A 43,902-nucleotide genomic window follows, 5' to 3' on the forward strand; every position below is an offset into this window, starting at 1 on the left:
TGCTATCCTCTGTGCTCAGCTGTCTTTTGAAAATCTGTATAATTATATTATATTAAATAAGTGTGATGTCTCAAATGGTGACTTTTTACAAAAATTAAAAAATCAGAAATCTTATTTAGATGAAAATAATGGTACTTCATTATACAAGGAACTCGGAATAAAAAATGATGACGAGTTACGAAAAATTTGCTATTTTATGGAAATCTTTTATAAAGCAATTGATCACAATGAGGATGGAGATTTATCAGAAGAAGAAACAGAAAAATTCATTAACCTTTTAAACTTATCATCGATCATTTCAACAAACGATCTTACCGAAAACAAGGACGAAAAATCATGGATGATTCGAAGAAGCAATCGCAGACTGGTTAAACAATCGGTATTTTTTACTCTAAAAAAATATAAGGAGTTAAATTTAAAAATATATCAATCAAATCAAGATCGTGGTGACTGGAAATTTCAGGATGTATCTGCTAGTGGTACTTTTAGCATCCAAAAAAATAAGGTGGAATTCTGTTTTCAACTACAAACGGATTTTGATACGGAGTTTACAAAAATCATTTTCAGATTTGACGAAAACAATAATCCCAACAAAAACGATCGTGGTGTCTTTTTTGATGACTTATCTGGGTGGGCCGAAGCAAACGATTTTGAATGTGATGATAATCATTGTTTTTCTAAAACGATTAATACCGTTAAATATGATAATGAAGAAGGAATTTTGAATGTATTGAATAATGAGGTAAGGTCTATTCTTGATTCATTAAAAGCGTTGTATAAAGACTGAAAAGAGCAATTATTGGTTGCAACAACTGAACGATATCAGTTGTTGCGCCAGAAAACTAATAAAAAAAGCATAAAAATATGCTTTATCAAAACGAAAGGTAGGAAAAAATGAAAAATAAATTTCAGTTCGTTTTTCGTTTGTTTTTAGCTTTCATGCTGCTGTTAACCACTATTCCAATTGGAGTAATAGCAGAAACGCAAGAATATGCTGATGTTCAAATACCTATAGTTGCTGAAGACAATGTCCAACTTAGTGAGGAATCAGTATCAGTCCACACTGATACAATGACAACCCCATCTTGTTTCTATCGCACCCATGTACAAAACGAAGGCTGGCAGGAATGGAAAAGCAATGGTGGTATGAGCGGCACTTCGGGAAAAGGTCTCCGTCTCGAAGGTATCGAAATAAAATTGGATCAGCAGGGTTGTGATCTAGGGGTATCTTACAGCACCCATGTACAAAATATTGGTTGGCAGGGATCAAAAATTGATGGTGTCACGAGCGGAACATCTGGTCAAGGTCTTCGACTGGAAGCGATCCGTATTAATCTGACTGGTTCAGATGCTGAATTGTTTGATATTTACTATCAGGTCCATGTGCAAAACTATGGTTGGCTGGACTGGGCTAAAAATGGAGCAGAAGCAGGCACCCAGGGTTTAGGTTTGCATTTAGAAGGAATAAATATTCTTATTTTTCCAAAAGGTAGTGTGGCCCCCGGCGCAACTATGACACCCTATGTTAGTGTCGATGCATTCTTAAATAATATTAAAGGCGATTGGTATAATCGTTCATTGAAATTTGCAGGACCGCACTTAAAGATCAGAGAGCCAAATGTAGAATCAGGTTTATTATGGTTGGGTATGAAATGGCATGAATATCGCTATCGGATTGTTTCAATCAGTCGAGATGGAAAATCTGGAACAATCGAAGCATACAAGTGGAACTATTATAAACCATACGCAACGAGTTCTGGAAGTACGGCGTTTCAAAAAGTTGAAATGGATGTAAACCCTCCCGATCAATATGTTGATAATTCTAATACCAATACTCTAACAGAATCAGAACAAACTGGTAGTAGTGTTCGTGTTATAAATTATACTCGAAATTGATTATTATTTCTGGAGATGCGGGGGTCCTATCATTAGCAGAACATACTAACGAACTGATTTCTAACGACGGGGCCCCATGCCGCTTCCTTTTACTCTAAGATGTCATTTCAGCCGTTTCCAAAAACTGCTATAGCTCAGCTCATGCCAGTAGTCTGCTGGTCACGGGCGAGTGCGTCACGCGATGCAAAGACCTCTTTGGCAACGGCAACCGCGTTTAAAACTTTCGGAAATCCGGTGTAGGGGATACATTGAATAAAGGCTTCAATAATTTTCTCTGGTAAAATCCCGACATTTAAAGCACCATTGATATGTACATCCAGCTGGGGTTCGCAGCCGCCAGCGGTCAGCAGGCTGGTGATGGTGATCAGTTCCCGTTCCTCAAGACTTAGCCCTGGCCGGGAGTAAATATCGCCAAAGGCGAATTCAATAATATAGTTGCCCAAGTCGGGGGCGATTGTTTTCAGCGATTCGATTACTTTTTCGCCGCCAACCCCATCAATTTTTGTTAACTGTGCGACACCAATTTGATAACGTGTTTGATCCATATGTGATTACCTCCAAATTCTTTATAATCCCAGTATAGTGCTTAGACTATGGTCTAAGTCAACCATTATTTTGAAAGGTTTTATCATGATTATTAGCGAAATGACCGAACTGACCAAGATCAGTGAACATACCCTGCGATATTATGAAAAGAAGGAATTGATTGCTGTTTCCCGTGATGCCCGGGGGCGACGTAACTACGACGAAAACGATATTGAATGGATTCGTTTCATTCAGCGATTAAAAGAGACCGGGATGCCTCTGCGGGATATAAAAAATATTCCGATTTGAGAGCCGAAGGCGATCAGACCAGCCACGAACGACTGGTGATGCTTGAAGCCCATCGCCTATACGTTGTCGCTGAACAGCAGAAATGGGCCCAAAATCTTTGTAACCTTGATGCCAAAATCGAGTATTATCGAAAAAAAGATTAATGCTGGATCAAGTCGTGTTGAATTGGGGGAATTTATCTGTATTGACTAAAAGAATATTTAGATTAAAAATCAACTTTGCCAGATTAAAAAAGACTGCTGTTTCAAAAATCGCTATCCAGGAGGGTACATGGATTCATTTCAACAACACATCGTTAACAGCCTGCTTCCCATTGCGATCTTTATTTTTTCTTTTGGAACGATGGCCTATATGAATTACAAAAATGGCAAGGCAACCGGAAATAAAAGATTGAAAGGCTTGGGGATTATGTACCTTGTTTTTCTGATTGGCGGTTTAGTGATTATCGGGGTGATGTTTTATCTGGAATATCGAGAATTAGCCTTTGATATGGCCGCCGAATTAATAGGCTGGGAAGCCTGAACATTGTTTACAGGTACAATGGAGTAAGACGCCGGAAAATAAATAATAAACCATACTTCTAATAAAGAATTGAAAGAAGGAGCGAAAGTATGTTCGTAGAAATTAATAAAATAAAAAAGAGTTATGGTGAAGGTGAGAGCTATGTTCAAGTGCTTAAAGGCCTTTCAACATATGTGGAAAAAGGCCAGACCTGTGTGATACTGGGTCCCAGCGGTTCCGGTAAATCCACTTTTCTTAATGCCATTGGTGGTTTGGACGATATTGAAAGCGGAAGCATTAATATTGATAGCCTAGAAATCACAAAGCTAAATTCAAAGGAATTATCTTTGTATAGACGGGAGTATCTTGGCTTTATTTTTCAATTTTACAATCTCGTTCCTAATCTTACAGTTAAGGAAAACATTCAGGTTTGTGAGTACCTTACAAAGGAACCCCTAGATCTTAATGAACTTATGGATATATTAGGTCTAACAGAACACCAGAATAAATTCCCTTCTCAATTATCTGGTGGACAGCAGCAACGATGCGCCATTGCCAGAGCCCTCATTAAGAATCCAAAGCTATTACTTTGTGACGAACCAACTGGCGCCCTGGATTACAAGGCGGCTAAGGAAATACTTATACTTCTTGAGGCGATCAATAAAAAATATGGAACGACGATGTTAATTGTCAGCCATAATACCGCAATTAAAGACATGGTTCATCGGGTCATAAAAATTAAAGATGGTCAAATTAGTGAAGACTATTTCAACACCTCATTAATACCAGCGAGCCAATTAGAATGGTAGGTGCAGCGTGATTTTAAACAAACGAATATTGCGAGAACTGAAAGATAATTGGGTAAGATACAGTGCATTAGCTTTTTTAATTATTATTTCCATCGGTCTTGTTGTGAGCCAGGCAGGTTCCAGCGATGCTATATTTTATACCCTCGATACCAATAATGAAAAAAACCAATTAGAAGATGGTGAGTTTTCTGTTTATGTGCCTTTTACAACAACCCAGGTTCAAGAACTTTCGAATAAAGGGGCAAAAATTGAAGATGCGTTTTATATGGATCTGCCAGGAATAGACGATTCCATCCTTCGGGTTTTTAAAAATAGGGAAAACATCAATACCGTTCAGTTGGATGGGGGAAGGCTGGCAGAAAAAACGGATGAAATTGTCCTTGAAAAGCATTATGTCGAAAACTTCGGGGTAAACATTGGGGGCACCATTACGGTGAACCAGAAAGAATACACAGTCACAGGGATTGGTTCATCACCTGATTATATAAATGTTCTTCAGAATGTTTCGGATGTATTATCTGATTTTAATAAATTCAGTATCGCATTTGTAACCGAAGAGGAATTTAATCAACTGATGCAAAAGGATACAACGATTGAATATAATTATAGTTATAAGATTACCGGTGATTTAACAGATTCAGAACTCAAAGATTATTTGGTGGATATGGATTTCGATGAAACCGCAGTAACGAATAAGTATATGCGGGAGATCATTGATGAAATTGAAAAAGGCAAAAAAGATTTATCCGGTGGTGTCAATAAATTGGTCGACGGGACCCAGTCATTAGCAGATGGCACCCGCTCATTAGCAGATGGCACTGGCTCTTTAGCTAATGGTGCCAGTGAACTGACAGCCGGAACCAGTGAGCTTGCGAGTGGTACGGACAGTCTAACAGCAGGACTGGAAGAATTGCAGGCAAACAATGGTACCATTAATAAAGCCGCAGATGAAATCTTTCAAGCGCTATTGGCCCAGGCGAATAGTGAGTTCGAAAAGATGGGTGCAGGAGTCATTGTAACATCAGATAATTACAGTACCGTGATTAATGCATTGATTAGTTCTATTGATCCATCAGACAGCGCGTCGATCCTGACGCTCAACACATTAAAAGGGCAACTGGATGGTTATAAAGCATTTAAAGATGGACTACAAACCTATACTAGCGGCGTTGAATCAGCTTACACTGGTTCTCTGGAATTATCAGAAGGGGCAGATACTGTTAACGAAGGCAGTATGGAGTTAGCTAAGGGTGTTAACATTTTAAATTCCGGTACCGCAAAATTAAATTCTGGTACCACGGAACTAAATTCTGGAATGGGCGAATTTCAGTCCGAGGTATCGAAATTTATTACAGATAATATGGACTATCAATATGTAAATCTCATTACCTTTTCAGAAGCACAAGACAGTCAACGGATCACAATTTGCAGAAATGACGCTGCCACAATGAAATATGCCGCCCTAATGGCGGGGCTCATAATAATAACACTTCTCGCGTACATGATTTCTGTATTTATGATCCACACCATTGATAAAGAAAGCACCGTTATTGGGGCACTTTATGCCATGGGTTATGTAAAAAAAGAACTGCGAAATCATTTTATGATACTACCGATGGTTATCGTTTCTTTGGCTTCAATTCTGGGAACGGTTATTGGCTTTTTGTTGGTGGGAGGGAACATCGAAATGTCGAGTGCCGTTTATTATTCTTATCCGTTCTATACCATGGTATATCCGCCATATCTCTTAGCATATGGTATTCTTTTGCCGATATTTATCGCTTTTATTGTTAACTATATTGTCATTGATAAAAAGTTATCCATGGCACCGCTTAAACTTCTGAGACGGGAGAAGAAACAGCATAAACTGGCAAATGTCGATCTGAAAAATATGGGGTTTATCAACCGCTATCGGATCAGACAACTTTTAAGAGAAATACGTGGCAATATCACCATGTTTTTTGGTTTGTTTATCGCAATTCTTTTGATGATGTTAGGCTTTTGCATTTACGGCAGTGTTGACAGTTATGTAAATAACACCACTAAAGATGTAAAATATGATTATCTGTATATACTGAAATATCCACCGAAAACAGCACCTGTTGATTCTTATAAAGCCTATTCAAAACCGTTAAGTGCGTATCTTGATTTAACCGGCGGGGATATGGATGTGACGCTCCAGGGCATTGATGATGCAAACCCCTATTTTGATTTTTCATTGGAAGGGGATAAGAAAGAAGTGCGTATTTCCGACTCCGTTGCTGATAAATTTGGTTATCGGGTAGGGGATCAGATTATTCTCAACGACAAACTTGAAGACCGAAGTTACAGCTTCACCGTTAAGGAAATTGTGAATTTTGCTAGTGGTCTCTATATATTTATGGATATAAAAGATATGAGGGACGTGTTTGATCAAGAAGATGATTACTACAACACGTTAATGTCCGACCATGAATTGGCAATTGAAGATGGGCGAATTGACACAGTAATTACGGTTAATGAAATGATTGAGGCATCCAAACAAATGTATTCAGTGTTGTCCGGGACGATTTTCGCTATTGTCGGTGCTTCGATTATTCTTTTTGTTATTGTAATGTATTTATTATTGAAAATGATGATTGATAAATCGACGTTTAGCATTTCACTGATTAAGGTATTTGGTTACAATGAAAAAGAAGTGAAGAAATTATATTTGGGTAGCGCTTTTTACACCGTTGTGATTACAGCCATCATTGCCATTCCAGTGAGTAAAATGATAGTAAATAAGGTTTACCCATATTTGGTATCCTATGTCTCAGCGGGCATGGGCGCAAACCTTTCACCCCTACTTTATTTGTTTATTGTGGGCATTATTTTCATATCATACCTGATTGTTAATTTTATGGCGGGAAGACATTTGAAAAAAATATCTCTGGTAGAGATTTTAAAAGATCGGGAATAGCATTTAGTAAAAATAGAAGAAGCCCATAAAAATTGAAGTGTCCCTGTAAAGTTGGATTTCCAGCCATCTTTACAGGGACACTTTTGTTAATGTTTCTTTATTTCGACGAATTTTAACCAATATCGCCGCGTAATGCGCGTTCATCTTGACTATAGCTTGCGGGCTCGTTTTTTTGAAATACATTTGACAATAAAGCGCCTCCCAAGTGTCGATAATATGACATTTTTGGATGTCGAGTTATGCCACTCTTATTAGTGTAGGCATCATACCACCTTATCGCTGGGGCGTATGTTGGCGGCAAGCCGCGTTCACCAGCACGTTTACGTACGAGTTTTAAGACCTCAGATAAGCCAATTTGCGCTGCTACGCCAGCACCAATCATATTAGACGGTAGAGGGCAACCTTTTTGGATTGCCTCAAGCGTTTTTAAATCGCCATACGGAGGGATGTATGCCAAATAGCGGTTTGGATCGATTATTTGTTCTGCGATTTCATCAAGAGGGGCATGTTCACCACCTTGTATTCCCATAAAACGTTCAAACGTCATGCTGCTCAATGGATCAAAAACCGTACCCTGCCCTGCGTGCGCGATATACTCAACATCAACCATTGGTACCGGTACCAATAATCGACCGATTTTACGCGTCCGCGCCTGTCGTGCCAACATTGTGCCCAATTCTGGTTTAGTAAGCTCAAGTCCATTCAAAGCAATGTCCGCACACGACAAAAATTCTTCAATGGTATCGGGAGTAATACCTTCACTGTAAACAATAATGCTAGCATCAGGATTGATACTTAGGATATCTTCTTTTAATACCTCAGCTTTATTCCTGCCGATTGTATCAACGCGTGCACCCATAACACGATTGCTATTAACTTCGTCGAATACTTCGGGATCAGCAATTCGAAATTTTTGAATACCGACACGGGCAAGTTCCATGCCAAATAGGTTCCCTGTACCGCCATTACCAGCTATAGCAACTTCGGTATCGAGCAACGCCTGCTGCGTTGCCTCATTCCAAAAACCCATGTTTCGATGTAATTCTGGCGAATTTATAGATCTCATAATGCCTTCTTTTCAGCAGTATCAGGTATGTTTAAGTAAGAAAAACCACCATTTGCAATATCAATACCATGATCGCCAACAATATCAACCAGTCTTTTTAAAACGGACATGTTAATTGCGACTGGTTGCTTAGTAGCATTAATCTCTTTGATGAATCTTTCAGAAGCAATAGCTGAAACAGGAATACGTTGTGATCTGAGCAATCGCGTAAGGGCGGGTGATAATAATCCATAGACTGAACCCAGCTGATTATAATCGATGTACTTCTGTCCAGCGACAAATAATGGCCATTTTATTGAATTTTGTATATGAGAATCTTCATGTCGGGAGATAAGTCGGGACACTTCAACTCCGCCAATCGTTATAGGGTTCTCAGCAAAGACATCAGGGTAATAATTTTCCAGTGGCAAGGGGCTCGTATTTTCCTGGCTTTTTATAATAAGGCGCATATTCCCAACGACACGAGCCATTGAGTCTATTGCCGTTCTTTCTAGCATTATAAAGTGGACTGAACGAGAATAATCGTTTTGATCAAGTTCGGTGCCATTGTCGTCCAAGTCATCACTACTGATGTAGCCACTATCAAGATATGTATTAGCGCGCAGTTGCGCAGCACCATAAAACTCATTTTCGTAGCCTTTTACAATATCATTATTAGTAGCTACCACCCCGAGTGCAAAACGTGATTCGGGTCGATCAATAAAGACTTTTGATTCAATAGTTGGCGTAAGCTGATTTAATTTGCAACTCATTTTCATAAATTTTTATTTCCTCCTTCATTACTGTTACCTGAAAAATTATTCCTTAAAGTATTTGAATACAGCATATTTCAGCATGGATTTAGATTTAGTTGTATACTAAATCTTCAAAAAACTTAAATTTTACGTGCACTCTCAATTAGAATTATTGAAATAATTCTTCTCAAAGAATTTGGGATTTATTTCTAGAAATAGATTAACTATTTTAGATTGTAAAAAAATAAAAAAATTTTAAATGAATTAAGTAGATATCAGAATCGTCATTTGCTATCTTTTGGTACCAAGGTAAAATAAGGTTACAGTACCTGGTCCGCAATGTGAGCCAATGACAGGTTCAAGTAAATGGATCAGAATGTTTTTGGTTCCAAATTTCTCTCGTATCTTGTCAGCAAGATAGGTTGCATCTTCTAAACAATCACCATGTGTTATATAGATGGTTTGATTCTCTGGTTCAATTGCGGTTTCTTCCATACGTTTTAGCAAAGCGCGGAGAGAATTTTTTTTCCCACGTACTTTGCCAACTGGTATGAGGTGGCCGGTATCATTGACATGAATGATTGGTTTAATATTTAGAATCGTTCCAAGGAGAGCACTAGATGCTGAAACCCTTCCGCCACGCAAAAGAAAAAACAAATCATCAACAGTGAACCAATGGCAAAGATGCAATCTATTTTCCATAAGCCAGTCGTATACAACTTCTATTGTCTTGCCTTCTTTACGGAATTTTGCAGCATAAGTGACAAGAAGACCTTCTCCAAGTGTCGCCGCAAGTGTATCAACAGATAGAATTTTCCGGTTGGGGTATTCCAGTCTTAATTCTTCCAACGCTTGACAGCTAGTCTGATATGTTGCGCTAAGAGCTGATGAGAAACCGATGTACAAAAGGTCTTTATCCTGTTGGAGTATGTTCTCAAAGATTGAACGACAGGTACCGATACTCATACAGGAAGTAGTGAAGACTTCTTTGTTTCGCATTCTGGCATAAATCTCTGTTAAATCAGTTTGCTTCCCTTTGACATAACTTTCATACTCATTCTCGCCAATATAATATAAAAGAGATAAAATATGCAAATCATATTTTTCAATCAGTTCATCGGGTAGATTTGCAGACGAATCGGTTACAATCTGGAATTTCATTACTAATACTTCCTTAATGATATTGATAATTTATTGAAATACTGTCTTTAAAAAAAGAAAAGAACTGTCGCATAGTGTATATGAAGGTTTGAATAAATGCTATTTGTTTTATTTGAACAGCAGTAATTCTAAATGAATAAAAGGAATAAAAGGCTTTTAAGGGTGATTGCGTAACTCACGTTCTTCTTTGCTATAGCTTGCCTTTGGATTAAGATTGAAAAAGGACAAACCAACAACATTAATTAGACCAATATAGTAAGAAAGACGGGGGGTCCGTGTGACACCGCTTTTGCCATTATAGCTATCCATGTATCTGAATTTTGGTGCCCATGTTGGTTTCCTACGATTGTTTTTTATATTAGAAGTTAAATGCAGGAACGCTTCGGTGGTACCCATAGCGGATGCGATGTCAACACCTTGGCTGATTGAGGGTAGGTGTGAACCTTCTTGCACAGCTTTCAGCGATCCAAGGTCCCCATATTTTGGCACATAGGGGAGACAACGGCTAAAATCAACGCTTATTTCAGCTACCTCATCAAGAGGCATGCCTTTTGGTATACCCATTATATCTTCGAAAGTCTTACTGCCATTGGGATGAAATGATGTGGCAATTGCCGAAAAACCGATATTCATAACCAATAAATCTGGAATATTTTGATTTCTGGCTTCGCGTGCTATCATTGTACCGATTTCTAGGCGAGTCAGCTCAGATTCATCAAGCACAAGATCAGAACCATGCATGAATGTTTCAACATTATCTTTATTGACTCCATCCAGGTAAACATCAATGGTCGCATTTGGTCTGATATCCAGCACCATTTCCTTGAAAATCTCAGCTTTATTACGTCCATTTGAACTTGTCGTAGCACCAAAAACGCGATTGGAGTTTTCAATTTCAAAAACTTCCGGATCGGCGATACTGAAATTCTCAACGCCCATCATTGCGAGTTTATAACCTAACTGAAAACCATCACCGCCAACTCCGGCAATGGCAACTTTTGATTCAGAAAGACGTTTTTGTTCTGCTTCATTCCAAAATCCATAATTGCGCTGATAAGCGATATCTTTGTATCTATCCATTAATTCTCCCCTTGATGTGGAATTGTGTCAATTGGTGGATGGTTTCCCCAAAAAATATAAGAACCTGTAGCCATAGTCATATGTTTTAATTCTGTTTCACCAAGTCGATCTCTTAAACCCTGCTTATCAATTTCTATGCCGAGATTTTGGTCATTGTAGGCGCTGATTAATTTTGGTTCGGCAATACGTCTTATGGGAATCTTCATGATACGAAGATCTCTTTCAAAACTCGGCTCGATTACGCCAAGGATAGGGTCAAGATTCTTCTTGAATGTATATGCCAAACCAGCCGAGATGAGTTTAATTTTGGCAAGTAGTGACTGTCGACGGTCATTATGACGAACAATAAAACGCGATACTTCGACACTATTAGAGGGCACGTTTTCAGTTAGCTCATCAGAAAAAAATTCTTCAATCGGCAAAATGGAATTTTGATTCGTTGTTTTTTGGATTAATCGCATACAGGCAAATATTGTTACCCCCCCCATTGAAAAGGTTTTCAAGCACTACAAAGTGTATAGAACGTTGATCCTCTTCATCAAGTTCAGTACCATCATGACGTCGTACACTTTGATCAAGCATTCCTGTTTGATCAATATAAACATTCGCTCGTAATTTTAAATAGGCTTCTTCAATCGAGTTTGGCTGGTATGAGAATATTTTATCAGAACCCAAAATACCTAAAGCGAATCGTTGATCTTCGTGGCCACTAAATACATTGCTATTTAGAATTGGAACAGCATCTGTATGGGTTATAAATTTATTATTTGCAGAACTCATTAAAATCTCACTTTCGCTATATAAATTATTCGATGAAATGGTTTTGTCACATGATTATTTTAGTTTGAAAGTTAAAATCATGTTCACGAAAAATATAGTATAAACTTATATAAAGTGCTTTATGTATCAAATAGTTTATATGTAGGTTGATTTCCCCAAAAAACGTATGAACCTACTGGTATGCTCATATGATTCGTTTCTGTTTCTCCAAGCCGATCTCTTAATAGCTGCTTATCAATTTCTATGCCGAGGTTGTGGTCATTATATTGAGGGACTAACTTTGGTTCAGTAATTCGGCTAGTCGGTATCTTCATGATGCGGAGATCTCTTTCAAAACTTGGTTCAACAACACAAAGTATTGGTTCAAGATTTTTTTTGAAAGCATGTGCTAAACCAGCGGTCATCAGACGTATTTTTGCAGTTCGTGCACAACGGGGATCGTTGTGACGAACAATGAAGCGCGAAATTTCAACACTATTATGGGGTGCGGGTTCAAAAAACACCTCTGGAAAATATTTTTCGATTGGTAGAATAATATCTTTGTGCATCATTTTTACGATTAATCTCCCACAAGCAAACACAGATACCTGCTCTATAAGATTTTCAAGAACTACAAAGTGAGTTGAAAGTTTGTCAAATTCGTCCATTTCTGTGCCATCATCTCTTCTTAAATCTTGATCGAGCATACCAGTTTGGTCAATATAAACATTCGCTCTTAATCTCAAATAGGCTTCTTCAATCGAGTTCGGCTTGTAAGTCAGAACATCGACAGCGTTAAAAACACCTAAAGCAAATCGTTGATTTGCGTGCCTGAGAAAAACATCGCTATTTATAACTGGTATAGCATCTGAATGGGATATGAATTTATTATTTGCAGAACTCATAAAATGCTCGCTTTCGCAAATTTTAGTTTTGGTTGGATTGTTTTTGAGACATGATTGTTTCGATATAGTATTAAAAAATATAATATAAATTGAATTGTTTGCTCTGCGAAATATTAGAAAAATGAAAATCGGTTAATTAAATAATGATACTATTATAATGAGTTTAAATTTATTATCTTCATTTTCAAATGCAACGAAATCAGTCTAACACAAGAAAGAATAGAATGCAACACGTAGCAAGTAATGTAAGTTATAAAAGGTAAACTTTTTTAATTTATAAGCATTTAATCGAACTAGGGGAACCAGACTGAATATGTCATGTTTGTTCTGATTGTATTCAATGTTTATCACAAAACGAAGGGGTTACAGGTAATTTCAAAGTGTTTTCGAAGAGGTGTCCGAAGGGTAGAACTGCTGACGGTATAGGCATACTTAACTTGCATTCATCGTGGTTGAAAAACTTAGGCATTTTATGCAATAATCTTAGCGATAAAATAAAAATGAAGGAGCCAGTCTGAAAAAATATGGAAGTTTGTCAGGATATCATCAATGTTGCGGTAGAGTTGACACTGAAAGAGTTTGTGAAAACTGGTATAGTATAAAATGTTGCTGCTAAGTAAAGTACTACTTTTATTTCAGTGAAAAATGATTAACAGTGAGGTTTTTAAAGAAAGAAGTATTAATGGAATAGTACGTTTCATTACTGAAGCGGTATCCACTTTCAAAATCTAAAACAAATGTAAGCAACGACATCCTATCAAATCTGGATTACGAAGAGTTTGACTATGTTTTATCGGTGGGGCTCAAAGCACCCTATGAATTAAGCCGGCTGTGTCGGGACGAGCTGATTAAAAATCGCGGTCGGATTATCAATATCGCCTCGTCTCGGGCCTTTCAATCAGAACCAGATAGCGAAGCCTATGCCAGTGCCAAGGGTGGCATTGTTGCCCTGACCCATGCTCTGGCCATTTCATTAGGACCAGATGTCTTAGTCAACTGCATTGCACCAGGATGGATTGAAGTCAACGATCAGACTGGTCACAGTCCGACAGACAAGGCATCGATCCCTGCCGGTAAGGTTGGCACACCCAAAGACATCTCAAAAATGGTTTTATTTCTCTGTCAGCAGGATTTTATCACCGGGGAAACCATCACCATCGATGGTGGTATGAACAAACGGATGATTTATCATGGGGATTGGAATTGGCAATACAATCTTACATAAAATCATCCGTAACCGAAATGAATGGAAGTTAGATTAATAGAAGGAACGAATCATATATGAATTTATTAAAAGAATATTCAATTCAAAATACATGGCGGGATTGGGAAAGATATTTAGAAAAATTGCCGCTCGATCAAAATCAAATTGTTTATGATTTAGGCTGTTCAATTGGAACAGTATCCCATTTGCTTGCTAAAGAAACAAAACAAGTGACGGGCTTCGATAATGATAAGGCGCTTTTAGAGATAGCGAACAAAGGAAAAGAAAATAATTGCAAATTTGTCAATGCTAATATTTTTACTTTAGATCCAAATAAATTAGAAAAATGTGATGGAATCTGGATGAGTTTTGCTTTGGCATACATGCAAAACCCGGATTTATTTATTGCAAAGTGGACAAAATGTTTGAATAGCAATGGCTGGTTTGCAATTGTTGATATTGATGATTTGTTTTCTGGTCATTTACCCGAAAACAATAAATTTCTGAAAGAAATAAAAGACTTTGAATGTACATCGGAAAAAAGCAAGGTATATGATTTTAAAATCGGTGGAAAAATAAAATCACTGATGGAAAAGAATGGTTTGGAGATCATTGTTACTGAAGAAAACTGGTATGATATCGAACTGAATTTCACCGGAAATGCCAATAAAAATGTCATTGAAAATTGGCAAGCGAGACTGGAACGGATGATACATTTAAAAAATCACTTTGGTGAAAACTATGGAGAATTCTGTGATATGTTTATCAATTCGCTGTCATCTGAGGAACATTTTTCAAAAGGTTGTGTAAAGTTCTATGTGGGTATAAAAAAATGCAGTGACCGTCTCGATTAGGCAGAATGTTGACATGTGAGTGAAAGTGAGAAAAAATGGGATCAGATGAATGCTATCAATTTAATGCCAAGGTCTACGATATACTCGATCAGATCTACTTTAGAAAGGCGGTCACCAGCCCCCGAACTGCCGTCATTTCGGTATTAGGTGATGAACCTATAAAAGTTCTGGACATGTGTACCGGTACCGGGGTTAATGCCTTTGCCATTGCCGGGGCCAGAACAAATGCTAAAGTAATTGGGATTGATATTTCAGATGCGATGTTACAAAAAGCTGCAGCTAAACTGGAACAAGAGGAGATATCAAACGTTAAGCTGATTCATATGAATGCAGCAAATCTGCAATTTCCAAGTGACGAATTTGATGTGGTGCTGATATCGCTGGTTTTGCATGAGATCAGCCCTGATCTGGCGGGGCAGCTGCTTGGGGAGGCCCGAAGAGTTTTGAAAAATGCCGGAAAACTGATTGTCGTTGAGTGGGAAGAACCACTCAATCTGTTCAAACGGATCCCCTTTTATCTCGTTAAGAAAACGGAGCCTGCGGGCTTTGAGGATTTTCTGAAATGTGATCTGGAACAGTATTTTTTCCGCTTTGGTTTTGAAATGACGCAAACAATTCATTGCGATTACAGTCAAGTAATGGTATTGAGCAAAAATAATCAGCTTTGAGAAAATGCGAACAGGAATGACACAAAATAGTTGGGATGCCTGCTACAAACAGGTCTGAAAAAAGTTTAGTTGCCTTTTTATTTGATCTGTTATAAAATAATGTCAAGAGAATAATACAAGACATAAAATGAGTGCAAAGAAGCCGCTAATGCTGCTTTTTTTGCGCTCTTTTTTCGTCATTATTTGACAGATATGAGCAAAAGGTTGGATGATGTTAATGTTAAATGAATGTAAAAAAATCATCGTGAAACGAACGTGTCGATCAAGTTATGGTACTATAACAGCAACAGGTTTTAAGTAGGTCACACTACAAAAATACATCTTAAAGAGAGGACAAAATGGTATCGAGGGATATCATAAGGAAAAGGGAATGAACAATAAGAGAGGTTTACTCGTTCGTATGTTATTAAGCATCGGGCTGCCGGTTGCTGTTATTTTTGCAATTGTCGCCGGTATTGCCCTGTATGTCGTGAATCAGTCCATTGCTGAGATTAAAGTCAATGAATTATCAGCCCGGTCTGAATCGGTTTCAAACCAAATTGAAACATATTTTACAAAATATCTGGAGGACGCCAGTCAATTGTCGACAAATCCGGAAATTCAGAGTTTGTTCAATCAGGTTACACCAGGAGTCGGTATAACCGCAACCGCCAATTTTCCCGAGATCAAGCAACATCTGGATAATGTGGCCGCATCGGATCCAGACAACATTCAGGTGGCCTGGATTGCTGATGTGGACTCCAGTCAGTTTACTCAATCGGACGGGGTTGTTTCGGATCCGTCCTATGACATTAATGTCCGACCCTGGTTTAAAGAGCTGGTAGCCAAAAAGAAGGTTTTTATTTCGGAGCCCTACGTTGATATTACCACCCAGAAAATTATTGTCAGCGTGGTTGCCCCGGTGTTTAAACCGGGAACCCAGGAATTGGTGGGAGCTACCTGCGTGGATGTTTCCATCGATCGGATCAAAGAGATCATCGCTGAAAATAAAATAGGCGAAGCGGGATTCTTTGTCGTGTCAACCAGTAGCGGGATGGTTTTTGATCATCCCAACCCGGATTATAATAACGGTTTACTCACTGATACTGACATGTCAGATAATATCATTGCCGCACTAATGGAAAAAACCACGGGACCGATTACCTATTCAACCGGCGGCAGCGAAAGTCAGGGCTATGTCACCGAAATCGGCAACACCGGCTGGGTTCTGGCGACCGGCCTGCCAACAACCGAATTCAATGGCACCTTTTCGGGAATTCGCACTATGATGCTGCTTATTTTTGGACTGGGGCTGCTGGTGATTATAGGAATCATTGTTGCCTCAACCGGTAACTTTGTCCGACCGATTATCCGATTGGCCGAAGCGGCCGATCGTCTGGCGCTGGGGGAGGTGGATATCGACCACAGCATGGCGGCGGACGCCAAAGACGACGAAATTGGCGAACTGACCCGATCCTTTGTAAATATGGCTGAAAATATCAGAGAACAGGCTGAAGCTGCTCAAGCCATGGCTAAAGGTGATTTGTCCATCAAGATCCAGCCCAAATCGTCGGGGGATGTGCTGGGTAACAGTATGGTTTCAATTAAAGAATCAATTGGAAACCTGGTTGAAGATACCATCATGCTCTCCAATGCCGCCATTCATGGTGATTTCACCAGACGGGCTGCGGTGGACAACCACTCAGGTGAGTATGCCAAGGTTATTTCCGGCGTCAACCAGACCCTCGATACCGTGGTGGATAAGATGTTCTGGTATGAGGCGATCATCGACGGAATTCCCTTCCCGGTACATGTTACCGACAACGACATGAAATGGACCTTTATGAACCATGCATTTGAAGATCTGATGATTAAAAACGGCGTAATTGCGGATCGGGTATCCGCCTGTGGGATGGATTGTTTCAATGCCGGGGCCAGCATTTGCCAAACCCAGGGTTGCGGCATCCGACAACTGGTAGATCAGGGCGCGTCAGAAAGCTACTTTGAATGGGTTGGTCGCAGCAATAAACAGGCAACAGCTTACCTTAAAAATAAAAATGGCGAAAATGTCGGCTTCATCGAAGTGGTTACCGACATCACGCCGATGATTCGCGTCAGCGATTATACCAAAACTGAAGTAGCCCGTTTAGGCGAAAATCTGATGCGTCTGGCCGAAGGAAATCTGGATTTTGACATGGATTGCAGTGCCGCTGATGCGTATACCTCTGAAGTCAGTGCTCAGTTTAATGAGATCAATAACAGCTTGATGCTGGTCAAAGAATCAATCGGCACCTTGATTGATGATGCTACAATGATTACCAATGCTGTCATTGATGGGAACCTCCGGGCCAGAGCTGATGCCAGTGCCTTCCAAGGAGCATGGCGGGAAGTGGTCGGTGGCATGAATGCCATTCTCGAAGAATTGAACAAACCGCTGGGCGAAGTGATGGAAGTCATGGCCGCCATTTCCAATGGAAATCTACGGGTGCGGATAAATGGTGAGTATCAGGGCGATGTGGATTTGCTCAAACAGAGTGTTAATTCCACAGCCACACTGCTGGATGGCGTAGTTGGCGAAATCACCGAGAAAATCGAACAATTGTCCCAGGGAAATCTGGATATTGAAAATGCTCAAGCGTTCCGGGGCGATTTTGTGACCATTTCCAATGCCCTGAATGTGATTATTGATTCGCTCAATGAGGTCATGGGAGATATTAATATCGCCGCCGAACAGGTCAATGTTGGCGCTAATCAGGTGTCCGATAGCAGTCAGGCATTGGCCCAAGGTTCTACTGAACAGGCCAGCTCGATTCAGGAACTGACTGCCGCGATTACCGAAATAGCCGATCAGACCAAAAATAACGCCGTTGATGCCAATAAAGCCAGAGAATTGGCCACCGATGTGATGGGTAATGCTGAAAAAGGGAATCGCCAGATGACCGAAATGCAGCGTTCGATGGTAGAAATCAATAAATCCTCGGTGGACATTTCCAAAATTATCAAGGTTATTGACGATATTGCCTTCCAGACCAATATCCTCGCGCTTAACGCTGCGGTGGAAGCGGCTCGGGCTGGACAGCATGGCAAGGGCTTTGCAGTAGTAGCCGAAGAAGTTCGAACATTAGCGGCCAGAAGTGCCGAAGCGGCCAAAGAGACCACGGTGCTGATTGAAGGTTCTATCAGCAATGTGCAGGAAGGGACAAAAATAGCTGATGACACCGCCGGGGCGCTGGATGAAATTGTTTCCGGAATCGGCAAGGTTACCAGCTTGATCGGCAATATAGCAGCCGCTTCCAACGAACAGGCCACCGGTATCGCCCAGATCAATATGGGCGTTGAACAAGTCGCCCAGGTGGTCCAGCAGAATTCGGCCACCGCCGAACAAAGTGCCGCCGCCAGTGAAGAGCTTTCTGGCCAGTCAATTTTATTAAAACAGATGATTGATCAGTTTAAGATTAGAAAGGGTTAGGATGCTTTTTATCAAGACAATCAAATTTTAATCAAACAGAGACCACCTTTTTAAGGTGGTCTCTGTAATTGTCAGACCGTTTGTGCTATCATAGACTCACTAAATGATTACAGCAAAAAAGCTTCAGATAGGGCTAGTCAGTAAGGAGAAAATTGTGAAGATAATATGTTTTGGCGATAGTCTGACCTTTGGTTACCAGGTATCCCGGGAAGAAAAATGGCATGCGATTGCAGCAAAAAAAACCGGAATCCAGTTGATCAATCGCGGTGTCAGCGGGGATACCACCGTGGGGATGCGGGGCCGAATTCAGCAACAGGTATTTAACGCCAAGCCTGAGGGCGTGATTCTGATGGGCGGATATAATGATATTTTCTTTAACCGCAGCTGGGAACCAGCCGCTGAGAATATGCGTGCCATGGTTGACCAGTCTCGAACTAACGGACTTCAGGTTTTTGTCGCCATCCCGCCACCGATTCAGTTGCCGGTGGCCTTTAAAGAAGGCGGTGAGATGGTTGATTTCGAAAAGTCAGCAGTGATGATTGAAGTCTATTGTCAGTGGTTGAGGGATTATTCCGTATCAGTGCGGATCCCAATCCTGGATTTTAGAGCTGCCATTGACTGGACCAACAAAGGTTTGTATCTGGATGGAATTCATCAGAGTCCGGCCGGCCATCAGCTAATGGCGGGGCGAGTGATCGCGTTTCTACAGAAAACAGTAGAATAGAACAACCAGGATGTCAAAACTAATTCCGGCTCAGGATTAATTATTCAATGCGATAATGGGTATTGTTACAGAACATCGAAAAGGAGATGGATGACCGTTAGATTAGATCATTCAAAAAATAAAATGAGTCGAGTTGTAAAATGGTGTTTCTATTTTTTATTTGCGTTAGTACTCAGCATCGGGATTATGTCTAATAATATATTGGCTGCCACTACGCCAAACGTCAGTTACCGGACCCATGTCCAGAATGTCGGCTGGCAGGATTTTGTATCAAATGGAGAAATGAGCGGAACCTCGGGCTTAAGTCTGCGCCTGGAGGGGATTGAAGTCAAACTTGATGCCCCGGTAACTGATTTGGGGATAACCTATCAAACCCATATTCAGAACGTCGGCTGGGAGGCCGATACCGCCAGAGGCTGGAAAAGCAACGGCGAAATGAGCGGAACCTCCGGCCAGAGCCTGCGGCTGGAAGGAATCCAGATCAAACTCACCGGGGCGAATGCTGACCAGTATGATATTTACTATCAGGTTCATGTCCAAAACTATGGCTGGATGGATTGGGCAAAAAATGGCGAAAGTGCCGGTTCTCAGGGCTTTTCCTATCGTCTCGAAGGGATTCATATTGTTGTCCAGCCCAAGGGCTCAGCGGCCCCGGGAAAGACCGACACACCGTTCATCGAGGCAACCAAACCCTCTTTTGAAGCTCAGGTTATCGCTCTGGTCAATCAAGAGCGGGCGTCCAGAAATCTTGGTTTGGTAAGCAGTGAGCCCACCTTAACCCGGGCTGCCCAGATTAGAGCAGAAGAAATCATCCAGTCGTTCTCACACACCCGGCCAAATCAAACCAGTTGTTTTACCGTCCTGACGGAACTGGGTATTAATTACAATCGGGCGGGTGAAAATATCGCCGCCGGTTATTCCAGCCCGGAAGCGGTGATGGCTGGCTGGATGAATTCAGAGGGCCATCGGGCGAATATCTTAAATCCAGGCTTTACCAAGCTCGGGGTTGGTTATGCTCAAACGGGTTCTGGATATGGTCACTATTGGACCCAAATGTTTATTTCAAATTAAAACAGAGGGTGGGACGATTTAACACACCATCAATAAATGTGTATCGCTTTTGAATAACAGTGCCGAACACAGATAAAAGGAGATCAGCGATGATAAAGGATAATAAAAATCTCACAGATTTCGACCAAATCCTGGCCACCCGTTACGACAACGGCAGCCTATTTATGGAGGGGAGTACTCATTTTTGTGCTAACCTGTTTTATTATGTTTATGTGCTTACTTACTACGAAAAAGCTCGAAAAGATATACGATTTATTGAAGCATTAGCAGCATTAAAACGAAAGCTGGATGATCAAGGCCGCATGATTGTTGAGCGGCCTAATCGCAAGCTCAGTAAATTGGCGATCTGCCCAAAAGGTAAACCATCCGCCGTCGCCACGGTATGATATTTAGAAATTTTTAAAAACTTGGAGTTGGATTAAAATGAAGCACATTAACACAAAAAATCTGAAATTAAGGCCGTTAACCATGAATGATACTGCTGACGTTTTTGCCTATTCAAAAAGTAAAAATGTCGGTCCACGGGCAGGCTGGAAGCCTCATGAGAGCATAGAAGAAACTGAAGAGATTATGAAGACGATCTTCGTCGGTCAGGAAAACATCTGGGGGATTGAAAAAGACCAGCGGATTATCGGCTCAATCGGATTAATCGATGACCACCATCGCCAGAATGATCAGGCCCGGATGCTTGGTTACGCTCTATCTGAGGATTACTGGGGGCAGGGCCTTATGACGGAAGCGGCCAGAGCCGTGCTGGCCTACGGCTTTGACACCCTGGCCCTTAGTCTGATCTCGGTGGTGCACTATCCAGATAACCTGGGATCACAGCGGGTGATTGAAAAATGTGGGTTTTATTATGAAGGAACAATTCGCCAGGCAGACAAGATCTACACTGGTGAAATCCGGGATGTCAAAGCATATTCCATGACCAGTGCAGAATTTGAAAATCTACAGCCCGAGACCTTAGAACTGATTGTTGTTCAAGCACCGGCACCAGGCAATTGAGAAAATTAAGAAGGGAGGCGCAGCAATGAAAGTTGGTTTAATCAGATGTATGCAAACTGAAGATATGTGCCCGGCAACGACCTGTTTCAAGGTAATTGATACAAAAAAATTGGCATTTGAAGGCGTTGCGGAAGAAATTGAAATCATCGGCGTCAACAGCTGCGGAGGTTGCCCCGGCAAAAAAGCCGTAACCCGGGCAGCAGAGATGGTTAAGCGAGGTGCAGACACAATCGTTTTGGCTTCATGTATCACTCGCGGAAATCCGATCGGGTTTCCTTGTCCTTATGCGGAACTGATGAAAACAGCGATTAAGAAAAAGATCGGTGAGTCAATCAAGATTATCGATTATACCCATTAATGTTGAAAAAGATAGGATCGAAAAAGGAGCGACCAGCGATGATCAATGATGTTAAAAAGCAGACGGATTTCGACCAGATCCTGGCTACCCGCCATGACAACGGCGCCGATTTCTGGACAACTCCGGACGGACGCCTGGGGATTGAAAAACCGATCAGTACCCTGACGGCCCTGATGATTATCAGCGAACTTGACGTGCCCAGAGATCATGAAGCTTTGCAGGGGGCTGCTGAACTGGTTCTGGGGGCCATAAGAGATGATGGCCGGGTACGTATTGCTCCGAAAGGCGCAATCTATCCCTGTCACACCGCCCATGCGGTGACCGGATTGTGCAGAAATGGGTACGCCAGCCATCCCCGGGTTCAGGCCGCCCTGGATTATCTGCTTTCTGATCGTTACGAAGACGGCGGCTGGCGCTGCAATAAATTCATCTATGGGTATGGCCCCGAAACCGATAAGTCAAATCCTGGCGTGACCCTGCTGGCATTGGACGCCTTTCGTCTGGCCGGCTTTCATGCGGGAAGCGATAAAATCTCAGATCTTGACCGGTCGGTTGAAACCCTGCTTGATCATTGGACCGTGAAAACCCCGGTCGGCCCCTGCCATTACGGCATCGGCAGCTTATTTATGCAGGTGGAGTACCCATTTTTGCGATACAACCTATTTTATTATGTTTCTGTGCTCTCTTTCTACGAAAAAGCCCGAAAAGATAATCGATTTATCGAAGCATTAGCGGCATTGCAGCAGAAGCTGGATGATCAAGGCCGCATGATTGTTGAGCGGCCTAATCGCAAGCTCAGTAAATTGGCGATCTGCCAAAAAGGTAGACCATCAGCCGCCGCTACTGCGCGATATTTAGAAATTATCCGGAATATGGAAATTGATCAAACGTGAATCGAATTAATACCAGGAAAACCCTTTACCCATTGGATATAAATTGGGTAAAGGGTTTTCTTTATGTAGACTTGAATTTTTTATCAGGCCCGGTATTATTTAGATCTTAGTATAAAGCTGGTTTATCCCAAAGGTTAAGATCAACTCCGATGTTGTTTTTGCGGGCATAGTCATAAACTTCTTTGCCCCAGGCTACATCTTCTACCGGCATCCCGCCGACAGAGTAGAGGATGATCTGGTCGTCGCTTTCCCGTCCGGGTACCTTACCGTTTAAGATAGCCCCTAAATCGTGAATATCGGTTTTATCCAGTTTGCCATCATGGATCATATCCATAAATTTGGAACCAAGGATATAGACAATATTGTAGGTTGGGTAGGGATATTCTTCCGCCCAGGCTTCATAAAGGGAGATATTGTCGACGACCAGTTTGGTTTTATCACTTTGGATAAATTCATCGGTAAAATCGGCCGCCCCGGGGAGACAGAAGAGGGCCCCGGGTTTGATCCACTCGGCATCAACAAAGGGATAGGCCGAAGGACCGGCGCCCATTGGGGTGGAGGTGGCGAAGCTTAAAATGTCCGAGCCACGTACACATTCTTCCAGGGTTTCGCAGATAATAATCTCGGTAAACTGCGGACATTTTTCTGTTACATATTCAATGCAGCGGTCGATGGACGCCTGGCCTCGACCTTTTATTTTAAGAGTCGTCAGAGTTGGACGCAGGGCGGCAAAGGTCTCAATGGCGGTCGAGTTGATGACCCCCGGACCGACGATGCCAAGAACTTTGGCATCTTTAAGGGCCAGATTTTTTACGCCGACGCCGGGTACCGCGGCAGTCCGGTAAGCACTGAGCAGGTTGGCTGACATCAATGCTAAGGGTGCGCTGGTGTCTTTATCGTTTAACATCATCATCAGGATCGAACGCGGCAGGTTTTTATGACGGTTTTCAACATTGGAACCGTACCATTTCATCCCAGCGACGTCAAACTTGCCGCCGACGTAGGCGGGCATCGCCATGAACCGACGATCCGGACCATTCTTGGGCATATTGGGGAATTCCGGTTCTTCCGGGAAAGTAATCATGCTGCCGTGGGAGTTGCCATTTTCACCACCCATGCGGTAATCGCCTTTATCTAAAAGCTTTAATAATTCTTCCATACAATCGGTACAAGCCACAACATCGCCGACACCGGCCTTAATCATATCGGCCTCATTTAAATACAATAAATCAATTCCTGGTAATGCCATAATAAACCTCCAAATAGTTTTTTATTTTAAAATTTTATTGAAAAATTGGTAAATCATTTTGACACGTGATCATTCCATCATGATGCGTCTTGGCTTTAATTTTTGTTACTATTATTTTATAGGGGATTGGTCCGTTTAAATTCGGAGCGCCATACCTTTGGCCAGGGATTTGCGGTAATTCAGAGGCGATATGCCCGTGAATTGTTTAAATTCCTTGAGTAGATGGGACTGATCATAGTAACCCATATCCGCCGCAATGGCTGAAATATTCTGATCTTTCCCCAGCGCCAGCAGCACATTCTGAAAACGGATAATTTTTGAGAAGGTCTTAGGTGGTAAGCCAATCTCTTTATTAAAGAGCCGGTTGATGTAGCGGGGGGTATAGCCGACGCTCTGGCTTAATTCATTAACGTTGATAATGCCGACGACCTTGGTGATTTCATCCACCATCCGATAACTGAAAGGTCGGGTCCCGGGACTGTAATAGTTCTGATAGTCGGGAATATAGGCATCCAGAAACAACTCAATTTGTTCTTTAAAATCGTTACTCCGGGTGATCCCTTCCATCATCGCCTGATCCTGGCAGATTTCCGGCAGTGGCACAGAGCTCTCAGTGAGGCTGCCAATCGGATAGCCTTTAGGTAAAAACGCCTTGCCGGGCAGAAAGCGGATGCCAAAGATGGTATCGTTGAGATGAAAAACGGAAGCATACTCAATGGAGTGCATTTTCAGAACGGCGCCGTAACAGGTTGCATCCAGATGATCCTGGCCGCAGCGGAAGACAATGTCCACGGTGCCATCGGGAACAATGGTGGCGGTTTCTAACATTTCCTGGGTAACCTGGAAGCGATAAAAGTGGGAGATGCCATAAGCCCGGTAGTCAAAGGATTCATAACCCTGGGAATGCTGAACCATCAAGGGCTGTTTAGGGATGATGATGTTTTCCTTTTCTTGTGGGGAGGATGCATAAGAGCCATACCGTTGCAATAGATCAATCATAGTTAAAACCTTAAGCGTACGCTTTCCTTTCTGAATAAATTCGCAAAAGAGGGGGCAACAATCAACATAAAAAAAGACAAGGGCGTCGAAACTCCGGTTTCGACATCCTTGTCTTTTATGGTTGCTGGTTCACTGCTTATTATGTATACAATATACCATAGTTGAGAATGAAAGAATAGTAAAAATCGGTACTAATTTACATCCGCATTCATTTTTAAGAAAATTCTAATTAATGTATCGCAGCCAGCGCTTTCTTATTGCTTCGGCTTGAAGCGGTCGTAGCGCAGGGCCGACAAATCAATGGTGGAGTGACCGTCGGCAATCATTTCGGCGACATTGTAGCCCACCGCCGGGGCAATCCCAAAGCCATGGCCGGAAAAAGCACAGGTGATATATAAGCCGGGCACCTCTTCCACCGGGCTGATCACTGGAACATGGTCGGCACAATCATCCAGCCAGCCGGCCCAGGCCCGGACAATCTTGGCATCGGCCAGCGCGGGGAAGTATTTGATAATCCCCCGGCAGGTGCAGGAAGCGCCGATGCTACTGGAAATGGGGGAGCCGTTGTCTTTATTGAGGTGTTCAAAGCCAGAGGATCCACCAAAAACAAAGGAACCATGCTTGGACTGGTGGCCGTAGAAATCGGCATCAGCAGTACCGAGCATTTGTAAGAACATCGGCGGTTCGGCTTCGGTAACCAGACACTCCATCTTCAATGGCATCATTGGGACATCGATGCCCACGGTTGCTAAAATTTTGCGGCTGTCGAACCCGGCTGCCACCAGCACCTTATCGGCTTCATAGATGGCATCCGGGGTGACAACCTGGCGGATCACGCCTTTTATTTTACGCAGTTCGAAGCAGGGCGATTCGGTAATAAAGCGGACGCCCAATTCCCGGGCTTTTTTATAATAACCCAGGGTGGCGGTCAGCGGATTGGCATGCCCATCGGTGGGACACCAGCTGGCACAGGTAACCTCGTCGGAAAGGTAGGGGTTGATGGCCCGAATTTCATCGCCATTGATCATTCGGACATCCAACCCACAGGATACGGCCTTATCAGTTAAACCCTGGAGGATTTTCTGATGCGCTGCCGTTTTCCCGAGTCGCAGGTTGCCTTTTTGGGTATATTCCACATCCACGCCCAGTTCTTCGGACAATCCCGGCCAGAGGTTTTTAATACCCCACATTGCCAGTGGCAGTTCCCGGGTATCCCGGCCGGACTGGCGGACGCCACCACCATTACGGGATGAACCGCCAATGCCAATATCCTTGCTGGCTTCCAGCACCGTTACCGATAGGCCTTTTTTAGCCAGGTAGTAGGCGGTGGCATTACCGATGATGCCGCCGCCGATAATGATCACATCATTATATTTAGACAGATGTTTAGACATGGCTCACCTCTTCATTTCCTAATACTTTCATTTCCATCGGTCGCATTGGTGAACGACTGGTGGCCGGGTCCAACTGATCGGGGATCACGTTTAGCTCCCGGGCGATCAGGTTTTTAACCAGCTTGCCGCAGGTTTGGCCTTGACAAAGTCCCATGCCAGCCCGCAGGTAACGCCTGATTTCATTGACGGTAAACATCCCGTCGTGAATCGCCTGGCGAATTTCGCCCTTGGTGATTTCTTCGCAGCGGCAGATGATGATGGCGTCATCGGTCTGGGAAACGAAGGGACCGATATCCTGTGAACGATCATTAATAGATTTCATTGTCGTATCTCCTTTTCCTTATTGTCCGGCCGCATTGGTTTCGGGCTGATAAAATCGGGCGGTCATGGCTTGCTCTACCGGTACCTTGATGGTGACCAGAGTGGTCTGGTCAAAAGTCTTGGCACTACGGACATCAATGATTTCGGCGTGGCCCAGAGGTTGACCGCTGCGGCTCAGCGCTGTTCCCAGTTCCCCCTTCTGGGGCCGGGGCAAAAACTCATAAGGCAGGGTAATGCTGGCGTAGCCGGGGGCATAGTCTTCGTCTACCAGAAAAATGGCCTGGCCGGAACAGGAAGCAATACACATGCCACATCCGGTGCAGCTAATGGTGGCATCAATCCGAGGTAGGGCAGTGATGGTTTTGCCAACTTTTATACAACCCCTGGTACAGGCATCCTGACAGGGATTACAAGGAATATTCTGGGTACATTCGATCACTGGATGGATGCCGGATTTTTCATCAGTTTGATCAGATCGATGAATAAAGCGCTCAAGATCGGCATCATCTAGGTAGCCTTTTTTCAGCAGACTTTGAGAAACGGCAATGCCTTCGTCGGTTTTAGTAAATGTTTTGCCCTTGTTACCGGGGGCGAACATGCCCTGGTGCAGGCTGTCGAGGGCGATTTCCAGGTCAGCCAGGCGGTTATCTTTGTCCTGCTCACTGAGAAAACCCAGATAAGCGGCCGCCGCAAGACCAGACATTCGCCCCTGGATCATCGCCGAGCTGGCTTCTTCGATGCCGGAGACATCCCCGGCGGCAAAGAGGCCGGGAATTGAGGTTTCGCCATTTTCATCAACTTGTGGCACCTGACCACCGCGACGGGGATCATCAACCATATTGCAGCCCGCCATTTTCAGCAGTTGTGACATCGGTGAGAGACCGACGGCCAGACAGATGGTATCCACATCAAAGTGTTTCTGGGTGCCGGGGATGGGGGCGAAGTCTTCATCGACCTGGGAAATCTCCACACCGCTGACACAATCACTGCCCTCGGCTTTGGTAATGGTATGGGAGAGATAGAAAGGTACTCCGCACCGGGCGATTTTGGCGGCGTGAACGCCATAGCCGCCAACCTTGGGAGCAGCATCCACCAGTGCCACGACTTCACAGCCGGCCTGCATCAGCTGGAAGCTGACGACCAGACCGACATTTCCGCTGCCCAGCATCAGCACCCGCTGGCCCGGCTTAATACCGTAAAGATTCATCATCGTCTGGGCGGCCCCGGCGCCAATTACGCCAGGCAGCGTCCAGCCATCAAAGGTGACCATGTTTTCCGCAGCGCCAGTGGCGATAATGATGGTGTCTGCTTTAAAGTGCTCCATTGCAGCCCCGATCTGAACCAGAACTTCTTTGTCCAGATAAATACCGGCAACGGTAGCATTAAGGAATACCTCAACCCCCGCATCAGCGGCTTCGGCAAGCAGTGTTTCACCGATTTTGTAGCCGCGGATTTTGGCCTGATGTTCTTTGGAACCGAAAAATTTATGGATCTGTTTGAATAATTGCCCACCGGGTTTGGTATTTTCATCAAAAACGGCAACACTCATCCCGCAGCGGGCAGCCTCAATGGCAGCAGAGAGACCGGCAGGACCGGCTCCCACGACGATTAAATCATAACGTTTCATTCGTTTACCTCCAGTGCCGTGACCCCATCTTGGGTCTGAATCCTCATGCCTGCAACTAGGGGGGTTATACAGGTACGGATGTTGGGGACCCCATCGACAATCATGACGCAGTCGGTGCAGCGGCCAATGGCACAAAAGATGCCCCGGGGTTCATGGGCCTTGTGGGTATAGCGGTGAACCATCAAGCCGGCAGCTTTTAGGGCCACTGCGATAGGTTCACCAGCATAACCTTCCATTGACTTGCCATCCATGAAAAATGTTACTAACTGGCCTTTTTCGGTTTCACCGAGAATGGGATGTTCACTGATTCGATTCATTTTTCACACCCGCTTTCCTCCGAAATAATAATCGCGGTCATTTCAATCTCGCACAATTGCGAAGGACGGTTGAGCTCTGATGTTCCGACTGCTGTGAACAGCGGTCGGAATTCTTTGAAAATTTCCGAGTAAGCCCGGCCAATTTCACCACAATCTGACATCCGGGTGGCATAACACATGACTTTGACGACATCGGCTGGGGTAGCACCAGCTTCTTCCAGGAGTTTGACGTGTTTTTCAAAAATATACTTGGCCTGTGCGTAGGGATCACCTTCGCCATAAACACTGCCGTCCGGTTGAACCGAGGTGGTGCCGCCGATCATAATCAGATTGCCGATCTTCACCATCCGTGAATAGCCTACTTTTTCTTCGAGGGGGGCTCCGGATGAATAATTAATTCTTGACATGGTATTACTTCCTTTCGTAATAAATATGACGTTATTTTGTGATACCTTCATAAAATGACAAAGACGCCGAAAGTTTCTTTCGACGTCTTTGTCTCGATTTCTCTGTGGTTTTTTTAGGTTAGATATAATATAGCACAGGAAAAAGAAAGGAAATAGTAACAATCGGAACATTTTACAGCGATTTTCATGTAAATGAAAAAAGCGCTTGAACACACCAGTTCTGTCAGAGTCAAGTAAAAATTGCGAGTTTTCAAAATGTGGTAATATAGAATTTGATAAGCTGGGATTTTTGCAAAAAAATGGGTAAATAATCATTAAAAGCACAACAACATAGGAGGAAATAACCATGTTCTGTGAAAACTGTAACGAAAAAATACCAGATGGTTCTCAGTTTTGCACGCATTGCGGGACAAAACAGACTGGAAACCTTGCAGCAACTCAATCCGGAGCAGTTGGACAAAGCTATCAACCGGCAGAGCGGATTAGCTCGCCACCGGTTCAGAATACCCAGCGACCAGTCTATACTCAGCAACCCCATCAAAACAGTGGGGATCTGGATCTGATTACGATGGGTCAGTATCTGATAATGTTCTTGATCATGGCCATTCCCATTGCGTGAATAGTAATGTTGTTTATCTGGAGCTTTGGCGGTGATACTGGTCCCAACAAAAAGAATTTTGCCCGAGCCTATCTGGTCATGATGCTTATCGCCCTTGGCGTCGCGATCATTATGAGTATCGTTATGGCTATCTTTGCCGCAGCCATGATGAGTACCCTGTATTACTAAGAATTTAATAAGTCTCATGCGCATTAAAATTGAACCGATCGAATCGACCCTATAAAGTCGATTAAGATCAGGTTCTTTTTTACAGATCTGGGTTTCTAGCTTGATTTCACGAAAAAGTTCAGTTGCTAGTATTTTAGTTCAATTTAATCTGCATTTATGCTATAATGTTAATGGATTTTAAAGTCATAGGGTAGACTGTTTTTGCCGATCACGGAAAATTACAGCTAAATTTTAATATATGAGGAGAATGCTATGCTGGGTGCAATTATCGGGGACGTTGTCGGTTCCCGTTTTGAATTCAATAATTATCGCAGCAAGGACTTTGAGCTCTTCGCCAAAGCCTGTGAAGCGACTGACGACAGTATCATGACTCTGGCAGTGGCCAATGCAATTATGGATGCCGGTAAATTCGGCTGTCTACCACTGGAAAAGGGAATCAGTAATCGGGAATATTATCTGCGGGTGGAAGCATTAGTGGTGAAGTCGATGCAGAAAATTGGTCGGAACTATCCCCATTGTGGTTATGGCAGTCGGTTTGGACGCTGGCTTTTGAGCGAAAATCCCCAACCTTACAATAGTTTTGGCAATGGAGCCGCGATGCGAATCAGCCCGGCCGCCTTTGCCGCAAGATCAGAAACCGAAGCCCGAATGCTTACGGAAGTAATCACCCGTGTCACGCATAACCATCCTGAAGGGTTAAAAGGCGCTGAAGCCATCGCAGTGGCCATTTTCATGGCCCGAAATGGTGCAGACAAAGAGACCATCCGGGAGCGGATCAACGGTTATTTTTATCCGCTGAATTTTACTATCGACGAAATCCGAAACACCTATCAGTTTAACGAAACGTGTCAGGAAACGGTGCCCCAGGCGATTCAAGCTTTTTTAGAATCCACATCCTTTGAAGATGCCATCCGGACGGCCATTTCGGCGGGGGGCGACAGTGATACCCTGGCAGCCATCTCCGGTGCTATTGCTGAAGCTTATTATGGAGTGCCAAAAGAGCTGGAAGAAAAAGCCTTGTCCTATCTGGATGCGGATCTTCGCCAGATTTATGATGACTGGCAAAGCTATCTGAAAACGGGTCCCGAAACGATGACAATCCGCGAAGCAACCCAACCGGAGCGGGAACTTCTATTTAAGAAAGCCCATCAGGTGTGGCATAAAAATAGAACTCTGGCAGAGTATATTCGGGATAACTCAAAAGAAGACGCCTTTGGAACTCGTTATATCATCGACCGGGGGGGAGAAATTGTCAGCTCACTGATCATCTTGAGACTGGGAGCGATCATAGGCAAAAAGGTTTATGGCATCGGTTCGGTGCTTACACCCAAACCCCATACCGGAAAAGGATACGCTACGATTCTGTTGAAAAACTGTCTTAAAGAAATCGAAAAGGACGGGGACGCGCTGATTTTTCTGTACTCAGATATCAATCCTGACTTTTATAAAAGACTGGGATTTAGATTACTCCCCAAGGAACTACAGAAAACGCCGAAAAGCCCATGTATGGTCAGGTGTGGTGAACAGAACTGGAATACTCTGATCAATGGTTCGATTGATCAGATCCCGGAGTATTTTTAGGGGCGGAAAAGGTATTGGAATTTCTAGAATAAGCAGGAGTGTCATCATTTCAAAATAGTCATCCAGGGAGGAACTATGAGACTAAGTAGGAAAACAGCCGGCAAGGGCATTATCATTCTGAATCTTTTTACAATCTGCGTATTTTTATTGGTCATCCTCAAAATTCTGCCCTACGAATCGATCAGCGGCGGGCAACTGGAGAGCTACGATGCGGCTGTTCGCACATCAACCACCAGCATTGTGATGATGATTTACGGCATCCCGATAATTGCTGCGGCATCCGGGCTGATCCGGGTAAAAGCCTATAAAGAATTCTATATTGGCTGGCTGGTTTTTGCGCTGATACTAATGGCAGTGCTTTTTTTCGAAGCTTCAATTATGGGTGTGATCGTGGTGAGTTTTGGGGTGCCGTTAATTGCCGTGGGCGCAGGCGTAATTGAATATAAACAGTTTAATCTGTTTTCAAAAATTTATCTATGGCTGTCATTTGTATTTGTCTGCTTAAATACCTTGGGTAATCTGTTTGGTATCACCTGGTTCGAAAAAATTGTCATGGGCCTGGTCACCCTGATACAGGCGATGCTGTATTTTTATCTGGCAAGAGGCAACAAAAAAAGAAAATCTGGAAAAAGTAATGGCGGGAAATCATAATTACACAAGAACGGTGATTCAGACCAATTTACTGGTAGATGATAAAACCGGAATTTGGATGATTACCATGTATACTCTGGCTTATGCAGCCAGTATTCCGGTGATGGGGAAACTGGTGGACCGCTTTGGTAGAAAGTATATTTATTTACTTAGTATTTTTCTTTTTGGTTTGGGCTCACTATTCTGCGGGTTGTCACAGAATTTTGAGAGTTTTCAAATGCTGCTAGTGGCGAGAGCAGTTCAGGCAATTGGTGGTGGCGGCATCGTTCCGGTGGCAACCGCTGAATTTGGCACCACCTTTCCCAAAGAAAAGCGGGGCATGGCACTCGGTTTAGTGGGCGGTGTCTATGGTATTGCCAATATTTTCGGGGCTTCAGCCGGCAGTGCCATACTGGACCTGGCCGGAACAGCCAACTGGCAATATATTTTTTATATTAATGTACCAATTACTATGTTTATTCTGGCAGCTGGACTTATTTGTTTACCGAATACCCGGATTGAAAATGTCAAAAAAATCGATATTGGCGGCATCACTATTGTAACCATTATGGTTCTTTGTGTCCTTTACGGATTGAAGAACATTGACTTTTTTGATTTTAGCAATACCTTCCTTAGTACGTCGGTCTATCCTTTTCTGATCATTTTTATGTTGCTGCTTCCAGTTTTTATACTGGTCGAGAAAAAGGCCGAAGACCCGGTTATCAATTTAGCTTATTTCAAAAATAAGAATATTCTGATCACCCTGGTTTTGTCTTTCATCACTGGGATAGTCATCATGGGGATGATTTTTGTACCCCAATTCTGCGAAAATGCGATGAAAATAGCTACTGGAAAAGGCGGCTATTATGTAATTATCCTGGGTCTTTTTGCTGGCGTCGGGGCACCGTTTTCTGGTAAGCTCATCGATAAATTCGGTGTAAAAATTACTCTGGGATTTGGTTTTCTGGTGTCCGTTATCGGTTCGCTGTTCCTGATTTTTGTGACAACAAACTACCCCAGTACCCTGACGGTGGTGATCAGTCTAATTTTAATGGGGCTGGGGATTGGCTTTACCATGGGAACCCCGATCAATTATATGATGCTGGACAACACCAACGCTGAAGAGTCGAATTCAGCCCTTGCCACCGTTTCTTTGATCCGATCCATTGGAACGGTGGTGGCGCCGGCCATTATGGTTGGTTTTATTGCCCACGCTGGTCTGTCGGTGCAGACAAATGTCATGAATCTGCTGCCAACCGAAGTAAATGTCCCGACCCTGCCTTATGCCCAGGAGCTGACGGATGAATTTAATCAGTTAAAAGGTAACAAAGCCATTGCTGATAAACTGGCGACCATCACATTACCGGATTTAACCGCCAATCAGACCATCGAAATCAATATGAACGCTGACAGTGGCAATGATGTCCCTGAGGATCTGGTAGCCTTGATGAAGGAGTCAGATGTTACGACCATTACTGAAAACAGCAAAACCTTTGCAGCACGGATGTTTTTAACTATGACTCCAGATACCATTGCCGAGATCAACACAGGCATCGATGCCGGTATCGATGGGTTGAACAGCGGTGTTGCCCAACTGGATGGCAGCATTGCCGAACTAAGTGCTACCGATAATGGAATGGGCGCGGGAATACCCGGGATGGAATCGGTGATTGCTTCAATGGTGGATGTTAGGAGTCAGTTAACCAATATGATAAGCCAGATGACGACCATGAAAAATGCGGTGCCGGCTGCGTTTGAGACCTCAACAAATGATTACTTGTCGGCTATTGACAGCAAAAAAGTGGAGATCGAAAATGAGTTTCAGAGAACGCTCAACAATGGCTTTAAGCAGGTGTATTGGACCGTTGCCATTGCCTCTATTCTGGCATTGATTATTCTTGGTTTTTATAAAAAACAGCCTGCATCTGAAAAATCTTAATTGGAACGTGCTATTTGGCGCAGGTGCATAGAGTTAAAAAACTTATTTTTTATGGACTTAGAATCGCCACTCAAACTATGGACAATAAAGAAGACTATGCTATAATATAAAAGTTAGAATCATAGGATAAACTTAAACACTTCCTGATCTGCAACATAAATCTGGAAGTGTTTTTAATTGACCAAAAAAGAAATGGAGAATAAATGAGTATTTTAAATGTCGAAAATCTTTCTCACGGTTTTGGTGATCGGGCGATTTTTAATCAGGTATCGTTTCGTTTATTAAAGGGAGAGCATATCGGTTTAATTGGACCAAACGGCGAGGGGAAGTCAACCTTCATGAATATCGTTACCGACCGACTAATGCCGGATGAGGGCAAGGTGGAATGGGCTAAAAATGTGAGGATCGGTTACCTGGATCAGCATGCCGTTTTGAAACAGGGAATGACGGTCCGGGATGTGCTGACTTCGGCCTTCGATTTTCTGCTGGATATTGAAAGTCGGATCGGTTTTCTTTATGAAAAAATGGGTGAGGACAGCCCCGAGGAAGTTGAGAAGAGTCTCGAAGAAGTGGGCGACCTTCAGGAATTACTTGAGTTTCATGACTTCTATCTGGTCGATTCAAAGGTTGAAGAAGTGGGGAATGCCCTGGGTCTCAACGACATCGGTATGGATAAGGATATCACCGAACTCAGCGGCGGCCAGCGAACCAAGGTCTTGCTGGGAAAATTGTTGCTGGAAAAACCGGATATCCTGTTGCTGGATGAGCCGACCAACTATCTGGATGAACAGCATATCGAATGGCTAAAGCGCTATCTTAACGATTATGAAAATGCCTTTATTCTGATTTCTCATGATCTGCCCTTTGTCAATTCGGTGATTAATCTGATTTATCATATGGATAACCAGAAACTGACCCGTTACGTCGGAGATTATGCGAAATTCCAGGAAGTGCTGGAAGCAAAAAAAGCTCAGGAACAGGCCGCATATAATAAACAGCAAAATGAAATTGCTGATTTAAAAGACTTTGTGGCCCGGAACAAGGCTCGGGTTGCGACCCGAAATATGGCCATGTCGCGACAGAAAAAGCTGGATAAAATGGATATCCTCGAGTTGGCCTCCGAAAAACCCAAACCGCGATTTAATTTTAAAGAAGCTGGTGCCACCGGCCGTCGGGTTTTTGAAACCGCAGATCTGGTCATCGGTTATGATGAACCGTTGTCCAAGCCACTGAATTTAGTGATGGAACGAAAACAGAAAATTGTTTTAAAGGGCACCAATGGGATTGGCAAAACCACCCTGTTAAAGAGTATTCTGGGACTGATACCACCCGTTGCCGGGACTGTTGATCAGGGTGAGAAACTGAAAATTGGTTATTTTGAACAGGAAATGGATCAGGATATCCGGACCAGTTGCATCGATGAGGTCTGGAATGAGTTTCCATCTCTGAATCAGAACGAGGTGCGTTCGGCGCTGGCCCAATGCGGTTTGACCCGGAAACATATTGAGAGTATGGTCAAGGTTTTAAGCGGTGGCGAACAAGCCAAGGTCCGCCTCTGTAAACTGATCAATCGGGAAACCAATATTCTGGTTCTGGATGAGCCCACCAATCACCTTGATGCCGATGCCAAAGCTGAACTGCAGCGGGCATTAGAAGCTTATAATGGTGGCATTCTGATGGTCTGCCATGAACCGGAATTCTACGAAAGCTTTGTCAATGAAGTCTGGGATTGCTCCCAGTGGACCACTAAAGTATTTTAAATAGCATGAATAATCGCCCCAGGTTGATGCACCGTCATCAACCTGGTTTTTTGAGTGCATTTTATCGGCACGGATAGAAATATCGGTTCAGGAAAACATTGCGAAAGTTCCGCTTTAGTTGTTATGGTCTTTGACTCTATGGGCTGGACACGGTATACTGGGTAAAACTTGGGTGCTTTTTCGGAGTAGAACCGGACGACGGTCTTTTCATCGGAAAATAAAACCAATTGAAGCGACGAAAGGAAATTAATGTGAAAAAAGAAGTTTTTAATAAACAGAATCGCCACTGGGAGGACACATTTGCCAGCAAACCCCAGATGTTTGGGACAGATCCCAGCATTGCCGCCATCAAGGCCGTTGAGATTTTCAAAAATAACGGCGTCCGGAAGATCCTCGAATTGGGTGGCGGTCAGGGCCGTGACACGCTTTACTTTGCCCAGCAGGGGTTTGAAGTAACAGTTATTGAATATACCACGGCCGGAATTCAGGCTATCTTAGAACGGGCACAAGAGTTGAAAGTCTCCCACCTGGTCACAACGGTTCGACATGATGTCCGTCAGGCCTTTCCATTTGAGGCAGCGCGCTTTGATGCTTGCTTTTCCCACATGCTCTATTGCATGGCATTGACAATTTCAGAATTGGCTTTCATCTCTGCAGAAACCAATCGGGTCCTGAAACCAGGTGGTATTAACATTTATACCGCGCGAAACACCGATGACGCAGACTGCGGCACCGGCACCCATCATGGTGAAGATATCTACGAATGTGGCAAATTTATCATTCATTTCTTCAGCAAAGAAAAAGTCGAAACTTTGGCTGACGGTTTTGAGATCATCGACATTGATAATTTTGAGGAAGGGGCTCTGCCCCGAAAGCTTTTTTTTGTGGTTCAAAAAAAGTTGGAAGATGGAAAAGTAGATGCGGCTAAGAGTTCTTGTTGATAACAACACCACTATTGACGAATACTATTGGGGTGAGCCCGGGGTTTGTTATTATATTGAAGACGGGGAAGCGGCCTTTCTTTTTGATGTGGGTTACTCAGATTTAGTCATCAAAAATGCCGCCGCGATGAACATTGATCTCAGTCAGCTCAGCACCATCGTCCTCTCTCATGGCCACGATGACCATACCCGGGGGTTAAAAAGTCTATTAGCGATAAACCGGCCGGAACCGCTACAGATCATCGCCCATCCCCACGCCTTGAATTACAAAGAATGTGATGGTTTGAAAATTTCGGCTCCCTTTACCCGAGTAGAATTGGCAGAAAGGTGCCAGTTGAAGCTCACCCGGACCCCGCTAAAGGTTACAGAAAATATCACCTTTCTGGGCGAAGTCCCTCGGGTGATGGCTTTTGAAAAACCGGAACCGATTGGAAAACAGCAGCTGGGTGATGACCTGACCGATGATTATCTGCTGGATGATTCAGCTCTGGTTTATCAGGGTGACGCAGGGATAACCATTATCACTGGTTGCTCCCATAGCGGTATCTGTAACATCATTGAGTACGCCAAAACCGTCACTGAAGACCAGCGGGTTTGCGCGGTCATTGGCGGCTTCCATCTGTTTGAGGTCAACGACCGGGTGGAACAGACCATTGACTATTTTAAGAACAATCAGATCAAGCAGATCTATCCCTGCCACTGCACCGCCTTTGCTGTCAAGGCGGCCATCCACGCGCGCACTTCCATTACCGAAGTAGGGGTCGGCCTGGAGCTGAACTGGTAATATAGGAAAGTTACAAAATCAATCATATTGGAGTAACTATCGTGAAAAGAACGGATAAGCAAATTTTTTTACAAACCATTGGCGCAATCGAAGACCTGATCTTTGGAGCTAAATCCCCGGTGCAAAATAAATATCGGGAAAGCGTGAATGCCGACTATGCGTTGTTTATGGAAGCAGAAATAGAAGGAAACAATCATTAGTAATGCTATTTATTTGTCCGAATGACTAGGCAAATGTTATTAAGAGGTGAGCAATCATCTCTTTTTTTGTAATTTTATTTAAAAGATAATTAATTTTTGCCGATAGTTTCCCAAGAAGATTGACAATAACCGAACGGTCATTTAGTATTAAATAGTATGGAGGTGGTGGCAGATGAGAAAAAGAGACGATGAAAAAGAGAAAAGCATCAAACAGGCAGTGGTTAGACTTACTTTAGAAGAAGGGTTTCACGGGACTTCGATTTCGAAAATCGCCAAAGTAGCAGGTGTTTCTCCAGCAACGGTCTATACCTATTTTGATAGTAAGGAAATGATGCTCCAGGATATTTATCGCGAGTATTCCGAAGAAATCTGTCACTTCGTTCTCAGTAGAGTGCATTATGGTATGAATGATCGGCAACTTATCGAAGGACTGATCAGGAGTTATTATGATTATATCGAAGCAAATCAGGAAATCTTCAGTTTTATTGATCAGTTTTCCAATTCGCCCTCATTAGTGGGTGGCTGTTCAGAAATAGAAGGTTTCATCAAGATAAAAATGTTGGTTGCGGACCTTAAAGATCGCGAGATCATAAAAAATTACCATCATGAAAATGTACTTGCGATGATTGTTCAACCAGTAAAAGCAATTGCCGCGAACAACAGCAAAACGAAGGCGGAAAAAGCCGATCTGTTACATGAAATGATCGGAATGATACAAAGTACGTTATTAATAAAAGAAACTTAAAAAGTGAGGCGCGATTGTTGATAAAAATACCATAAACAATTGCGTTATTTCTTAAGAAATAATTAAATGATCAATCATTTAACAAAGAATCAGGAAAGCAGGTCAAAAGAAAGTGAAGTCCCAAGTAAACGGTTCAAAAAATTTAATCAGTGTGGTCATCGTGGGGTTGTCCCTGGCAGTTGGATTATTGGAGGTTAAACGGTGAAGTACTTAAAAAAACAAGGAATCTTCCTGATTGTATTTGCCGTTATAGCTGGATTGGTGGCCTTCAGTACCATGAAAACTAATTCCCAAAACATGGATTATTCCAAACTGTTAACAGAAATTCAGGCGGGAAATGTAAGCGGTATTGTTTTGAATGGCGAAACGGCTGAAGTACAGCTAAATGCGGCACTGGAGGAAAATGCCGGAATCACCACTTATGAGGTAATTATTCCGCCCGATATTACCTCTGCTTCAGACCGGTTTACTCAAGCATTGGATGAACAACTAATTCAATCCTATCGTATTTCGCAGCCTATGGAAATTCCCTGGTGGTTTTCAATCGTGACGACCATTGGTTTCATTTTACTGATGGCGATCTGGTTTAGTATGAATCAGCGTCAGCAAGGTGGTATGGGTGGAAATCGCGTCGCGGCAATGGGTAAAAGTCGGGCAAAACTATTGGTGGATGATCAGAAAACCGTAAACTTTGCCTGCGTTGCCGGCGCTGACGAGGTCAAAGAAGAGTTGGAAGAGATTGTAGAATTTCTAAAAGCCCCGGAACGATTTGTCGAACTTGGTGCCAGAATTCCCAAAGGTGTTCTGCTGATCGGACCGCCGGGAACAGGCAAAACTTTGCTGGCAAAAGCCGTTTCTGGTGAAGCCGATGTTCCATTTTTCAGTATCAGTGGGTCAGATTTTGTGGAAATTTATGTTGGTGTCGGAGCATCCCGGGTTCGGGATCTTTTTGAACAGGCAAAGAAAAATGCCCCTTGTATCGTTTTTATTGATGAGATAGACGCGGTAGGCCGTCAGCGTGGAGCCAATGTAGGTGGCGGAAACGATGAAAGAGAGCAGACCTTGAACCAGTTACTGGTTGAAATGGATGGTTTTGGTATTAATGAAGGGGTCATCATTCTGGCCGCTACCAATCGGCCGGACGTCCTTGATCCGGCACTGTTACGACCTGGTCGTTTTGATCGGCGGGTCACAGTTGGCTTGCCGGATATTATCGGTAGAGAACAGATTCTCGGTGTTCATGCTAAAGGAAAACCTTTGGCCGAAGATGTAAAATTGGGAGAACTGGCGCGACTTACGCCGGGCTTTACTGGCGCTGATCTGGAAAACCTGCTGAATGAGGCGGCTTTATTAACGGCCAGAGGACATAAAAAAGAAATTGAGAATGATGCGATCAAAGAGGCGACCTTTAAGGTCATGATGGGGCCAGAGAAAAAAAGCCATGTGATGAGTGATCGCGATAAAAAAGTAACCGCTTTTCGCGAAGCCGGTCATGCTATTGCGATTAAGCTTGTTTCTTCAAACCGAAATGTTGATCGGGTATCGATTATTCCATCTGGCATGGCTGGTGGCTTTACCGCCAGCAGACCTTTAGAAGATCAGAGCTATCACACCAAATCCCAGCTGATCGAAGAAATCATCATTGCTTTAGGCGGTCGGGCTGCCGAAGAAATTGTTTTGAATGAGATCAGCACCGGTGCATCAAACGATTTAAAACGCGTGAATCAAATCGCCCGAAATATGATAACGAAGTATGGCATGAGTGAGCAATTAACGAATATGATTTTTGAGAGTGAGAATGATGGCGCTTATAATGGCCAGGATTACGGTTCGCGGAGTTGTAGTAATGAAATGGCAAGAATCATTGACGATGAAGTCAAACAAATTATTGACCTTGCTTATCAGCGAACCCTGACGTTACTGAAAGAAAACATCAGCAAGCTCAACAAGTTGGGTGAGATCCTCCTGGAGAAAGAAAAAGTGGATGGTCCGGAATTCGAATCGATTTTTCAAGCCGCATAATCAATAACAGAAAGACCTTATCTGACAGCCTGTCAGATAAGGTCTTTCTAATTTTTGAATACAATTATTGAAATATTATTAATTGATGAAACCGGGTTTTGAGAAAAGATCAGAAATCATTTACAGGAACTGGGATGAGCAAGTGCAAATAGGTTGCAGTTAAAATGCAGGGAGCAAGGTTAGGAGTCTAATTTAAAAATTTTGATCGGCTGAATGGCGGTTCAAGACAGTAAAGCGTATTATCTTCAATTTCTTTGGTGAATTCAGGTCGGTCAGGGTGGCAATTATAAAGCTTTCGAATCAGGTCATTATAAACCCATTCCAGGTTGTCCAGTTCTTCCAGCAGGGAGAGGGTATCAGTGATGATCTCAGCGGCCTGGGTATACTCGGGATTTTTTGAAAGTCGTTCATATTCTTTTTTACTGATTACATCAACAACTTGTAATGTTCGGGATTCGGCTTTATCGGCAGCAAATAGTTTAATTCCTTTTTCAAAGCTCTCCTGGGACAGACCATCAAGGTCTTTACAGAGCGCCCTGATTTTATCTAGCATTTTTTCAGAGATCATAAGGCTCCTCTTTTCGTGTTTTTTTTAATGATAACCATCTTTTGAATAAACGTCAAGGATAAAACATTGTCATTTTAGCTTTAATTATTCTTTCAACTACAAATAAAAGAATTTTAAAGAGCAGTTTTGTTGGTAGATTCACAATTTAACGATGAATTCAAGCAAAGCAGCTTTTTACGCATGAATCTCCAAACAATCGGTTGTTATAATTTCGGAGATTCTTTAGCTAGTCAAAAATATTTACAGATTAATCAAATTGGAATATCTTAAACATGTAAATATTTACATGATTTTATTGACATCAGCAAAAGATCATGTTAAGATTTTATCAAATAGACCGCTTATTGTTGACGGAACCAACGAAAAATTTTAAAGGAGAATTGACAATGCAACGAAAATATCCGAATCTATGTAAACCGATTAAAATTGGTAATGTAACCTTCCGAAACAGAATGTTTGGGGCGCCCATGGGCGGCACCGATATTACTGCCGATTGCACCATCGGACCAAAATCAAAAGCTTTTTATGAATTGCGAGCTAAAGGTGGTGCTGCGACCGTAACGGTGAGTGAATGTGTAGTTCATCCTGAAACTGAAGGATCGCATATGTATCACCTCGATCTGCAAACGGTTGATTCACTGGCCAGCTTTACTTACACGGCTGATGCAATTCGACGTCATGGTGCCATTCCCAGTGTGGAATTATCACATTCCGGACAGTATGCCGGCACTTATTTGACCGACAAGGATAAAAAAGGCGGTATGGCCCAATGGGGACCCAGCGCTGGAACCCGTCCAGATGGTAGACCGGTTAAAGAACTGACCCAGGAACTGATCGATGACATTGTTGCCGCTTACGGACGGGTAGCCGGATTGGCTAAACGAGCTGGATTTGAAATGATCATGGTCCATGGCGGTCACGGATGGTTGCTGAACCAGTTTCTTTCGCCTTTTTTCAACCACCGCACTGACAAATATGGCGGCCCACTGGAAAACCGGGCGCGTCTGGCTTTAGAAGTGCTGGACAGCGTTCGTGCAGCGGTTGGCCCCGGTTTCCCGATTGAGTTTCGGATGAGTGGTTCGGAATTATTTGAAGGTGGCTATACCCTGGAGGATGGGGTTGAAATCGCCAAGATGGTCGAATCGAAAGTTGATTTATTGCACATTACCGCTGGTACTTATCAAAGCGGCTTCGGCTTGACCCATCCATCGATGTTTGAACCACATGGCCGAAATGTTTATCTGGCGGCTGAAATCAAAAAACACGTCTCAGTTCCGGTAGCAACCTTGGGCGGATTGAATGACCCCGCGATGATGGAAGAAATTATCGCCTCCGGTCAAGCTGATATCGTTGAAATGGCCCGGGCTCTGCTGGCAGATCCCTTCCTGCCACGAAAAGTCATGAGTAATCAGGATACTGATATTATTAAATGTCTCCGCTGCTTTACCTGTATGGCGGAACGGGCAGTAACATCGACCCGACGTTGTACGGTCAATCCTTTAATTGGTCGGGAAATGGATGGGACGGAAGTTATTCCTACCGCCAACCCGGTAAAGGTACTGGTGGCCGGCGGCGGACCAGCTGGACTGGAAGCGGCGCTGACGGCGGCCAAACGGGGCCACCAGGTTATTCTCTGCGAAAAAGGTGACACCCTGGGTGGAATCCTCAAAGGCGAACAGGCAATCCCATTTAAATATGAAATGTACGAACTGGGGGTTACCCTGGAAAAACTGGCTAGAGACGCCGGCGTTGAGATTCGCTTAAATACACCGGTAACCAAAGAATATGTCGATCAGGAAAATGTTGATGCCCTGATTGTGGCTGTCGGTTCGGAACCGATCGTGCCAGCCATTCCTGGTCTTGATGGAGACAACGTGATTATTGTCAACGACTACTATAAGAAAAAAGATCAGGTCGGCGATTCCGTGGTTGTTTTAGGTGGCGGTTTGGCCGGTTGTGAAGCAGCTATCCATTTTGCCCGGGAAGGCAAGACTGTTCATCTGGTGGAAATGAGAGCTGAGTTAGCAATCGATGCTAATCTTCGCCATCGACCACTGATGATGAATGAAATCGAAAAATGCGGCATTACTGTTCATACCGAATTAAAAGGACTAAAAGTTACCGATCAGGGAGTTGTCTGTGAAGATGCTGATGGTAAAGAAGTGCTGGTGCCTGGAACGACCGTGATCTGCGCCCTGGGCCAAAAACCGCTTCGTAATATAGCTGAAACCCTGGTTGACTGCGCCCCCTATGTCATTGAAATTGGCGATTGTGTGAAGGCCTCTACCATCACAACCGCCATTTATCAAGGCTACCACGCTGCGCTGGATATCTAATTCGACCACAATTTAACAAAAAATCGAGCAATTAAAGACTATGTAAATAAATGAAACACGTTCATATTAACAGAAAACCGCCATCAGGCGGTTTTTTGGTTTGCGAGGCATGTTGCCGAGCTAATGGTCTGAAAGAAGACCTGTCACCTGGCTAATTGGGAAGACAAGCTGTAAGCAAGGGCGTTTCCGGCGACGGAAGGGTCTGAAGGAAGCTGATGGCGGTTGTTGGAACGGAACGCAAGTGAACCAGTGATGGTATATATGAAGGATAACCTTTCCAAAAGTGGGGACGTCCGAAAATTAGCTGAGTCATATATATTGAGATGGTCGTTTTAACAACAAGCGGAGCAACTTAACCTCGGAAGTACTGTACCTGAAGCTGTA

The 43,902-nt window shown here is 43.2% G+C and carries 44 protein-coding genes (1 of these 44 cut by a window edge); 28 read left to right on the plus strand and 16 right to left on the minus strand.

Annotated elements, in window-relative coordinates; translation table 11 throughout:
• Both A3KS_RS20380 and A3KS_RS22460 read left to right on the plus strand, forming a co-directional pair.
• On the plus strand, positions 1–787 hold the final stretch of the coding sequence (locus tag A3KS_RS20380; protein WP_035355526.1) for a KAP family P-loop NTPase fold protein. Its footprint begins 1,004 nt before the window's first position; 787 of the gene's 1,791 nt are visible here — the last part of the coding sequence; its start codon lies off the left edge, out of view; it ends in the stop codon at positions 785–787.
• A 107-nt stretch (positions 788–894) separates the two neighbouring features.
• Complete coding sequence (locus A3KS_RS22460; RefSeq protein ID WP_051355712.1) at positions 895–1,896, plus strand: Ig domain-containing protein; 1,002 nt, start codon at positions 895–897, stop codon at positions 1,894–1,896.
• A gap of 134 nt (positions 1,897–2,030) precedes the next feature.
• Here the strand turns inward: A3KS_RS22460 and A3KS_RS20390 are convergent, their stop codons facing one another.
• Positions 2,031–2,441, minus strand: a complete 411-nt coding sequence (locus tag A3KS_RS20390; RefSeq protein WP_051355713.1) for a carboxymuconolactone decarboxylase family protein — start codon at positions 2,439–2,441, stop codon at positions 2,031–2,033.
• A gap of 85 nt (positions 2,442–2,526) precedes the next feature.
• Between A3KS_RS20390 and A3KS_RS24200 the strand changes: the two genes are divergently transcribed.
• From A3KS_RS24200 to A3KS_RS22465, 4 genes are all read left to right on the plus strand, one after another.
• A complete protein-coding gene (locus tag A3KS_RS24200) occupies positions 2,527–2,730 on the plus strand; it encodes a MerR family transcriptional regulator (protein WP_341349830.1) in 204 nt (67 codons plus the stop codon).
• A 270-nt stretch (positions 2,731–3,000) separates the two neighbouring features.
• The gene (locus A3KS_RS0106690) at positions 3,001–3,252 is read left to right on the plus strand and encodes a hypothetical protein (RefSeq protein WP_026394259.1); all 252 of its coding nucleotides are present in this window, start codon (positions 3,001–3,003) and stop codon (positions 3,250–3,252) included.
• Positions 3,253–3,341: 89 nt separating this feature from the next.
• Positions 3,342–4,040 carry an ABC transporter ATP-binding protein gene (locus tag A3KS_RS0106695; protein ID WP_026394260.1) on the plus strand — a complete coding sequence of 233 codons (699 nt, stop codon included), beginning with the start codon at positions 3,342–3,344 and terminating at the stop codon, positions 4,038–4,040.
• 7 nt (positions 4,041–4,047) lie between these two features.
• Positions 4,048–6,981, plus strand: coding sequence for an ABC transporter permease (locus A3KS_RS22465; protein WP_051355714.1), 2,934 nt, complete (start codon positions 4,048–4,050; stop codon positions 6,979–6,981).
• 112 nt (positions 6,982–7,093) lie between these two features.
• Here A3KS_RS22465 and A3KS_RS20410 read toward each other — a convergent pair whose 3' ends face one another.
• The 7 genes from A3KS_RS20410 to A3KS_RS0106735 form a co-directional block, all read right to left on the minus strand.
• A complete protein-coding gene (locus A3KS_RS20410; protein ID WP_051355715.1) occupies positions 7,094–8,047 on the minus strand; it encodes a ThiF family adenylyltransferase in 954 nt (317 codons plus the stop codon).
• Positions 8,044–8,805, minus strand: coding sequence for a hypothetical protein (locus A3KS_RS0106710; RefSeq protein ID WP_026394261.1), 762 nt, complete (start codon positions 8,803–8,805; stop codon positions 8,044–8,046). Before A3KS_RS0106710 ends, A3KS_RS20410 begins: the two co-directional genes overlap by 4 nt.
• A 267-nt stretch (positions 8,806–9,072) precedes the next feature.
• Complete coding sequence (locus A3KS_RS0106715; protein WP_026394262.1) at positions 9,073–9,942, minus strand: DegV family protein; 870 nt, start codon at positions 9,940–9,942, stop codon at positions 9,073–9,075.
• A 156-nt stretch (positions 9,943–10,098) separates the two neighbouring features.
• Positions 10,099–11,022, minus strand: coding sequence for a ThiF family adenylyltransferase (locus tag A3KS_RS22470; RefSeq protein WP_051355716.1), 924 nt, complete (start codon positions 11,020–11,022; stop codon positions 10,099–10,101).
• Positions 11,022–11,444: a GNAT family protein gene (locus A3KS_RS0106725; RefSeq protein WP_026394263.1), complete on the minus strand. Its 423-nt coding sequence runs from the start codon at positions 11,442–11,444 to the stop codon at positions 11,022–11,024. Before A3KS_RS0106725 ends, A3KS_RS22470 begins: the two co-directional genes overlap by 1 nt.
• A complete protein-coding gene (locus A3KS_RS0106730; protein WP_026394264.1) occupies positions 11,434–11,802 on the minus strand; it encodes a hypothetical protein in 369 nt (122 codons plus the stop codon). Before A3KS_RS0106730 ends, A3KS_RS0106725 begins: the two co-directional genes overlap by 11 nt.
• A 119-nt stretch (positions 11,803–11,921) precedes the next feature.
• On the minus strand, positions 11,922–12,686 hold the full coding sequence (locus A3KS_RS0106735) for an acyl-homoserine-lactone synthase (RefSeq protein WP_026394265.1): 765 nt from the start codon (positions 12,684–12,686) through the stop codon (positions 11,922–11,924).
• 763 nt (positions 12,687–13,449) lie between these two features.
• On the opposite strand from A3KS_RS0106735, the gene A3KS_RS20420 reads away from it, so the two are divergent.
• The 10 genes from A3KS_RS20420 (at position 13,450) to A3KS_RS0106785 (ending at position 22,911) form a co-directional block, all read left to right on the plus strand.
• Positions 13,450–13,911, plus strand: coding sequence for an SDR family oxidoreductase (locus A3KS_RS20420; protein ID WP_278247304.1), 462 nt, complete (start codon positions 13,450–13,452; stop codon positions 13,909–13,911).
• Positions 13,912–13,967: 56 nt separating this feature from the next.
• Entirely contained in the window at positions 13,968–14,744 is a 777-nt protein-coding gene (locus A3KS_RS0106745) for a class I SAM-dependent methyltransferase (RefSeq protein WP_026394266.1), read from the plus strand.
• Between the two features lie 35 nt (positions 14,745–14,779).
• The gene (locus A3KS_RS0106750; RefSeq protein WP_026394267.1) at positions 14,780–15,412 is read left to right on the plus strand and encodes a class I SAM-dependent methyltransferase; all 633 of its coding nucleotides are present in this window, start codon (positions 14,780–14,782) and stop codon (positions 15,410–15,412) included.
• A gap of 370 nt (positions 15,413–15,782) precedes the next feature.
• Positions 15,783–18,860: a methyl-accepting chemotaxis protein gene (locus A3KS_RS22475; RefSeq protein ID WP_084504920.1), complete on the plus strand. Its 3,078-nt coding sequence runs from the start codon at positions 15,783–15,785 to the stop codon at positions 18,858–18,860.
• A gap of 154 nt (positions 18,861–19,014) precedes the next feature.
• Positions 19,015–19,584 carry a GDSL-type esterase/lipase family protein gene (locus A3KS_RS0106760; RefSeq protein ID WP_026394268.1) on the plus strand — a complete coding sequence of 190 codons (570 nt, stop codon included), beginning with the start codon at positions 19,015–19,017 and terminating at the stop codon, positions 19,582–19,584.
• A 90-nt stretch (positions 19,585–19,674) separates the two neighbouring features.
• The gene (locus A3KS_RS23735; protein ID WP_051355718.1) at positions 19,675–20,655 is read left to right on the plus strand and encodes a CAP domain-containing protein; all 981 of its coding nucleotides are present in this window, start codon (positions 19,675–19,677) and stop codon (positions 20,653–20,655) included.
• Positions 20,656–20,744: 89 nt separating this feature from the next.
• A complete protein-coding gene (locus A3KS_RS0106770; protein WP_026394269.1) occupies positions 20,745–21,041 on the plus strand; it encodes a hypothetical protein in 297 nt (98 codons plus the stop codon).
• A 37-nt stretch (positions 21,042–21,078) separates the two neighbouring features.
• Positions 21,079–21,660, plus strand: a complete 582-nt coding sequence (locus tag A3KS_RS20435) for a GNAT family N-acetyltransferase (RefSeq protein ID WP_051355719.1) — start codon at positions 21,079–21,081, stop codon at positions 21,658–21,660.
• Positions 21,661–21,685: 25 nt separating this feature from the next.
• Complete coding sequence (locus A3KS_RS0106780) at positions 21,686–22,018, plus strand: CGGC domain-containing protein (RefSeq protein WP_026394270.1); 333 nt, start codon at positions 21,686–21,688, stop codon at positions 22,016–22,018.
• Positions 22,019–22,056: 38 nt separating this feature from the next.
• The gene (locus A3KS_RS0106785; RefSeq protein ID WP_026394271.1) at positions 22,057–22,911 is read left to right on the plus strand and encodes a prenyltransferase; all 855 of its coding nucleotides are present in this window, start codon (positions 22,057–22,059) and stop codon (positions 22,909–22,911) included.
• Positions 22,912–23,017: 106 nt separating this feature from the next.
• On the opposite strand, the gene A3KS_RS0106790 is transcribed toward A3KS_RS0106785, so the two are convergent.
• The 7 genes from A3KS_RS0106790 to A3KS_RS0106820 form a co-directional block, all read right to left on the minus strand.
• Positions 23,018–24,160: a tyramine oxidase subunit B gene (locus A3KS_RS0106790; RefSeq protein ID WP_026394272.1), complete on the minus strand. Its 1,143-nt coding sequence runs from the start codon at positions 24,158–24,160 to the stop codon at positions 23,018–23,020.
• Positions 24,161–24,295: 135 nt separating this feature from the next.
• Positions 24,296–25,159: a helix-turn-helix domain-containing protein gene (locus A3KS_RS0106795; protein WP_051355720.1), complete on the minus strand. Its 864-nt coding sequence runs from the start codon at positions 25,157–25,159 to the stop codon at positions 24,296–24,298.
• Between the two features lie 254 nt (positions 25,160–25,413).
• Positions 25,414–26,553, minus strand: a complete 1,140-nt coding sequence (locus A3KS_RS0106800) for an NAD(P)/FAD-dependent oxidoreductase (protein ID WP_035355530.1) — start codon at positions 26,551–26,553, stop codon at positions 25,414–25,416.
• Positions 26,546–26,875, minus strand: a complete 330-nt coding sequence (locus A3KS_RS0106805) for a (2Fe-2S)-binding protein (RefSeq protein ID WP_026394275.1) — start codon at positions 26,873–26,875, stop codon at positions 26,546–26,548. Before A3KS_RS0106805 ends, A3KS_RS0106800 begins: the two co-directional genes overlap by 8 nt.
• An 18-nt stretch (positions 26,876–26,893) precedes the next feature.
• Entirely contained in the window at positions 26,894–28,501 is a 1,608-nt protein-coding gene (locus A3KS_RS0106810) for an FAD-dependent oxidoreductase (RefSeq protein ID WP_026394276.1), read from the minus strand.
• Entirely contained in the window at positions 28,498–28,818 is a 321-nt protein-coding gene (locus A3KS_RS0106815) for a (2Fe-2S)-binding protein (RefSeq protein WP_026394277.1), read from the minus strand. Before A3KS_RS0106815 ends, A3KS_RS0106810 begins: the two co-directional genes overlap by 4 nt.
• Positions 28,815–29,225 (minus strand): Rid family hydrolase, encoded by a 411-nt coding sequence (locus A3KS_RS0106820; RefSeq protein ID WP_026394278.1) that lies wholly within the window; start codon positions 29,223–29,225, stop codon positions 28,815–28,817. Before A3KS_RS0106820 ends, A3KS_RS0106815 begins: the two co-directional genes overlap by 4 nt.
• Positions 29,226–29,571: 346 nt before the next feature.
• Here A3KS_RS0106820 and A3KS_RS0106825 point away from each other — a divergent pair, with 346 nt between their 5' ends.
• The 11 genes from A3KS_RS0106825 to ftsH all read left to right on the plus strand — a co-directional run bounded on the left by A3KS_RS0106825 (position 29,572) and on the right by ftsH (position 40,614).
• Positions 29,572–29,844, plus strand: a complete 273-nt coding sequence (locus tag A3KS_RS0106825; RefSeq protein WP_026394279.1) for a zinc ribbon domain-containing protein — start codon at positions 29,572–29,574, stop codon at positions 29,842–29,844.
• Positions 29,845–29,850: 6 nt separating this feature from the next.
• Positions 29,851–30,012 (plus strand): hypothetical protein, encoded by a 162-nt coding sequence (locus A3KS_RS23440; RefSeq protein WP_156913216.1) that lies wholly within the window; start codon positions 29,851–29,853, stop codon positions 30,010–30,012.
• 252 nt (positions 30,013–30,264) lie between these two features.
• Positions 30,265–31,593 carry a GNAT family N-acetyltransferase gene (locus A3KS_RS24205; protein WP_084504922.1) on the plus strand — a complete coding sequence of 443 codons (1,329 nt, stop codon included), beginning with the start codon at positions 30,265–30,267 and terminating at the stop codon, positions 31,591–31,593.
• A 75-nt stretch (positions 31,594–31,668) separates the two neighbouring features.
• Positions 31,669–32,244, plus strand: a complete 576-nt coding sequence (locus A3KS_RS0106840; protein ID WP_026394280.1) for a hypothetical protein — start codon at positions 31,669–31,671, stop codon at positions 32,242–32,244.
• Positions 32,228–34,162 (plus strand): MFS transporter, encoded by a 1,935-nt coding sequence (locus tag A3KS_RS20445; RefSeq protein WP_051355721.1) that lies wholly within the window; start codon positions 32,228–32,230, stop codon positions 34,160–34,162. The genes A3KS_RS0106840 and A3KS_RS20445 overlap by 17 nt, the downstream gene beginning before the upstream one ends.
• A 203-nt stretch (positions 34,163–34,365) precedes the next feature.
• On the plus strand, positions 34,366–35,922 hold the full coding sequence (locus A3KS_RS0106850; RefSeq protein WP_026394281.1) for an ABC-F family ATP-binding cassette domain-containing protein: 1,557 nt from the start codon (positions 34,366–34,368) through the stop codon (positions 35,920–35,922).
• Between the two features lie 251 nt (positions 35,923–36,173).
• Positions 36,174–36,863, plus strand: a complete 690-nt coding sequence (locus tag A3KS_RS20450; protein WP_207637748.1) for a class I SAM-dependent methyltransferase — start codon at positions 36,174–36,176, stop codon at positions 36,861–36,863.
• Positions 36,841–37,647: an MBL fold metallo-hydrolase gene (locus A3KS_RS0106860; protein WP_026394282.1), complete on the plus strand. Its 807-nt coding sequence runs from the start codon at positions 36,841–36,843 to the stop codon at positions 37,645–37,647. Before A3KS_RS20450 ends, A3KS_RS0106860 begins: the two co-directional genes overlap by 23 nt.
• 41 nt (positions 37,648–37,688) lie before the next feature.
• Positions 37,689–37,847, plus strand: a complete 159-nt coding sequence (locus A3KS_RS23445) for a hypothetical protein (RefSeq protein WP_156913217.1) — start codon at positions 37,689–37,691, stop codon at positions 37,845–37,847.
• A gap of 172 nt (positions 37,848–38,019) precedes the next feature.
• Positions 38,020–38,592 (plus strand): TetR/AcrR family transcriptional regulator, encoded by a 573-nt coding sequence (locus A3KS_RS0106870; RefSeq protein ID WP_026394283.1) that lies wholly within the window; start codon positions 38,020–38,022, stop codon positions 38,590–38,592.
• A 201-nt stretch (positions 38,593–38,793) separates the two neighbouring features.
• Complete coding sequence (ftsH, locus tag A3KS_RS0106875; protein WP_026394284.1) at positions 38,794–40,614, plus strand: ATP-dependent zinc metalloprotease FtsH; 1,821 nt, start codon at positions 38,794–38,796, stop codon at positions 40,612–40,614.
• Positions 40,615–40,801: 187 nt separating this feature from the next.
• On the opposite strand, the gene A3KS_RS0106880 is transcribed toward ftsH, so the two are convergent.
• Positions 40,802–41,182, minus strand: coding sequence for a hypothetical protein (locus A3KS_RS0106880; protein ID WP_026394285.1), 381 nt, complete (start codon positions 41,180–41,182; stop codon positions 40,802–40,804).
• A 386-nt stretch (positions 41,183–41,568) separates the two neighbouring features.
• On the opposite strand from A3KS_RS0106880, the gene A3KS_RS0106885 reads away from it, so the two are divergent.
• On the plus strand, positions 41,569–43,518 hold the full coding sequence (locus A3KS_RS0106885) for an oxidoreductase (RefSeq protein WP_026394286.1): 1,950 nt from the start codon (positions 41,569–41,571) through the stop codon (positions 43,516–43,518).
• The last annotated feature ends 384 nt before the right edge of the window (positions 43,519–43,902 follow it).

It is taken from the genome of Acetobacterium malicum subsp. dehalogenans DSM 11527 (assembly GCF_000472665.1).
Classification (GTDB): Bacteria; Bacillota; Clostridia; order Eubacteriales; family Eubacteriaceae; genus Acetobacterium; species Acetobacterium malicum.

What these genes read in the sequence shown, in the direction of transcription:
- A3KS_RS22460 (WP_051355712.1), top strand. Translation starts at nt 895, where the DNA reads ATGAAAAATAAATTTCAGTTCGTTTTTCGTTTGTTTTTAGCTTTCATG.
- A3KS_RS20390 (WP_051355713.1), bottom strand. Translation starts at nt 2,441, where the DNA reads ATGGATCAAACACGTTATCAAATTGGTGTCGCACAGTTAACAAAAATT.
- A3KS_RS24200 (WP_341349830.1), top strand. Translation starts at nt 2,527, where the DNA reads ATGATTATTAGCGAAATGACCGAACTGACCAAGATCAGTGAACATACC.
- A3KS_RS0106690 (WP_026394259.1), top strand. Translation starts at nt 3,001, where the DNA reads ATGGATTCATTTCAACAACACATCGTTAACAGCCTGCTTCCCATTGCG.
- A3KS_RS0106695 (WP_026394260.1), top strand. Translation starts at nt 3,342, where the DNA reads ATGTTCGTAGAAATTAATAAAATAAAAAAGAGTTATGGTGAAGGTGAG.
- A3KS_RS20410 (WP_051355715.1), bottom strand. Translation starts at nt 8,047, where the DNA reads ATGAGATCTATAAATTCGCCAGAATTACATCGAAACATGGGTTTTTGG.
- A3KS_RS0106710 (WP_026394261.1), bottom strand. Translation starts at nt 8,805, where the DNA reads ATGAAAATGAGTTGCAAATTAAATCAGCTTACGCCAACTATTGAATCA.
- A3KS_RS0106715 (WP_026394262.1), bottom strand. Translation starts at nt 9,942, where the DNA reads ATGAAATTCCAGATTGTAACCGATTCGTCTGCAAATCTACCCGATGAA.
- A3KS_RS22470 (WP_051355716.1), bottom strand. Translation starts at nt 11,022, where the DNA reads ATGGATAGATACAAAGATATCGCTTATCAGCGCAATTATGGATTTTGG.
- A3KS_RS0106730 (WP_026394264.1), bottom strand. Translation starts at nt 11,802, where the DNA reads ATGAGTTCTGCAAATAATAAATTTATAACCCATACAGATGCTGTTCCA.
- A3KS_RS0106735 (WP_026394265.1), bottom strand. Translation starts at nt 12,686, where the DNA reads ATGAGTTCTGCAAATAATAAATTCATATCCCATTCAGATGCTATACCA.
- A3KS_RS0106745 (WP_026394266.1), top strand. Translation starts at nt 13,968, where the DNA reads ATGAATTTATTAAAAGAATATTCAATTCAAAATACATGGCGGGATTGG.
- A3KS_RS0106750 (WP_026394267.1), top strand. Translation starts at nt 14,780, where the DNA reads ATGGGATCAGATGAATGCTATCAATTTAATGCCAAGGTCTACGATATA.
- A3KS_RS22475 (WP_084504920.1), top strand. Translation starts at nt 15,783, where the DNA reads ATGAACAATAAGAGAGGTTTACTCGTTCGTATGTTATTAAGCATCGGG.
- A3KS_RS23735 (WP_051355718.1), top strand. Translation starts at nt 19,675, where the DNA reads ATGACCGTTAGATTAGATCATTCAAAAAATAAAATGAGTCGAGTTGTA.
- A3KS_RS0106770 (WP_026394269.1), top strand. Translation starts at nt 20,745, where the DNA reads ATGATAAAGGATAATAAAAATCTCACAGATTTCGACCAAATCCTGGCC.
- A3KS_RS20435 (WP_051355719.1), top strand. Translation starts at nt 21,079, where the DNA reads ATGAAGCACATTAACACAAAAAATCTGAAATTAAGGCCGTTAACCATG.
- A3KS_RS0106780 (WP_026394270.1), top strand. Translation starts at nt 21,686, where the DNA reads ATGAAAGTTGGTTTAATCAGATGTATGCAAACTGAAGATATGTGCCCG.
- A3KS_RS0106785 (WP_026394271.1), top strand. Translation starts at nt 22,057, where the DNA reads ATGATCAATGATGTTAAAAAGCAGACGGATTTCGACCAGATCCTGGCT.
- A3KS_RS0106790 (WP_026394272.1), bottom strand. Translation starts at nt 24,160, where the DNA reads ATGGCATTACCAGGAATTGATTTATTGTATTTAAATGAGGCCGATATG.
- A3KS_RS0106795 (WP_051355720.1), bottom strand. Translation starts at nt 25,159, where the DNA reads ATGATTGATCTATTGCAACGGTATGGCTCTTATGCATCCTCCCCACAA.
- A3KS_RS0106800 (WP_035355530.1), bottom strand. Translation starts at nt 26,553, where the DNA reads ATGTCTAAACATCTGTCTAAATATAATGATGTGATCATTATCGGCGGC.
- A3KS_RS0106805 (WP_026394275.1), bottom strand. Translation starts at nt 26,875, where the DNA reads ATGAAATCTATTAATGATCGTTCACAGGATATCGGTCCCTTCGTTTCC.
- A3KS_RS0106810 (WP_026394276.1), bottom strand. Translation starts at nt 28,501, where the DNA reads ATGAAACGTTATGATTTAATCGTCGTGGGAGCCGGTCCTGCCGGTCTC.
- A3KS_RS0106815 (WP_026394277.1), bottom strand. Translation starts at nt 28,818, where the DNA reads ATGAATCGAATCAGTGAACATCCCATTCTCGGTGAAACCGAAAAAGGC.
- A3KS_RS0106820 (WP_026394278.1), bottom strand. Translation starts at nt 29,225, where the DNA reads ATGTCAAGAATTAATTATTCATCCGGAGCCCCCCTCGAAGAAAAAGTA.
- A3KS_RS0106825 (WP_026394279.1), top strand. Translation starts at nt 29,572, where the DNA reads ATGTTCTGTGAAAACTGTAACGAAAAAATACCAGATGGTTCTCAGTTT.
- A3KS_RS23440 (WP_156913216.1), top strand. Translation starts at nt 29,851, where the DNA reads ATGTTGTTTATCTGGAGCTTTGGCGGTGATACTGGTCCCAACAAAAAG.
- A3KS_RS24205 (WP_084504922.1), top strand. Translation starts at nt 30,265, where the DNA reads ATGCTGGGTGCAATTATCGGGGACGTTGTCGGTTCCCGTTTTGAATTC.
- A3KS_RS0106840 (WP_026394280.1), top strand. Translation starts at nt 31,669, where the DNA reads ATGAGACTAAGTAGGAAAACAGCCGGCAAGGGCATTATCATTCTGAAT.
- A3KS_RS20445 (WP_051355721.1), top strand. Translation starts at nt 32,228, where the DNA reads ATGGCGGGAAATCATAATTACACAAGAACGGTGATTCAGACCAATTTA.
- A3KS_RS0106850 (WP_026394281.1), top strand. Translation starts at nt 34,366, where the DNA reads ATGAGTATTTTAAATGTCGAAAATCTTTCTCACGGTTTTGGTGATCGG.
- A3KS_RS0106860 (WP_026394282.1), top strand. Translation starts at nt 36,841, where the DNA reads ATGCGGCTAAGAGTTCTTGTTGATAACAACACCACTATTGACGAATAC.
- A3KS_RS0106870 (WP_026394283.1), top strand. Translation starts at nt 38,020, where the DNA reads ATGAGAAAAAGAGACGATGAAAAAGAGAAAAGCATCAAACAGGCAGTG.
- A3KS_RS0106880 (WP_026394285.1), bottom strand. Translation starts at nt 41,182, where the DNA reads ATGATCTCTGAAAAAATGCTAGATAAAATCAGGGCGCTCTGTAAAGAC.
- A3KS_RS0106885 (WP_026394286.1), top strand. Translation starts at nt 41,569, where the DNA reads ATGCAACGAAAATATCCGAATCTATGTAAACCGATTAAAATTGGTAAT.